Source organism: Pseudomonas sp. DD1 (genome assembly GCF_044510355.1).
Lineage (GTDB): Bacteria > Pseudomonadota > Gammaproteobacteria > Pseudomonadales > Pseudomonadaceae > Aquipseudomonas > Aquipseudomonas shahriarae.
The window spans coordinates 226,879-284,549 of sequence record NZ_MSAJ01000033.1; the positions used below are offsets into that span (position 1 = coordinate 226,879).

The window sequence follows — 57,671 nt, forward strand, 5'->3', positions numbered from 1 at the left end:
GCCTGCTGGATCAGCTCCTCGAACGTCAGGATCAGCTCACGCACCCGCACATGGCCGTTGTGGAATTCCACATCCGCCTCGCTGACGTCGTACTTGCGCGCAGCGAACTCCACCAGGCGTTGCTTGATGGTTTCGGCGGCGTTCTGCGCGGCCTTGCCGTTCAGGTCGGCGCCGCTGGAGGCGGCGGTCGGCGAGGTGTTGGGCACCTTGTCGGTGTTGGTCGCGGTGATCTGCACCCGGTCGATTTCCACCTGAAATATCTCGGCCACCACTTGCGCGACCTTGATGTTCAGGCCCTGGCCCATCTCGGTGCCGCCATGGTTCAAGTGGATGCTGCCGTCGGTGTAGATATGGATCAAGGCGCCGGCCTGGTTGAGGAAGCTGGCGGTAAACGAAATACCGAACTTCACCGGCGTCAGCGCCAGGCCCTTTTTCAGGATCGGGCTGTGGGCGTTGTACAGGCGGATCGCTTCGCGGCGTTCGGCGTACTGGCTGCTGGCCTCAAGCTCGGCGGTCATTTCTTCGAGCATGTTGTGCTCGACGGTCTGGTAGTAGTGGGTGACGTTGCGCTCGGTCTTGCCATAGTAGTTGGCCTTGCGCACGGCCAGCGGGTCCAGGGCCAGATGGCGGGCGATGGCGTCCATCACTTCCTCGATGGCGACCATGCCTTGCGGGCCGCCGAAACCACGGTAGGCAGTGTTGGAGGCGGTGTTGGTCTTGCAGCGATGACCGTTGACGGTGGCATCGCCCAGGTAATACGCGTTGTCGGAGTGGAACATCGCCCGGTCGACAATCGAGTTCGACAGGTCCGGCGAGCAGCCGCAGTTACCCGCCAGGTCCAGATTGATCCCGTGCAGGCGGCCGTTGTCGTCGAAGCCCACGTCGTATTCGATGTAGAACGGGTGGCGCTTGCCGGTCATCAGCATGTCTTCGACCCGTGGCAGGCGCATCTTGGTCGGCTGGCCAGTCAGGCGCGCCACCACTGCACACAGGCATGCCGGGCTGGCGGCCTGGGTTTCCTTGCCGCCAAAACCACCGCCCATGCGACGCATATCCACCACGATTTTGTTCATCGACACGTCCAGTACTTCGGCCACCAGTTTCTGCACTTCGGTGGGGTTCTGGGTGGAGCAGTAGACGATCATGCCGCCGTCTTCGGTGGGCATCACCGAGGAGATCTGGGTCTCCAGGTAGAAGTGTTCCTGGCCGCCGATATGCAGGGTGCCCTGGATACGGTTTTTCGCGCTCGCCAGGGCGCTCGCCGAATCACCGCGCTGGTGGGTGTGGCTGTCCAGCACGAAATGTTTATTGCGGAAGGCCTCGACCACATCCAGCACCGGCTCCAGGTCTTCGTATTCGATCACCGCGGCCATGGCCGCCTTGCGTGCGGTTTCCAGGTCGCGGGCGGCGACGGCCAGGACTACCTGGCCGACGAACTGCACGGTGTCGATGGCCAGCAACGGGTCGCCGGGCATCAGCGGGCCGATGTCTTTCAGGCCCGGCACATCCTCGTGGGTGATGACAATGCGCACACCGTCAAAGGCGTAGCAGGGCGCGGTGTCGATACTGAGGATCCGGGCGTGGGCGCGGTCGGACATGCGCGCATACAGGTGCAACTGGTTGGGGAATTCCAGGCGATCATCAATGTACTGCGCTTCGCCCGACACATGCTTGGCGGCGCTGTCATGCTTGACGCTACGCCCGACCCCGGACGTCAGGTCCTGGGCAAACAGCGCGGCCATTTCGGCTTGGGTTTTTACCACGGCGTGATGGTTAGACATAAGCGGTCACCCGAGTCTCGATGTGCGGCGTTTGCAGTTCGATGAAGTATTTGCGCAGCAGGTTCTGGGCGCTGAGCAGGCGGTATTCCTTGCTCGCACGGAAGTCCGACAGCGGGGTGAAATCCTCGGCCAGGGCCGCGCAGGCTTTCTCCACGGTGGCGCTGTTCCAGGTGGCGCCGATCAGCAGGGCCTCGCAGTGTTGTGCGCGTTTGGGGGTGGCGGCCATGCCGCCGAAGGCGACGCGGGCATCGCTGATCACTCCGTTGTCGATCTTCAGATTGAAGGCTGCACAGACTGCCGAGATGTCATCGTCCAGGCGCTTGGAAACCTTGTAGGCGCGAAACAGCGCGTGGCCCTTGGGCACGATGATCTTCTCGATGAACTCACTGTCCTGACGGGCAGTGACGCGGTAGTCGATAAAGTAGTCCTCCAGGGCCAGGGTGCGGCGCACGTTGCCCTTGCACAGCACGATCTGCGCGCCGAGGGCGATCAGCAGCGGCGGCGAGTCACCGATGGGCGAGGCGTTGCCGATATTGCCGCCGAGGGTGCCCTGGTTGCGGATTTGCAGGGAGGCGAAGCGGTGCAGCAGGTCGCCAAAGTCCGGGTATTCGTGGTGCAGCGCGCTGTAGCAGTCGGAGAGGGCGGTAGCGGCGCCGATTTCCAGGCGGTCGTCAAAGGTCTCGATGCGCTTCATGGCTTCAATGTTGCCGACGTAGATCATCACCGGCAGCACGCGGTGGAACTGGGTGACCTCCAGCGCCAGGTCAGTACCGCCGGCCAGCAGCCGGGCTTGGGGGTAGGCGTCGTAGAGGTCGGCCAGGTCGGCGACGGTCAGGGGCACCAGGCAGCGTTTGTCGCCGCTGTTCAGTTCGCCGGTTTGCGTCGGCGCGATGGCCTTGAGGCGGGCGATGGTCTGCGCCTCGCGGCTGTCGAACTGGTCCTGGGGCTTGTTGCAGCAGGCTTGCTCGGCAGCGGCCAGGATCGGCCGGTAGCCGGTGCAGCGGCACAGGTTGCCGGCCAGGGCTTCGTGGGCCTTGGCGTTGTCGGGGGCGTCGCTGTTTTTTTGCAGGGCGAACAGCGACATTACAAAACCGGGGGTGCAGAAACCGCATTGGGAACCATGGCACTCGACCATGGCCTGTTGCACGCTGTGCAGTTGGCCCTGGTGCTTGAGGTCTTCCACGGTGATCAGTTGTTTGCCGTGCAGGGATGAGACAAACGTCAGGCACGAATTGAGGCTGCGATAGCGAATCTGCTCGGCACCTTGCTCGTCGGTATGCAGCTCGCCGACTACCACGGTGCAGGCACCACAGTCGCCGCTGGCGCAGCCTTCCTTGGTTCCGGATTTGCCCAGGTGCTCACGCAGGTAGTTGAGCACAGTCAGGTTCGGGTCCAGGTCATGCTCGCTACGGAGCTCCTGGTTGATTAAAAACTGGATCACGGAAGGCCTCGCAGACTCATTATTGTTGTTAACCGCTTTGCGCCGAATCTAGTCATGTCTGACTTTTCGGTCAACGATTTTCTGACCAGGAGGTCAAGAAAATGCGATTGCAACACCTTTGATTATGGTTCAGATCCCTGTAACCGCCGTTTTCAGGGGCGCCTGGGCTTTATCGTCTGCTTATTTCATGCCAAATTCGGCGTTGCTGGCCCAGTGATTGCGCTACACTGCCGCCCTTGTACCGATAGCAGATTTTGAAGGGAAAACATGACGTTCAAGGCGCCGGATAGTCTTGCCGAGCAAATCGCTCACCACCTCGCCGAACGCATTATTCGCGGCGATCTCAAGCCTGGGGAGCGGATCCAGGAACAGAAAGTCACGCTGGCGCTCAATGTCAGCCGTGGCTCCGTGCGCGAAGCCTTGCTGATCCTCGAGCGACGGCACCTGATCGCCATCCTGCCGCGCCGTGGCGCCCACGTCACCGAGCTCACCGCGCACAAGGTGCAGAGCCTGTGCACGCTGATGAGCGAGCTGTACATCCTGCTGGGCAATGCGGTCGCCGAAGGCTGGCAGACCCAGGCCGACATGGCGCCCTTCGTGCAGATCCAGCAACGGCTGGTGAGCAATTTCGAGCGCCAGGACATCCGCGCTTTTGTCGAAGAATGCTTCAATGTCATGCGCGCCGCGTACCCCTTTGCCAATAACCCGTACCTGCAGGAAACCGTCGAAAACCTGCAACCGGCGATGAACCGCGCCTATTACCTGGCCCTGGATCAACGCAAGGCGTCGATGAGCGAGTACCTGGCGCTGTTCGAGCAACTGCTCGCCGCTGTACTGGCCCGTGATCTGCCGCAGATCCGCCAAGTGCTCTCGGCCTATTGCCAGCGCAGTTGTTCACTGGTTATCGCAGCCCTGGCGGACGCCTAAGCGTGCGGCTCAAGTGCATCAAACTGGCGGGGTTCAAATCCTTCGTCGACCCGACCACGGTGAACTTCCCCAGTAACATGGCGGCAGTGGTCGGGCCCAATGGCTGCGGCAAGTCGAACATCATCGACGCCGTGCGCTGGGTGATGGGCGAGAGTTCGGCGAAAAACCTGCGTGGCGAGTCGATGACCGACGTCATCTTCAATGGCTCCACCAGCCGCAAGCCGGTCAGCCAGGCCAGCATCGAACTGGTGTTCGACAACTCCGACGGTACCCTGGTGGGTGAATACGCCGCCTACGCGGAAATCTCCATCCGCCGCAAAGTGACGCGCGACAGCCAGAACAGTTACTTCCTCAACGGCACCAAGTGCCGGCGCCGCGACATTACCGACATCTTCCTCGGCACCGGCCTGGGCCCGCGCAGCTACTCGATTATCGAGCAGGGCATGATCTCCAAGCTGATCGAAGCCAAGCCCGAGGACCTGCGCAACTTTATCGAGGAAGCGGCCGGCATCTCCAAGTACAAGGAGCGCCGCCGCGAGACCGAAAACCGCATCCGCCGCACCCACGAAAACCTCGCGCGCCTGACCGACCTGCGTGAAGAGCTGGAGCGCCAACTGGAGCGCCTGCACCGCCAGGCCCAGGCCGCCGAGAAATACCAGGAATACAAAGGCGAAGAACGCCAGCTCAAGGCGCAACTCTCGGCGCTGCGCTGGCAGGCCTTGAATGACCAGGTGGGCCAGCGCGAAGCGATTATCGGCACCCAGGAAATCAGCTTCGAAGCCCTGGTGGCTGAGCAGCGCAATGCCGACGCCAGCATCGAACGCCTGCGTGACGGTCACCATGACTTGTCCGAGCGCTTCAACCTGGTGCAGGGCCGCTTCTATTCGGTGGGCGGCGATATTGCGCGGGTCGAGCAGAGCATCCAGCACGGCCAGCAGCGTTTGCGCCAGTTGCAGGATGACCTGAAGGAAGCGGAGCGCGCGCGCCTGGAAACCGAGTCGCACCTGGGCCACGACCGCACCTTGCTGCTGACCCTCGGCGAAGAGCTGGACATGCTCATCCCCGAGCAGGAAATCACCAGCGCCGCCGCCGAAGAGGCCGCCGCCGCCCTGGAAGAATCCGAAACCACCATGCACGGTTGGCAGGAGCAGTGGGATGCGTTCAACCTGCGCTCCGCCGAACCGCGGCGCCAGGCTGAGGTGCAGCAGTCGCGCATCCAGCAACTGGAAACCAGCATGGAACGCCTGGCCGAGCGCCAGCGCCGGGTCCTGGAGGAGCGCGCCTTGCTGGCCGCTGCCCCGGAAGACGCGGCGATCATGGCGCTGAGCGAGCAGCTGGCCGAAAGCGAAATGACGCTCGAAGAGCTGGAAGCCAGCGAAGAGCAGCAAGTGGAGCGCCTGGAGCAATTGCGCCAGGAACTGCAGCAAGCGACCCAGGCGCAGCAGCAGGCCCAGGGCGATTTGCAGCGCCTCAACGGGCGCCTGGCCTCCCTTGAAGCCTTGCAGCAGGCGGCACTGGATCCCGGCACAGGCACCGCAGAATGGCTGCGTGACCAGCACCTGGCCGAGCGTCCGCGCCTGGCCGAAGGCTTGAAGGTCGAAGCCGGTTGGGAACTGGCCGTGGAGACCGTGCTTGGCGCGGATCTGCAGGCGGTGCTGGTGGATGACTTTGGCGGGTTTGATTTGGCCGGTTTCACCCAGGGCGACTTGCGTCTGCTCAGCCCGGCAGCCGATGGCACCCGCGTGCCGGGCAGCCTGTTGGATAAAGTCGAGGCGCCGATTGATCTGTCGCCCTGGCTGGGCCAGGTCAAGCCGGTGGACTCCCTGGAACAGGCCCTGGCGTTGCGTGGCCAATTGGCCTCTGGCGAAAGCCTGATCAGCCGCGACGGCTACTGGGTCGGCCGGCACTTTTTGCGGGTGCGCCGCGCCAGTGAAGCCGAAAGCGGCGTATTGGCCCGTGGCCAGGAAATCGTCAACCTGAGTGCCGAGCGCGAAGAGCGCGAGGCGACCCTGGAGTCCCTGGAAACCCAACTGCAAACCCTGCGCGCCACCCAGCGCCAGCAAGAGACCGGCCGCGAACACTTGCGCCGCCTGTTGCAGGACGAAGCGCGCCAGCAGGGCGAACTGAAAGCCCAGCTCTCGGCCAGCAAGGCCAAGGCCGAACAGTTGACCCTGCGCCGTACCCGTCTCGATGAAGAAGTGGCCGAGATGGGCGAACAGCGCGCCCTCGAACATGAACAAGTCGGCGAAGCGCGCCTGCAGTTGCAGGACGCCCTCGACAGCATGGCCCTCGACACTGAGCAGCGCGAACTGCTGCTGGCCCAGCGTGACAGCCTGCGTGAACGCCTCGATCGGGTACGCCAGGAAGCGCGCCAGCACAAGGATCACGCCCACCAGTTGGCGGTGCGCCTGGGCTCGTTGCGCGCTCAGCACGATTCCACGCGCCAGGCCCTGGAGCGCTTGGAGATGCAGTCCGAGCGCCTGACGGAAAAGCGCGAGCAACTGAGTCTCAACCTGGAGGAGGGCGAGGCGCCCCTGGAAGAGCTGCGCTTGAAGCTCGAAGAGTTGCTCGATAAACGCATGAGCGTCGACGTAGAACTCAAGACCGCGCAGATCGCCCTGGAAGACGCCGACCGCGAACTGCGCGACGCAGAAAAGCGCCGAACCCAGGCCGAGCAACAATCACAATTGATCCGCAGCCAGCTCGAACAGCAGCGCATGGAATGGCAGGCCCTGACGGTGCGCCGCAAAACCTTGCAGGATCAGTTGCTGGAAGATGGCTACGACCTGCACGGCGTGCTCAATACCTTGACCGCCGAAGCCAACGAGAAAGAAGCCGAAGAAGAACTTGAGCGCATTGCCGCGCGCATTCAGCGACTCGGCGCGATCAACCTCGCCGCCATCGACGAATACCAGCAGCAGTCCGAGCGTAAACGTTACCTGGATGCCCAGAACGCCGATCTGGTGGAAGCCCTGGACACCCTGGAAAACGTCATTCGCAAGATCGACAAGGAAACCCGTAACCGCTTCAAAGATACCTTTGATCAGATTAATGGCGGTTTACAGGCCCTATTCCCAAAAGTTTTCGGCGGTGGCAGCGCTTACTTGGAACTGACGGGCGAAGATCTACTCGATACAGGGGTAACGATCATGGCGCGGCCTCCGGGCAAGAAGAACAGCACCATCCATTTGTTGTCCGGCGGCGAGAAGGCCCTGACCGCATTGGCCCTGGTGTTTGCCATCTTCAAGTTGAACCCGGCGCCGTTCTGCATGCTCGATGAAGTTGACGCGCCGCTGGATGACGCTAACGTTGGACGCTATGCCCGCCTGGTTAAAGAGATGTCCCAGACGGTGCAGTTCATCTATATCACCCACAACAAGATCGCCATGGAAATGGCGGATCAATTGATGGGGGTGACCATGCATGAACCAGGCTGTTCGCGACTGGTGGCGGTGGATGTGGAAGAGGCGATGGCAATGGTGGAAAGTTAGCGCCAAGTTGCTAGCTTCAAGGGGCATGAGTGTCGGCTTGAAGCTTATGATTTGTAGCTTAATTCCTGCGTCAGCCGACACATTTTGCGCCAACTGTGTAAAGTTATCTTTGGTCGTGCTAGTTTAATGTCAATTTTTCGTATGCGTGGGCAAAACGTCAGTCAGAACATAGAGTTGGCGCCACGTTTTAAAGCGGTTTGCACGGTGCTAAACCCCTTATTTTTCAGCATTTTTTATAGAGGCAAGGGATTACATGGAAATCGGTCTGCGCGAGTGGCTGATCGTCATCGGCATTATTGTAATAGCCGGTATTCTTTTTGATGGCTGGCGCCGTATGCGCGGCGGCAAGGGCAAGCTGAAATTCCGTCTGGACCGTAACCTGTCCAATTTGCCCGACGACGACGGCGCTGCCGAGCTGCTGGGGCCGCCCCGTGTCCTGGACACCCATAAAGAGCCGCAGCTGGACGAGCACGACCTGCCGTCGATGAGCGCCCCGGTGCGTGAAGCCCGCGAACCGTCGTCCAAACGTGGCAAGCGCGGCAGCGCTGCTGTGGCCGAGCCGCATCAGGGCGACCTGAACCTCGACGTGGACGAAGGCCCGAGCTTCAGCAGTCGCGATGGTGATTTCCCGGATGAAAGCCCGGCCAAGAGCGCGCCACGTGAGTCCACCAAGGACCAGCCGGCAGCTGAAGAAGTGCTGGTGATCAGCGTGATCTGCCGTGACGCGGCCGGCTTCAAGGGCCCGGCGCTGTTGCAGAACATCCTGGAAAGCGGCCTGCGTTTTGGCGAGATGGATATTTTCCACCGTCACGAAAGCATGGCCGGCAACGGTGAAGTACTGTTCTCCATGGCCAACGCGGTCAAGCCGGGCACCTTCGACCTGGACGATATCGACCTGTTCAGCACCCCGGCCGTGAGCTTCTTCCTCGGTCTGCCAGGCCCGCGTCACCCGAAACAGGCGTTCGACGTCATGGTGGCCGCAGCCCGCAAGCTGTCCCAGGAACTCAATGGCGAGCTCAAGGACGACCAGCGCAGCGTGCTGACCGCCCAGACCATCGAACACTACCGTCAGCGCATCGTCGAGTTCGAGCGTCGCGCCCTGACACAGAAACGCTGAGGACGGGTCTTCAGCGTTGTCAGTAGAATTAAGCGCACTAACATATTGAGCAGCTTCGGCTGCTCTTTTGCTTTATGAGAGAACACCCATGACCGCCGCCCACACCCGCATTCTCGAGCTGCGCGCTGAACTGGATCAGCACAACTACCGTTACCACGTCCTCGACGAGCCGAGCATTCCGGACGCCGAATACGACCGGCTGTTCCACGAACTCAAGGCGCTGGAAGCCGAGCACCCGGACCTGGTGACTCGCGACTCACCGACGCAGCGGGTTGGCAGTGCGGCGCTGTCGGCCTTTACCCAGGTGCGTCACGAGATCCCGATGCTCAGCCTGGGCAACGCCTTTGATGAAACCACCATGCTGGAGTTTGATCGCCGCGTTACCGAGGGCCTCGACCTGCCGGTGGGCGATCTGTTTGGCGGTGGTGCGGCGGTGGAGTACAGCTGCGAACCCAAGCTCGATGGCCTGGCGGTCAGCCTGCTGTATCAGGATGGCGAGTTGGTACGCGGCGCGACCCGTGGCGACGGCACCACCGGCGAAGACATCAGCGTGAATGTGCGCACCGTGCGCAATATCCCGCTGAAACTGCAGGGCACGGGCTGGCCGGCGACGCTGGAAGTGCGCGGTGAAGTGTTCATGTCCAAGGCCGGTTTCGAGCGTTTGAACGCCACGCAACTGGAAGTCGGCGGCAAGACCTTCGCCAACCCGCGTAACGCGGCGGCGGGCAGCCTGCGTCAACTCGACTCGAAGATCACCGCCAGTCGCCCCCTGGAGTTCTGCTGCTACGGCGTGACCACGGACATCAGCGACACCCATATCGGCAACCTCCAGCAGTTGCAGAAGTGGGGTATGCCCATCAGCCACGAGTTGAAGCTGGCCAAGGGGATTGAGGATTGCCTGGCGTACTACCGCGACATCGGTGAGCGGCGTAACAGCCTGCCCTATGAAATCGACGGTGTGGTGTTCAAGGTCAACAGCATTGCCTACCAGCGTGAACTGGGCTTTCGCGCCCGCGAGCCGCGCTGGGCTATCGCCCATAAGTTTCCGGCGATGGAAGAACTGACTGAATTGCTCGACGTTGAATTCCAGGTCGGCCGCACCGGCGCGGTGACGCCAGTGGCGCGCTTGAAGCCGGTCAAGGTGGCTGGCGTCACCGTATCCAATGCGACATTGCACAATATGGACGAAGTGGCGCGCCTGGGCTTGATGATCGGTGACACCGTAATCATCCGCCGTGCCGGTGATGTGATCCCACAGGTCGTGTCGGTGGTTACCGAGCGTCGCCCGGAAAATGCCCGCGCCGTGCAGATCCCGGAAAGCTGCCCGGTGTGCGGTTCCCATGTGGAGCGCACGCAACTGGTCAAGCGCAGCAAGGGCAAGGAAACCGTCAGCGAAGGCGCGGTGTATCGCTGTGTCGGGCGCCTGGCCTGTGGTGCGCAGCTCAAGCAGGCGATTATCCATTTTGTCTCGCGCCGGGCCATGGATATCGACGGCCTGGGCGACAAGACCATCGAGCAGTTGGTCGATGAGAAACTCATCGGCTCGCCGGCGGACCTGTACAAGCTCAAGTACGAACAGATCATCGACCTGGAAGGCTTCGCCGATGTCTCCAGCAAAAAACTGATCGCCGCCATCGAAAACAGCAAGACCCCAACCCTGGCGCGGTTCATCTACGCCCTGGGTATTCCCGATGTGGGCGAGGAAACCGCCAAGGTCCTGGCGCGTTCCCTGGCGTCCCTGGAGCGTGTGCAGCGGGCGTTGCCGGAAGTGCTGACGTACTTGCCGGATGTGGGCCTGGAAGTGGCGCACGAGATCCACAGCTTCTTTGAAGACGGGCACAACCAGCAGGTGATCGGCGCGCTGCTGGCGCCGGACGAGTGCGCGCTGGTCTTGCAGGACCAGGGTGAGCTGAGTGCCGAGTTCGCTGCCAGTACCACCCTGGGCGGCCTGCTCGACAAGTTGCATGTACCTTCCGTGGGGCCGGGAGCCGCGCAGAAGCTGGCGGACAAGTTTGGCTCCCTGGAGGGTGTTATCCAGGCCGATTGGCTGGACATGCGCCAAGCGCTGCCGGAGAAGCAGGCCAAGGCCGTGCGTGAGTTCTTCGATAACCCGGACAATGCCCATCGTGCGCTGGCCATCGAGCAGCAGCTCAAGGACTTCGGCATGCATTGGCAGAGCGAGAAGAAGGTGGTTGAAGGCTTGCCCGAGGCGGGGCATACCTGGGTGCTGACCGGCTCGCTGGAATTGATGAGTCGCGACGTGGCCAAGGCAAAGCTCGAAAGCCTGGGGGCCAAGGTGGCGGGTTCGGTCTCGGCGAAGACCCATTGTGTGGTCGCCGGGCCGGGTGCCGGCTCGAAACTGGCCAAGGCCAGCGAGCTGGGGCTGAAGGTCCTGGACGAAGAGGCTTTCGTCGCCTTCCTGGCCAGCCACAACATTCCCCTCTGATGATCGTTCCCACGCTCTGCGTGGGAATGCATCCCAGCACGCTCCGCGACCCAACAGCGGACGCAGAGGCCCATGGCGTCATTGCCAGGCAGAACGTGGGAACGATCCTGCGCGGTAAATGATCTAGTCTTGGGCACGCCCCTGGAGAGATCGCCATGTACCGCTTCTTCGAACAGCTCAGTTCGCGCATCGCCGCGCCATTCATGGGCGGGGCTTCGCGCAACAGCAAGGTCTGGCAGTGCCGTTGCGGGCAATCCCTGTTTTTTCGCAACAGCCAATGCCTGGCCTGTTCGGCGCTGTTGGGTTACCTGCCCGAGCAAAGCCGGCTGGCGTCCCTGCAACCGGGGCCAGTGGTCGATACCTGGCTGCAGGACGACAACCTCGACGCCGGCGCCTGGCGCCGCTGCGCCAACCTCGATACCCCTGCCGCCTGCAACTGGCTGATCCCGGCCTACAGCACCGCGCCGCTGTGTGTGGCGTGCAGCCTTAATCGCACCATTCCCGACCTGTCGATTCCGGAAAACCCCGAGCGCTGGCGCAAGGTGGAAACCGCCAAGCGCCGGCTGGTGGCGCAATTGATCAGCCTGGGGTTGCAGGTGATCCCCAAAACAGTCGACGAGACCAATGGCCTGGCTTTTGACTTCGTGGGTATCGACCTGGCAGGCAATGCCCCCACCACGGGCCATGCCAATGGCTTGATCACCCTGGATATCAAGGAGGCCGACGACGAGCACCGCGAGAAAATCCGCGTGCAGATGCGCGAGCCGTACCGCACCTTGCTCGGTCACTTCCGCCATGAGGTCGGCCACTACTATTGGGATCGCCTGATCGACGGCAGTCATTGGTTGCAGCCGTTTCGCAGCCTGTTCGGCGACGAACGCGCCAGTTATACCGACGCCCTCGACCAGCACTACCAGAACGGCCCGCGCCCGGACTGGCAGCAAACCTGCGTCAGCGCTTACGCCACCATGCACCCCTGGGAGGACTGGGCAGAAACCTGGGCCCATTACCTGCACATGATGGACGCGGTCGACACCGCTCTGGGGTTTGGCATGAGCGCACGGGAGATGGACCTGGACTACCAGCCATTTCCCCTCACCACCCTCTATGACCCGCAGCACCCTGGCGGCGCGGCGTTCCTGTCGTTCGTCAACGCCTGGATCGAGCTGGCCGGCATGCTCAACGAACTGTCCCGCAGCATGGGGCAGCCGGATTTCTATCCCTTCGTGCTGCCGCCGGCAGTGATTGCCAAGTTGCACTTCATCCACTTGGTGATCCAGGAAGAGGGCGGCCGTGCGGATGAGGTATTGAAAGCCCAATGATCAAAAGGTGCGAGGGTGTTCTTGAGGGCTATGGCAAGTACTTGAACCTCTTGGCTTTTTAATCCTGCGCCAACGGTTGTAACTTCCGATGAGATCGGTACAATGGCCCCGCTTGCCGAGAGGCCAGCGTCGTTATGGTGACCCCATCGGTCCCCCCGCAACGATTACCCGTGAACCTGGTCAGATCCGGAAGGAAGCAGCCACAGCGGGAACATTGTGTGCCGGGGTGTGGCTGGTGGGGTTGCCTCCATAACGCCCCCTCGCAACAGCCCTCTTGTTTATTCCGCTATCCAATTCATCAGAATTTTTCACTTGCCCAGGCCTGATTGCGCCCGGGGCCAAGCTATCTGTACGCCGCGATTGCTCGCGGCGTTTTCGTGTGTGGCGATCAGCCTTTGTTGCGGTTGAAGAACTTGCGTGCGCCTGCCAGCAATGCCACCACGCCAATCACCAGAAATTTCTTGGCGGCCAATAGGAAGATGCCGATCTTGGCAAACAGCCCGGCCTTGCCGGCAATCCCGCCAGCGACCAGCGCGGCCAGGCCATAAGAGGCCAGCTTGTCGGTGCTCGGGTTGTAGTCGGTGTAGAGGTTGCCGTCGGTGAAGTTGGTGAAGGCCAGGACCTTGGGCAGTTCCTGCTTGATGGTGGGCAGGTCGGCCATGGCGGCGACGGCGTTGAGTTCCAGCACGCCCTCGCGGCCCAGCACGCGGATGCTGTAGTTGAGGGTGTTCTGCTCGGCGTCGTCGGCTTTCAGTTCCCGGGCCCAGTACATCTTGTGGGACGGTTGATCGTAGTGCGGCGGTTCGGCCCAGCCCAGCAGGTGCAGGCCGGCATAGCCTTGCTTCTGGCGTTCCTGATTGTCCTCGGCATCGTCTTCCTGCATTTGTTTGAGCAGTTCGGTGTAGTCGATTTTTGCCGCATCTTCGTCGGAAATATGCCCGTCGTCCTTGTAGCTGACAATCACGCCCCAGCCGCTTGCCGACAGTGGGCTGACGGCCTTGGGCACGATCATGCCCAGGGTGTTGAAGCCCGGCGGGTTGCCCCAGCCGTCGGTGAGCAGACGTTCGGTGTCGTTGGGGTCCAGGTAATAGAACTCGTCGTTGAGCTTGAGCGTAGCGATGCCGCCGGGCAGGGTGACGGTGCCGGTTTGCTGCTTGAGGGAGGCGAGGAAGTGCTCGGCGGTTTCGGCGGGTGCGCTGGCTTCGACTGGCGCCGGGGCTGCGGTGGCATAGACCGGTGCGGCAGGCAGGCTCAAGGCGGCTGCCGCCACCAGCAGGCGGAGGTAGTTCATGGTAGTCCCTTACATTTTGAAATAACTTCGCGAGAGGATACCGAATCTGCCTGGGCCGCGCGAGTATGCTGGCAAAAGGCGTGGCCCAGCGCCTGCCAGGAGAGGGGCTGTCCGGTCGGATCATGTCAGTAGGCAAAGAGCAAAGAGCAGGCGACGTCAGTGGCCTGCTCTTTTTTATGTCGTACGAGCTCTAAGGCTTGGACAAGGCCTGGTCTACCGCCGCTATCAGCTTTCCCAGATCCTTCGGGGTGGCTTTATGAATGACACCGAACAGATAAGCGCGCTGTTCTTCCTCATCGCCCAGATCGGCAAAAAAGACTTTCAGCTTCACTCCCAAGGCCTCCGCAAACAAGAACAGAGCGTCAACGCTGGGTGTATAGGTGCCGGTTTCGAAGCGGCTAATGGTTTTAGGGTCAAAACCGGTTTTCTCACCTAGTTCAGCCTGAGTAAGCCCCGCTACCTTTCGGTAGCGTCTGATGGCTGGACCCAAACTTGAAATTTGCATCGCTCAATTCCCATTTAGAATCAAGAACTTAACGATAAATATTGGCATTAGACAACGGCACGCACCATCACCTTTTCTTGCAAAATGTGATGTAATTCGTAGAATCGGCGTTTAGGACAAGTATTTGGCGGTGTCGTTTCACAGGGCACCTTTATGAAACAGGAAATCATTGCTTTCTCCTCACTTTCATAAAGGTAGTTGCAAAACAGTTGCTTGGCCGCAGCGCCAGGCTCGCTCTTGCGCGCCCACGCAACCCCCGTCTTTCACACCAGACGCTCGAATTAAAGCCTAGTTGATCTTCGCTAAACCGAAGGTCAGGTGCTGGGCAAAACCTGGTTTGGTCGCCCAATGGCGCCAGCCAGCCGATTGACGGTTTACCCGTCTGGAAATACCCCTCCATCTGCAGGATCTATCCGATCCTGAGCAGGTGGATCGAATGCTGTCCATGGAGCTTTAAAGTGCGCGTCAATTTGCCGGTCACCACAGTTGAACAGACTTTCGGGGAGCAGCAACGGCTCATTTCCGCAACTGACATCAATAGCCACATTACTTACTGCAATGCCGAGTTTGCCGCCATGAGCGGCTTCACCCAGGCTGAACTGATAGGCAGTACCCACAATCTAGTGCGCCACCCGGACATGCCGCCCGCGGTCTTTGAGCTGATGTGGCGCTACCTCAAGGCCGGCCAGAGCTGGATGGGCGTGGTCAAGAACCGCTGCAAAAACGGCAACTTCTATTGGGTCAGCGCCTATGTGACGCCGATCCTCGAAGACGGTCGCCTGGTAGGTTATGAGTCGGTGCGGGTCAAGCCGACGCGCGAGCAGGTGCGGCGTGCCGAAGCGCTCTACGCACGTTTGCGTGCCGGGCGTTCGGCGGTTTCGCCGTTGCAGCGCCTGGGCCAGGTCGGCAATGCCCTGGCCGTTCCCGCCTTGGCGGCAGTGCTCGCTGGCGGGGCGATGCAATGGTTGCCGGGCGGGTGGGCGCAGGCCTCTGTGGCGCTGTTGTTTCTCGGCCTCGGCGCCTGGGCGCACCTGTGTCTGGGGCGGCAGCTCAAGCAGATTGTCGAGCACACGCCCAATACCTTTTCCGACCCTATCAGCGCCATGACCTACAGCGATGCGCTGGGCCCGGCTGCGCAACTGGAAATGATCCTGATCAGCGAAGAGGCGCGCTTGAAAACCGCGCTCACGCGTCTGAGCGACCTGGCCACCCAGATGGCCGAGGCTGCTGCTCATTCCAGCATGTTATCGGGCACCACCGAGTCGGCGCTGCTGGAGCAACGCGCGGAAACCGATATGACCGCCGCCGCCATGACCGAAATGGCCGCGTCCATCGCCGAAGTGGCAACCCATGTCCAGCAGACCGCCAGCGAAGCCCGCACCGCCAATGACCTGGCTGAGCAGGGCAGCCATGTTGTCGGCACCACACGCGAGGCGATTCAACTGCTGGCTAGCACTGTCACCCAGATCAATCAGGCGGTGGGCCATCTGGCCGACCAGACCCAGGAAATCCGTGTGGCCGCGAGCATGATCCAGGCCATCGCCGACCAGACCAACCTGCTGGCCCTGAATGCTGCTATCGAAGCGGCGCGGGCCGGCGAGCAAGGCCGTGGTTTTGCCGTGGTGGCCGATGAAGTGCGGGCGCTGGCGGGCAAGACCCGACAGTCGACCGAGCAGATCCAGGGCATCATCCAGAGCTTGCGTGCCGGGGCCGATCAGGCGGTGGACATTGCCAGCACCGGTATTCAAGAGGCCGAGCAAGGCGTGCAGCAGGTACTGCAAGCGCAACAGGCACTGCTGGGCATCCGCCAGGCGGTGGAGCGCATTACCGGCATGAGTCAGCAAATGGCTGCAGCCTCACAGGAACAATCCCACGTCGCAGAGGATGTTTCACAACAGATCAATAACGTCGCGGCCACGGTACAAAAGACAGCGGGCAACGCCAACGCTGCAGTCACCCGGGGCCGGGAACTTGAAAGCATCTCTTCCGGGTTGCGTGCCCTGGTCGAGCGGTTTAACCGCTAGCCACCTAGAGCCACATTCATGGATGAGAAATACCGCAGGGCCGTGGATGCCGCCGCCATTTTCTCCGAGACAGACCTCACCGGCCGCATCACCTACGTCAACGACCAATTCTGCGACATGTCCGGCTACAGCCGCGACGAGTTGCTGGGGCGTAACCACCGGATCCTCAGCTCCGGATTGCACCCTGCCGGGTTTTTCCAGGGCATGTGGCGCACCATCACTGAAGGCCGGGTCTGGCGCGGGGAAATCTGTAACCGCGCCAAGGATGGCTCGTTGTACTGGGTCGATAGCACCATGGTGCCGCTGGTCGATCAGCGTACCGGGAAGGTGCAGAAGTACGTGTCGATTCGTTTTGACGTCAGCGAAAAGCGTCAGTTGCTGCAGACCCTGCAATGGCGGGTCGGTCACGATGTGCTGACCGGGCTGCCCAATCGCGCTTACCTCTCCGAATTGCTCGTGCAGTCCCTGGAGTTTTCCCGCAACGAGCAAATCCCCCTGGCGGTGTGCATGCTCGACCTGGATGGCTTCAAGGCCGTCAACGACGGCTATGGGCATGCCAGTGGCGACTTGTTGCTGGTGGAGGTTGCGCGCCGTCTGCGTGAGATTATTCGTGGCGAAGATGTGGTCGCCAGGCTGGCCGGTGACGAGTTTGTACTGATCCTGCGCTACGTGCGCGATGCCGATGAGCTTAACGGCGCGCTGCGGCGGATCCTCACGGCCATCTCCGAGCCGTATTCGATCCAGGGCGCGCAGATCAACGTGTTTGCCAGTATCGGTGTGACCTTGTTCCCCCTGGACGATGAGGACGCCGATACGTTGCTGCGCCATGCCGACCAGGCCATGTATGTGGCCAAGCAAAGTGGCCGCAACCGCTACCAGCTATTTGACGTGTCCCTGGAGCAGGAGGTCAAGGCCACCCACCAGACGGTCCAGCAGATTCGCCAGGCCCTGGCGGCGGGGGAGTTGTGCCTGCACTTCCACCCCAAGATCAACCTGCGCCAAGGCCAGGTGGTGGGGTTTGAAGCGTTGCTGCGCTGGCAGCATCCGATGCGCGGGTTGGTGGCGCCCAAGGATTTCCTGTCGTTGATCGAGCAGACCGACCTGATCGTGGATGTCGGCGAGTGGGTGATGGATCAGGTGCTGGCGCAGATGCGCCAGTGGCAGGAGGCTGGGCACTGCTGGCCGGTCAGCGTGAACATCGCGGCCCGGCATTTCCAGCGTGCGGATTTTGTCGAGCGCCTGCAGCAACTGCTGGCCCAGCATCCCGATGTTGCGCCACACATGCTTGATCTGGAAATTGCCGAATCGGTGGCCATCGACCATATCCAGCGGGTCACCGAGCACCTGGCGGCGTGCCAGGCGCTGGGGGTGCGGTTTTCCCTGGATGATTTCGGCACCGGCTATTCCTCCCTCAGCTACCTCAAGCGCCTGCCGACCCAGACCATCAAGATCGACAAGTCGTTTGTGCGTGACATCCTGCACGACAAGGACGACCTGGCCTTGACCCAGGCGGTGATCGGCCTGGCCCGGGCATTTGGTCGCGAAGTGATCGCCGAGGGCCTGGAAACCCTCGAGCATGGCCAGTTGCTGCTGCGCATGGGCTGCGAAGTGGCCCAGGGTTATTACTTCGCCCAGCCCATGCCGGCTGACGAGGTGCCGGCCTGGGCCGCCGGGTTTGACCTGCTCAACTACGGTGCGGGCGACGATTGAGGCGGGCGCTCGCGGTCGCCGGTGTAGAGCCTGATGATGTCGTCAATCTCCCCCGACACCTTCATGCGCAGCAATGTGCGCAAAATGTGCTGCACGGGCAGGGCTGGGTCGTTACGCACGTAGCAGCCCAGGCTCTGCTCATCGATCACGGCCACTACGTGCAGCCCGCGGCCCACGGGTAGCCGCTGATTGAAGCGCTCCAGGGCCCATTCGTTGGTGACGGCATACTTGAAGCGCCCCGCCACCAGCTTGTGCAGCACTTGCTCTTCGCTGCGGGCGTCGTCGCGCTGCAGTTGGCCGTTGGCGAACAGCGGCTCGAGGGTCGGGTAGCTGTAGTTGAGCACGGTGCCGATATTCTGCGCAGCCAGCTTCGCCACATTCACCGACAGCGGCGGGACGTGGGCGCTGACCAGCACATTACGCTGCACCAGCAAGGGGACGCTCCAGACATAATCGCCGGACAGGTTACCCAGCCACGCCTGTGCGACGTAGCAGCGCACATCAACCTCGCCATGTTCCATGGCTGGGGCGATGCGGGCCCGGGCCAATACCTGGAACTGCACCGGATGGCCAACCTGGGTGGCCAGGCTCAACATCAGGTCATACAAAATGCCCTGGGTCGGCTGGCCGGCCTCGATCTGCACCAGGGGCATGGCCCAGCTGTCGGAAATGGCGAAGCGCAACGGGGCGGGTGCCGCCAGGCTCAGTGTGGTGATCATCCATAAAGCGCCCAGGACTACGCGCATAAACTCTCCGAGATCAGCCCTTGGGAGGGGAGGCCACTACCAGCTTAGTCAGATTAGGCGAGCGTGCCGGATGCAATTTCGCCCCTGCTCCGCTAGCATTACCGGCTTCCGCTTCCCAGTTGCGACGGTTTTCGATGAGTTATCAGGTTCTTGCACGTAAATGGCGTCCGCGCTCGTTCCGCGAAATGGTCGGCCAGACCCATGTGCTCAAGGCTCTGATCAATGCCTTGGACAGCCAGCGGCTGCACCACGCCTACCTGTTCACCGGCACTCGCGGGGTGGGCAAGACCACCATTGCGCGGATCATTGCCAAGTGCCTGAACTGTGAGACAGGCATCACCTCCACACCCTGCGGCACCTGCTCGGTGTGCCGGGAGATCGACGAGGGGCGCTTTGTCGACCTGATCGAGATCGACGCCGCGAGCCGCACCAAGGTCGAGGACACCCGCGAACTGCTCGACAACGTGCAGTACGCCCCCAGCCGTGGCCGCTTCAAGGTCTACCTGATCGACGAAGTGCACATGCTTTCCAGCCACTCCTTCAACGCCCTGTTGAAGACCCTGGAGGAGCCGCCGCCCTACGTTAAATTCATCCTGGCCACCACCGACCCGCAGAAACTTCCTGCAACGATTTTGTCGCGGTGCCTGCAGTTCTCCCTGAAAAACATGACACCCGAGCGGGTGGTCGAGCATTTGACCCACGTGCTGGGCGTGGAGAACGTGCCGTTCGAAGACGACGCGCTGTGGCTGCTGGGCCGCGCCGCCGATGGTTCGATGCGCGACGCCATGAGCCTGACCGACCAGGCCATTGCCTTCGGTGAAGGCAAAGTGATGGCCGCCGATGTGCGCGCCATGCTCGGCACCCTCGATCACGGGCAAGTGTTTGACGTGCTGCATGCGTTGATCGAAGGCGATGCCAAGGCGCTGCTCGAAGCCGTGCGCCATTTGTCGGAGCAAGGCCCGGACTGGAATGGCGTGCTCTCGGAAATTCTCAACGTGCTGCACCGCGTCGCTATCGCCCAGGCGCTGCCTGAAGGGGTCGATAACGGCCACGGCGACCGCGACCGCGTGTTGGCCCTGGCCCAGGCGTTGCCGGCCGAAGATGTGCAGTTCTACTACCAGATGGGCCTGATCGGGCGCCGAGACCTGCCCTTGGCCCCGGACCCGCGCGGCGGCTTTGAAATGGTCATGCTGCGCATGCTGGCGTTCCGCCCGGCGGACACCGCCGATGCGCCGAGACAGCCGCTAAAGCCAGTGGGGATCAGCCGGGCCACAGTTGATTCCGCCAAACCAGTGGCTGGCGCGGCGGTGTTCGCGCCAGTGATCGCGCCGGAACCTGTGGCAGTCACTGTCGCCCCGGTCGCGGTTGAGCCGGTGGCGCCTGTAGCGGTGCCGGAGCCGGTTGCCGAGCCTGAGCCCGCGCCTGTGGTCGATCTGCCCTGGAACGACCCGGTAGAGGCCGTGGCCGAGCAGGAGCCTGCAGTCGAGGCCGTGCTGGAAACCACCAGCGAGCAGCCCGAGCTCACGCCCATGCCCACGCCGACCCCCGACAGCGTAGTGCCGGACGCGCCGGAATGGGTCGCCGCCCCCGTGCCCGAGCCGACCATCGCCGAAGTGGACGCCGCTACCCCCGGCATCGACCTGGATGACGAACCGCCGCTGGACGAAGATTACATCGAGCCGGACATGGATTCGGCCTACAGCTACCTGGACGACCTGGCCAGCGAACACACCGCCGAGCCCGCGCCGGAGCCCGAGGCAGAACCTGCCGCGATGCCGGCCACCGGCCTCGCCCTGCAATGGCTGGAGCTGTTCCCGAAATTGCCGATCTCCGGCATGACCGGGAGCATCGCCGCCAACTGCACGCTGATTGCCGTCGATGGCGATCACTGGCTGTTGCACCTGGACCCGGCCCACAGTGCCCTGTTCAACGCGACCCAGCAGCGCCGCCTCAACGATGCCCTGAATCAGTTCCACGAACGCACCCTGACGGTGACCATCGAGCTGATCAAGCCCGAGCAGGAAACCCCGGCCCAGGCCGCCACCCGTCGCCGGCTCAACCGCCAGCGCGAGGCCGAGGAGTCGATCCAGGCCGATCCGCTGATCCAGCAGATGATGGAGCAGTTTGGCGCGGTGGTGCGACACGATACTATTGAACCTGTCGAAGCCCAGGCTGCAGCGGGCTGATAATTGCAGGCACCGGGCCTTGAGGCTCGGCGCCGTATTGATCCACGTACTTTTGAGGTGATTCCCATGATGAAAGGTGGCATGGCCGGCCTGATGAAGCAGGCGCAGCAGATGCAGGAAAAAATGGCCAAGATGCAGGAAGAACTGGCCAACGCCGAAGTCACCGGTAAAGCCGGTGGCGATATGGTCAGCGTGGTGATGACCGGTCGTCACGACATCAAGCGTGTGAGCATCGACCCAAGCGTATTGCCGGGCATTGGCGAAGACGACCTGGAAATGCTCGAAGCCTTGTTCGCTGCGGCCGTCAACGACGCGGTGCGCAAGATCGAAGCCAACAGCCAGGACAAAATGTCCGGCGTGACCGCGGGCATGCAACTGCCGCCGGGCATGAAGCTGCCGTTCTGATCGACTCGCGGGACTGCAAAAATGCCAGGCATCGTGCCTGGCATTTTTGTTTGTGTCGGGCACAATCGAACGTCAGCCTTGCAATGGCTGTCTGCACTCTATACCGCTGAATTCAATCACCGATATAAAGGAGCCCCGCTGATGACCGAAGCCATGACCCTTAACCAGCGCATCGTCCTGGTATCCCGCCCGCAGGGTGCGCCCGTGCCGGAAAACTTCCGCCTGGAGCGCGTAGCGCTGCCAGACCTGGCAGACGGCCAGGTTCTGCTCAAGACCCTGTTCCTGTCCCTTGACCCCTACATGCGTGGGCGCATGAGTGACGCGCCGTCCTACGCCGCGCCGGTAGAAATCGGCGAGGTGATGACCGGCGGTGCTGTGAGCCGCATCGAACAGTCGCGCAACCCCAAGTTCGAGGTGGGCGACCTGGTGGTCGGCGCCACCGGCTGGCAAAGCCATAGCATCAGCGACGGACGCAACCTGATGCCGGTGCCCAAGGGCCTGCCGAGCCCGTCCATGGCCCTGGGTGTGCTGGGCATGCCCGGCATGACGGCCTACATGGGCCTGATGGATATCGGCCAACCCAAGGCCGGGGAAACCCTGGTGGTGGCGGCGGCCTCCGGTGCGGTGGGCTCGGTGGTCGGCCAGGTGGCCAAGCTCAAGGGCCTGCGGGTGGTCGGCGTGGCCGGCGGTGCGGACAAGTGCCGTTATGTGGTGGAGGAGCTGGGGTTTGACGCGTGCATCGACCACAAGAGCGCGGACTTTGCCGAAGAGCTGGCCCAGGCCTGCGACAAAGGGGTGGATATCTATTATGAAAACGTCGGCGGCAAGGTCTTCGACGCTGTGCTGCCCTTGCTCAATCCCAAGGCACGGATCCCCCTGTGTGGCCTGATTGCCGGCTACAACGCCCATGAGGCGCCCACCGGCCCTGATCGCCTGCCAGCGCTGCAACGCACCCTGTTGACCAAGCGCGTGCGTATCCAGGGTTTTATCGTGTTCGACGACTATGGCGACCGCCACCCGGAATTTATCAGCGCCATGGCGCCCTGGGTGCGGGACGGCAAGGTCAAGTTCCGCGAAGACGTGGTCGATGGTCTGGAGCAGGCTCCCGAGGCCTTTATCGGCCTGTTGGAAGGGCGCAACTTCGGCAAGTTGGTCGTGCGTATTTGACGCTTATCCGAGGCGCGGGTATAAACCGCGTCTCGTTGTTTTGTCGGACCTTTGCCCCATGAGCTTCAGCCCTCTGATTCGTCAACTGATCGACGCCCTGCGCACCTTGCCGGGCGTGGGCCAGAAAACCGCCCAGCGCATGGCGCTGCAACTGCTGGAGCGTGACCGCAGCGGTGGCTCGCGACTGGCCCAGGCCTTGAGCCAGGCCATGGACGGTGTGGGCCATTGCCGCCAGTGCCGCACCCTCACCGAAGAAGAACTGTGCCCGCAATGCGCCGACCCCCGTCGCGACGATACGCTGCTGTGCGTGGTCGAAGGGCCGATGGACGTCTACGCGGTGGAGCAGACCGGCTATCGCGGGCGCTACTTCGTGCTCAAGGGCCACCTGTCGCCGCTCGACGGCCTGGGGCCGGAAGCCATTGGTATCCCGCAGTTGGTGGCGCGCATTGAAGGGCAGGGCACCTTTACCGAGGTGATCCTGGCCACCAATCCGACGGTGGAAGGGGAAGCCACGGCGCATTACATCGCGCAACTGCTGACCAACAAAGGCTTGATCACCTCGCGCATCGCCCACGGCGTGCCGTTGGGTGGCGAGTTGGAACTGGTGGACGGCGGCACCCTGGCGCACTCGTTTGCCGGGCGTAAACCTATCGCGCTCTAAGCCCAATATCCTCTGGCACGCTGGCTTGTGTGGGAGCTGGCTCGCCAGCGATGGCATCGCCTCGGTCCTCCTGATACACCGCAGTGCCTGCATCGCAGGCAAGCCAACTCCTACATGGGTTCTGCGTTCGGCTTGATAACCAAGCAAGCGCTTGGTAAGTTCGCTCCATCTCTGCATGGAGCTTGCCGATGTCTGCCTACCAGGAATATTTCGACCCCAGTCACCAATTGGTCCGCGACAGCGTGCGCCGTTTTGTCGAGCGCGAGATTCTGCCGGGCATCGAGCAATGGGAGGAGGCCGAACACTTCCCCCGCGAGCTGTACCTCAAGGCCGGCGCGGCGGGGATTCTCGGCATTGGCTACCCTGAAGCCCTGGGCGGCAGCCATGAGGGCGACCTGTTCGCCAAGGTCGCCGCCAGCGAAGAGCTGATGCGTTGTGGCTCCGGTGGTGTAGTGGCGGGGCTGGGCTCGCTGGATATCGGCCTGCCGCCCGTCGTCAAATGGGCGCGCCCCGCAGTGCGCGAGCGCGTGGCCCCGCAGGTGCTGTCCGGTGAGAAGATCATGGCCCTGGCCGTCACCGAGCCCGGTGGCGGCTCCGACGTGGCCAGCCTGCAAACCCGTGCGGTGCGCGATGGCGATTGTTATCGGGTCAGTGGCAGCAAGACTTTTATCACCAGTGGCGCACGCGCCGACTACTACACCGTCGCCGTGCGTACCGGCGGGCCTGGCTTTGCCGGCATCAGCCTGTTATTGATCGAGAAGGACACGCCTGGCTTCACCGTCGGCCAGCCGCTGAAGAAGATGGGCTGGTGGGCGTCGGACACTGCCGAGCTGTTCTTCGATGATTGCCAGGTGCCGGTGGGTAATCTGATCGGCGGCGAAAACATGGGCTTTGCCTGCATCATGGGCAACTTCCAGAGCGAGCGCCTGGCCCTGGCATTAATGGCCAATATGACCGCGCAGATGGCCCTGGAAGAGAGCCTGAAGTGGGCTGCGCAGCGGCAGGCCTTTGGTAAGCCGATTGGCAAGTTCCAGGTGCTCAAGCACCGCCTGGCGGAGATGGCCACGGCGGTCGAGGTTTCCCGCGAGTTCACTTACCGCCAGGCGGCGAAGATGGCGGCGGGCAAGAGCGTGATCAAGGAGATCTCCATGGCCAAGAACCTGGCCACCGACACCGCCGACCGCGTGACGTATGACGCGGTGCAGATCCTGGGTGGCCTGGGCTATATGCGCGGCAGCCTGGTGGAGCGGCTATACCGCGACAATCGGATTTTGTCGATTGGCGGCGGGACCCGGGAGGTGATGAATGAAATCATCAGTAAGCAGATGGGGTTGTGATTGAGGGGGGGCCCACCTTTGAATGGGTTCACAAATCAAAATGTGGGCTTGCCCGCGATGAAGCCCACAAGACCCGCGCAAATTAGCGCTCAGTCAACCCAAACTGCGTCAAACAGAACGTAGGGATCCCCATATCCTCCAGACGCTGCGAGCCGCCCAACTCCGGCAGGTCAATAATCGCCGCCGCCTCAAAAATCCGCGCGCCCATACGCCGCGTCAGGTTCGCTGCAGCAATCAAGGTGCCACCGGTGGCGATCAAGTCATCGAACATCAACACCGAGTCTCCTTCACACAGGCTGTCGGCGTGTACTTCGAGGAAGGCTTCGCCATATTCGGTCTGATAGCCCTCGGACAGCACGTCCGCTGGCAGCTTGCCTTGCTTGCGGAACAGGATCAGCGGCTTGTTCAGTTGGTAGGCAATCACCGAACCGATCAAAAAGCCTCGGGCGTCCATCGCGCCGATATGGCTGAACTCGGCTTCGACGTAGCGGTGGATAAAGGTGTCGGCCACCAGGCGCATGGCCTTGGGCGACTGGAACAGCGGCGTGATATCACGAAAGATCACCCCAGGCTTGGGGAAGTCGATGACGGGGCGAATCAGGGATTTGATGTCGAAGGCGTCGAAAGTCATCGTCGGGAGTCCTGGGCGCAAAGACCTAGCAGTATACCTGCGGCCTCGCCGGTTGGCTTGGCCACAAGTGTCGCGCCCCTCGTGCGCCGATCAGCCGTCGAGGGAGCCGCCGGCCAGTGCGCAGAGCTGGATCGGGTCGAGGATGTGCACTTCCTTGCCCTCGGCGGCAATCAGTTCGTTCTGCTGGAAGCGCGTGAACACCCGGGACACGGTTTCTACCGCCAGGCCCAGGTAATTGCCGATTTCGTTGCGCGACATGCTCAGGCGGAACTGATTGGCCGAGAAACCACGGGCGCGGAAGCGCGCCGACAGGTTGACCAGGAAGGTGGCAATCCGTTCGTCGGCGGTTTTCTTCGACAGCAACAGCATCATTTGCTGGTCGTCCCGAATTTCCCGGCTCATCACACGCATCAACTGGCGGCGCAACTGCGGCAATTGCAGGGCCAGTTCATCCAGGCGTTCGAAGGGAATCTCGCACACCGACGTGGTTTCCAGAGCCTGGGCCGACACCGGGTGGATCTCGGTGTCCATGCCCGACAGGCCAACCAGCTCGCTGGGCAGGTGGAAACCGGTGATCTGCTCTTCGCCGCTATCGCTCAGGCTGAACGTCTTCAAGGCGCCCGAGCGTACTGCATAGACGGAATCGAACTTGTCACCCTGGCGAAACAGAAACTCGCCTTTCTTCAGTGGGCGACCACGTTTAACGATTTCGTCCAGCGCATCCATGTCTTCCAGATTCAGCGAAAGTGGCAAGCAGAGGGGAGCCAGGCTGCAATCCTTGCAGTGAGCCTGGCTATGAGCGCGCAGTTTAACTGGCTCGGACATTTCTTAAATCCTTGTGGGAAAACACACATAAGACGTAAGGGTACCGCACTGAGGGACTATCAAGCCAGCCTGTACAAAAAACCGGCAGAGGTATAAAGGTTTTTACCCGGTGGCCGATGAACTGCTAACGACAATGAGCTTGGAGGCTCACGATATGCTTTCCATCGACGGCAATCTTCCGTCCCGCACCACTGTGCCGACGCTGCTTGAATCGAAAAAAACCAGCACCGTGGGCGCCGGTACCGAATCAACGGCGCTGGGTGAAACCCAGCCTGCCGAAGGCGTGAGCGTGACCTTCTCCGGTGCGTCGCTGAAGGCCGCCAGCGCCGAGAAGACGGCCAACGATGATATCGAAGAAAGCGGGCTGGACGAGAACGTGCAGAAACTGCTGAAAATGATTCGCCAGTTGAAGCAGCAGATCGCGGAAAAGATGGCAGAGATGTCGGCGATCATGTCCGACAAGCGCCTCAGCCCGGAGCAGGTCCTGGCGAAACTGAGCGGCGTGCAATCGGCGCTGGGCGGCTTGCAAGCCTCGCTGACCGGCGCCTATGCGTCGTTGAGCGAAGCGATGAAGAACCTGAGCGCCGAAGACGCGGTGAAGGCCGCCTCGTTGATGGCCAAGTAACCCGGCTCAGATCACCCGTGAAAAGCGCTGCCTATTCTGTTGCTCCAGATAGGCATCGAACACCATGCACACCGAGCGCACCAACAGGCGCCCGGCTGGCAGCACCCGGATTCCCTTGGCGTCGAGTTCGATCAGGCCGTCACTGGCCATTACTTCGAGTTGCGGCCAGAGCTCGGCGAAATAACCGCGAAAATCCACGGTGAAGGCCTGCTCGATGCTGTCGAAGTCCAGGCTGAAGTGACAGATCAGCTGTTGGATCACCGCCCCTCGTAAACGATCGTCCGCCTTGCACAGCAGGCCGCGACTGGTGGCCAGTTGCGCGCCGGCCAGGGCATTCTGGTAATGACTCAGGTCGCTGCTGTTCTGGCAGTACAAGTCACCAATCTGACTGATGGCCGAAACGCCGAGCCCGATCAAATCGCAGTGACCGTGGGTGGTGTAGCCCTGGAAATTGCGTTGCAGGGTGCCCTCTTCCTGGGCGATGGCCAGTTCGTCGTCGGGCAGGGCGAAGTGGTCCATACCGATGTAGGTGTAGCCGGCGGCCGTCAACTGTTCGATGGTTTCCTGCAGCATCTGCAACTTGACGGCGGGGGCCGGCAGGTCTTCGCTGTTGATCCGCCGCTGGGGCAGGAAGCGTTCCGGCAGGTGGGCATAGTTGAATACGGACAGGCGGTCGGGTTGCAGGCTGATGACTTCGGCCACCGTGCGGGCGAAATGCTCGGGGGTCTGCTTGGGCAGGCCGTAGATCAGGTCAATGTTGATCGAGCGAAACTGCAGGGTGCGCGCGGCATCAATCACCGCGCGGGTCTCTTCCAGGCTTTGCAGGCGATTGACCGCCCGTTGCACCTCGGGGTCCAGGTCCTGCACGCCGATGCTCACACGGTTAAAGCCCAGTTCACGCAACAGGCCCATGGTGGCCCAGTCGGCTTCCCGTGGGTCGATCTCAATGCCGTAGTCGCCGGAATCGTCATCCAGCAGGTTGAAGTGTTGGCGCAGTTGCGCCATCAGTTGGCGCAATTCGTCGTGGCTGAGAAAGGTCGGGGTGCCGCCGCCAAAATGCAGCTGCTGCACCTGTTGGTGGGGGTCCAGGTGGCAGGCCACCAGTTGAATCTCCTGCTCCAGGCGCTGCAGGTAGGCCTGGGCGCGACCGCGGTCCTTGGTGATGACTTTGTTGCAGGCGCAGTAGTAGCAGATGTTCGCGCAGAACGGCACGTGCACATACAGCGACAGCGGGCGCACGGCCTTGCGGCTGTCGCGCAGGGCGTGCAGCAGGTCGAAGGTGCCGACCTGGCTGGTGAATTGTACGGCGGTGGGGTAGGAGGTGTAGCGCGGTCCTGCCAGGTCGTAGCGATGAATCAGATCAGTGTCCCAACGAATGGCGTCGAGCATGCGGGCGTTCCCCGGATTGGCTAGTGGGCCGAGTCTAGGGGCATGGCTGGGCGGTCATCTTGATTTGTATCAACGGGGAGCGGCGCTATGCCACATGGCCTTTTAGTGGCCCATCAGCCAGTGCTGATGGGGCCCGGGTAGGGTCCAGATACCGAACACAATCACCAGCAGGCCGCCGGCCATGCGCACACTGCGCTTGCGTAACAGCGCGGTGACGCGCTCCGCCGCCAGCCCGGTGGCGAGCAGTACCGGCCAGGTGCCGAGGCCAAAAGCGAGCATCAGCAACCCGCTGTCCACGGCGTTGCCCTGGCTGGCCGCCCACAACAAGGTGCTGTAGACCAGGCCGCACGGCAACCAGCCCCACAGCGCGCCCAGCAGCAGGGCGCGGGGCAGGCTGGACACCGGTAGCAAACGGTTGGCAAACGGCTGGATATGCCGCCACAGGCCGCGCCCGAGGCTTTCGATACGGGTCAGGCCGCTCCACCAGCCGGCCAGGTACAAGCCCATGCTGATCAGTAGCAGGCCGGCCAGGATGCGCATGAACATCGCCGCCGGGCTGTTGGCCACGGCCCAGCCGGCCAGGCCGATCAATACGCCGGCGGCGGCATAGCTGAGGATGCGTCCCAGGTTGTACGCCAGCAGCAGGCGAAATCGCCGGCTGCGCTGTTCCGGGGGGATGGCCAGGGTCAATGCGCCCATCAGGCCACCGCACATCCCCAGGCAATGGCCGCCGCCCAGCAGACCGAGGATTAGCGCGGAAACCAGCAGCGGCGCGAGGTCAAGCATGGGGCGGCGCCGGCTCGTCAGGCTTGGCTGGTGGCTGCGGGTGGCTGCTGGCCTCGTCGACAGCGGCCAGGTGCTTGGGATCCTGGTCGTCGAACAGCACGCTGTGGGCCGGCCCGTCGAGGTCGTCATACTGGCCGCTGTCCACCGCCCAGAAGAAGATGTAGATGGCGATGGCGACGATCAGCAGCGCCGCGGGAATCATTACGTAAAGAGCTGGCATCGCTACTCCATGCCCGCGCGGCTCAAGCCGGCAGCGGGCGGGGCTGTGGGGTGGTGCTCGCGGCACTGGCGCGCGGCAGGCGCGTCAGGCGCAGGGCGTTGAGCACCACGGTCAACGAACTGAGGGACATGCCGATCGCGGCCCAGATCGGCGTGATCCAACCGAGGGCGGCGAACGGCAACATCAGGCCATTGTACAGCCCGGCCCACAGCAGGTTTTCAATGATTACCCGGCGCGTACGCCGCGCCAGGCTGAACGCTTGCACCAGGGCATCCAGGCGGTTGGACAGCAGCACCGCGTCGGCGCTGGTTTTTGCCAGGTCAGTGGCCGAGCCCATGGCCACGCTGATATCCGCCGCGGCCAATACCGGCACGTCATTCACGCCGTCACCGAGCATCAACACCTTGCGGCCTTCCTTGTGCAACTGTTGCAGCACTTGCAGCTTGTCATCCGGGCGCAGGCCGCCACGGGCTTCATCAATCCCCAATTCGGCGGCGACGCTGGCGACCATCGGCGAGCTGTCGCCCGATAGCAGCAAGGTGCGCCAGCCCCGCGCCTTGCACGCGGCCAGCAGTGCTGGCGCATCGCTGCGCAGGCGATCATCCAGGACAAACCAGGCCAGGGCGCCGCCGGTATCGCCCAGCAGCAGCCATTGGCCAGCGTCTTGCGGCGAATCGGGAATCGCGCAGCCGCTTAATTCACAGACGAAACCGGGCTGGCCGATCCGCAGCAGGCGTTCACCGACCCGACCTTCGAGCCCCAGGCCGGGGGTGCTGAGCACTTCATCAGCCGCCAGCGGGGCTCGGCCGAAGGCCCGGGCAATCGGGTGTTCGGAGCGGTTTTCGAGGGCGGCGGCCAGGGCCAGGGCCAAGTCGCTGCTCATGCTGCCCAGTGGCCGGATGGCGCGCAGAGCCAGGCGGCCCTCGGTGAGGGTGCCGGTCTTGTCGAAAATCACTGTGTCGATCTGGTTCAAGCCTTCCAGCACATGGCCTCGGGTCAGCAACAGGCCGAGTTTGTGCAGGGTGCCGGTGGCGGCAGTCAAGGCGGTGGGGGTTGCCAGGGACAAGGCGCATGGGCAAGTCGCCACCAGCATTGCCAGGACAATCCAGAACGCCCGCGAGGGGTCCAGTTCCCACCACAGCAGGCCAATCACGGCGGCGGCGATCAGCGAGCAAAGCAGGAACCATTGCGCGGCGCGGTCGGCGATCTCAGCCAGGCGTGGCTTTTCGGCCTGGGCCCGCTCCAGCAGGCGCACGATGGCCGACAAGCGGGTGTCATGGCCCAGGGCGCGCACTTCCACGGTCAGCGCGCCTTCGACGTTGAGAGTGCCGGCGGTGACGCTATCGCCGGCTTGTCGCGGTTGTGGCAGGTATTCGCCGGTGAGCAGGGATTCATCAATGCTCGACTGGCCATCCAGGATCACCCCATCAGCCGGCAGGATCGCACCCGGATGCACCAGCACCCGGTCGCCCAGGGCCAATTCGGTGAGCAGGATGCGTTCGCTCTGGCCATCGCTTTTGAGGCGCAGGCACGAGGCCGGCAGCAGGTTGACCAGTTGGGCAGTGGCGGCGGCGGTGCGTTCTCGGGCGCGACGCTCCAGGTAGCGCCCGGCCAGCAGGAACAGGGCGAACATGCCTACGGCATCGAAATACAACTCGCCCACCCCCGTGATGGCGGTCCAGATGCCCGCCAGGTAAGCGCCGCCAATGGCCAATGACACCGAGACATCCATGGTCAGGTGGCGGGTGCGCAGGTCGCGCATGGCGCCCTTGAAAAACGGCGCGCAGCTGTAGAACACAATGGGGGTGGTCAGAAACAGCGCGACCCAGCGCAGGATCACGTGCAGCTCGGGGCTCAGGTCGATATTGAATTCCGGCCAGGTGGCCATGGTCGCCATCATCGCCTGGAACCACAGCAAGCCGGCGACCCCGAGTTGGCGCAGGGCCAGGCGGTTTTCGCTGGCCAGTTGTTCGGCGGCGCGGTCGGCCTGATACGGGTGAGCGGCGTAGCCAATCTGGCGCAGCTCGCTGAGCACCTGGCTCAACGGCAATTGCGCGTCGGCCCAGCGCACATGCAGGCGATGGTTGGACAGGTTCAGCCGCGCCTCGGCCACGGCCGGCAGGCTGCGCAGGTGTTTTTCGATCAGCCAGCCACAGGCGGCGCAACTGATGCCTTCCATCAACAGGGTGGCTTCGGCCAGGTCGCCGTCGTGGCGCACGAAGGGCTTTTGCACATCGGCGCGGTCGTACAGCGCCAATTCGTCGACCAGTTGCACCGGCAAGGCTTCGGGGTTGGCCGAGGCTTCACTGCGGTGCTGGTAGTAGCTTTCCAGGCCGCCCGCGACAATTGCCTCGGCCACCGCCTGGCAACCCGGGCAGCAGAGCTCGCGGGGCTCGCCGAGGATCACCGCGGTGAAGCGGCTGCCGGGCGGGACGGGGAGGGCGCAGTGGTAGCAGGGGGTTGGGGTGGTCATGGCTTTGGATCTGTGTGGGCAGGGAGGGCCTCATCGCGGGCAAGCCCGCTCCATCTGTAGGAGCAGGCTTGTCCGCGATGCGCGAAGCGCAGGCTTTCAGTTCTTCAGGTCTTCAGCACCCTGCAACGGCTCGTCACCCAACTTCAAGTCGGTGCCATGGCTGACTTCTTCCTCTTCAAACATACGCCAGGTACGGTCGCCTTCGACCCCCAGCAGTTCGACGAAGCGGCGGCCTTCGACCTTGTCAGTCACCTGGCCGATATAACGCCCCGGCTCGCTCTGGCTGCGGGTGAGCACGACCTTGCGGTCTTTCTCCGGCTGGGTCGGCGAAATCAGGTTCAGTTCCAGAGTGGTCGGCCCGCTGTTGCCCGTGAGAAACAGCTCCACTTCCCCGGTCAGTTCATCCAGGTGCAGGGTGGCGCGCATTTGCAGGGTCTGGGCCAGCAATTCGCGGTCCAGGGAGCGGTTGATGCCTTTGCCGGCCTCGTAGTAGTTGTCGTTGACCAGGTTGTCCGGGTTGTTCACCGCGATGGTCACCATGGACAAGGTCAACGTCACCGAACAGGCCAGGATGGCAATGATGATCCAGGGCCAGAGGTGCTTGTACCAGGGGCTTGCGGCAGTTGCTACGGGCATTGTTCTGCTCTCTTTTAACGAATTTGTGGGCCGATGAATCGGCTCTTGGCTTCAACGTGGACGCTGTCATCGTCAGCATCCTTGAGGATGAATTTCACCTCGTTGGTGCTCGATGGCATTTGTTCCGGCGCGCTCGACAGCTCCACCGGCATGGTGAAGATTTCCCCGGCGGCGACCTTGATTTCGCGCTTGCCTTGTAGCTTGAGGTCCGGCAGGCCGCTGGCGTCCAGCACGTAGGTGTGATCGCGCTGGTCCTTGTTCATGATTTTCAGGCTGTAGACGTTCTCGATCCGCCCTTCGGCGTTTTCGCGGTACAGCACGCGGTCCTTGCTGACGTCGAAACCCACCAGCGAACGCATGAAGAACGCCGTGGCCAGCAGGGTGATCATCGCCAGCAGCACCAGCGCATAGCCGATCAGGCGCGGACGCAACTTGTGGGTCTTTTGCCCCGACAGGTTATGTTCGGTGGTGTAGCTGATCAACCCACGAGGGTAGTCCATCTTGTCCATGATCGTGTCGCAAGCATCGATACAGGCCGCGCAGCCAATGCACTCAATCTGCAGGCCGTCACGGATGTCGATCCCGGTGGGGCAGACCTGTACGCACATGGTGCAGTCGATGCAATCCCCCAGGCCCAGGGCCTTGTAGTCCACGCCTTTCTTGCGTGGGCCACGTACTTCGCCGCGACGCGGATCGTAGGAAACGATCAGGGTGTCTTTGTCGAACATCACGCTCTGGAAGCGCGCATACGGACACATGTAGATGCACACTTGCTCACGCAGCCAGCCGGCGTTGCCGTAAGTGGCGAGGGTGAAGAAGCCAACCCAGAAGTACGACCAGCCATCGGCCTGGCCGGTGAAGAACTCGAAGACCAGTTCGCGAATCGGCGAGAAGTAGCCGACAAAGGTCATGCCGGTGACAAAACCGATCAGCAGCCACAGCGTGTGCTTGCTGAGTTTACGCAGGAGCTTGTTGGCGCTCATCGGCGCCTTGTCCAGCTTGATCCGCTGGTTGCGGTCGCCTTCGGTGACCTTTTCGCACCACATGTAGATCCAGGTCCACACGCTTTGCGGGCAGGTGTAGCCGCACCAGATACGCCCGGCATACACGGTGATAAAGAACAGGCCGAACGCCGAGATGATCAGGATGCCCGACAGCAGGATGAAGTCCTGGGGCCAGAATGTCGCACCGAAAATGAAGAATTTGCGCTCTGGCAGGTTCCACCAGACGGCCTGGTGTCCGCCCCAGTTCAGCCATACCGTACCGAAGTACAGCAGGAACAGGCCGGCACCGCCGAGCATCCGCAGATTACGGAACATCCCGGTGAAGGCTCGAGTGTAGATTTTCTCTCGCGAGGCGTAGAGATCGACAGTGTTGCTGGTTTTTTTAGCAGGCGGGGTAACGTCGTGTACCGGAATCTGATCGCTCATCATTGCATCCCACGGCAGTGGAGATTTGCCTCGGCCAGTACGTGCCAACCGGGGTCAAAATAGGGGTCTAGCAGTGGCGCAATGATACGCCTGTAGTACGGGTGAACGGGTGCGACCTTTGGTCGCGTTGGGGGAAATCAATTGATGGTGTACGTGACTTGAATCAATTGACAGGAGGAGTATGGACGGTTTTTCAGGGCTCGAAGGTCATTGGTCCCACGGGTTGATCAGTTTCACGCCGCTGCTTTGGAAGTCGGCGACATTGCGGGTGACCACGGTCAGGCCATGAACCAGAGCGGTTGCGGCGATCAGCGCATCACCTTCGTTAGCGCGATCTGGCACATGCAGGCTGGCGCAGCGCAAGGCCACGGCAGCGTCAATTGGCAGGATCCTGGCATCGAAGGCCGGCATGACATGGCGTTTGAGCCAGGTGCGCAAGACCTTGCCCTGCGCGGGGTCACGGCGTTCCATTCGCAGCACCCCAGTCTCCAGTTCCTTCAAGGTAATCGCCGAAATATACAGGCGTGGCGCAGCGACGGTTTTGGCCCACGCCACCACATTTTTGTCGGCTTGGGGTTTGCGTAACTCGGAAATGACATTGGTATCGAGCAGATACATCAAGAGAGGTCCACGGGTCGATGGATAATTACGGCACGTTCGGTTTCAAACTCGATATCCGCCGCTTCGGGCATCACCAACAGGTCAACAATATCGGCGTTGATGCCTGTCAATTTTTGGTAGTCCTCAATACTTAGCAGCACATGAGCAGGCTTGCCTCGGTCGGTAATAAAAACCGGTCCTTGGCGCGCGGCTTTTTTGGCACCGCTTGTGTCTTGGTTGAATTCGCGGCTGGATATTGTCGTGATGGTCATGGGGCGCCTCCCAGCGTGATGGGGGAATGTAGTTACGTTACTACGGCGCAGTTGCAAGCTACAAGCGGTCGATGCGCTTCACTGGAAACAAAAAAGCCCCGTCAGCATGCGCTATACGGGGCTTTCTCTTGCGGCTTGCAGCTTACTTCTGTTCTTGCTGCTCTTGCTGCTCTTTGTGCGACAGGCTGTAAACATATGCCGCCAGCAAGTGCACCTTGTCGTTACCTTGCAGTTGCTCCTGCGCAGGCATCTGGCCCTGGCGGCCGTAACGGATGGTCTGCTGCAGTTGGGCGAAGCTGGAACCGTAGATGAACGCGCCCGGGTGGGTCAGGTCAGGTGCGCCCATCGCTGGCGTACCTTTACCGGCCGGGCCGTGGCAGGCCACGCAGTTGGCGGCGAAGAGTTTCTCGCCGTTGGCCACGTCGGCCTTGGCGCCTTCCGGCAGCTTGCGGCCATCGAGGTTGGTCAGCACAAAGCCGGCCACGTCGGCCACGCCTTGTTCGCCGATGACTTCAGACCAGCCCGGCATCACCGCATGGCGACCGGCCATGATGGTGGCCTTGATGGTCTCCGGCTCGCCGCCCCAGCGCCAGTCGGCGTCGGTCAGGTTGGGAAAGCCGTAGGCGCCCTTGGCGTCGGAGCCGTGGCAGACCGAGCAGTTGGAGGCGAACAGGCGGCCACCCATCTTCAGGGCTTGCGGGTCCTTGGCTACTTCCTCAATGGGCATGGCTGCAAATTTGGCGAAGATCGGCCCAAACTTGGCGTCCGAGCGTGCCATTTCCTTTTCCCACTCGTGCACGCCGGTCCAGCCGCTCTGGCCGTTGGCGAATGGGGTTTGCTTGTCGTTATCCAGGTAGGCATAGCCCGGCAGCAGGCCTTTCCAGTTGCCCAGGCCCGGGTACAGCACCAGGTAACCCAGGGCAAACACGATGGTGCCGACGAACAGCATGAACCACCACTTTGGCAGTGGGTTGTCGTATTCCTCGATGCCATCGAACGAGTGGCCAACTGTCTCGTCCGTTTGCTCGGCGCGCTGGCCCTTGCGGGTCGACAGCAGCAGCCAGGTCAGGGCAAAAATGGTACCCAGACTGAGGACTGTGACGTACAGACTCCAGAACGTAGTCATTCTTTGTTACTCCTAGAAGCTTGCTCGACGTGCTTGATGGCTTCGGGATCATCCGCAAAAGGCAGCAAGGTCGCGTCTTCAAACTCTGACTTGCGCTTGGGGCTGAATACCCACAACGCCAGGCCGATAAAGGCCACCATCACGACAACGGTGCCCAGGCCTCGAATCATCCCGATATCCATTCAGATCACCGTTTGCTTTTGATGATGGTGCCCAGGCCTTGCAGGTAGGCCACCAGCGCGTCCATTTCGGTCTTGCCCTTGACGGCTGCCTCGGCACCGGCGATGTCTTCGTCGGTGTAAGGCACGCCGAGGGTGCGCAAGACTTCCATTTTCTTGGCGGTGTCTTTGCCGTCGAGCTTGTTTTCCACGAGGAACGGGTACGCCGGCATTTTCGACTCGGGCACCACGTTGCGCGGGTTGTACAAGTGCGCACGCTGCCAGTCATCGGAGTAACGACCGCCAACACGGGCCAGGTCCGGACCGGTACGCTTGGAACCCCACAGGAACGGGTGGTCCCACACGCTTTCACCGGCGACCGAGTAGTGGCCGTAGCGTTCGGTTTCGGCACGGAACGGGCGGATCATCTGCGAGTGGCAGCCGACGCAGCCGTTGGCGATGTAGATATCGCGGCCTTCCAGTTCAAGGGCGGTACGCGGCTTCATGCCTTCGACCGGCTTGTTGGTCACGTCCTGGAAAAACAGCGGAACGATCTGGGTCAGGCCGCCGATACTCACGGCGATGACCATGAAGAAGGCCAGCAGGCCGATATTCTTCTCGACTACTTCGTGCTTCATCAGTGAGCTCCCACGACGGCGATCTTGGTGGCGGCTTCAGCCTCTACAGGGTTGGAAGCACGCACGGTGCGCCATACGTTGTAGGCCATGAACAGCATGCCGCTGGCAAAGAACGCACCACCGAGGGCGCGGACGATGAAACCAGGATGGCTGGCTTGCAGCGCTTCGACGAAGGAATAGGTGAGGGTGCCGTCGTCGTTGATCGCACGCCACATCAGGCCCTGGGTGATGCCGTTGACCCACATCGAGGCGATGTAGAGCACGGTGCCGATAGTGGCCAGCCAGAAGTGGGTGTTGATCAGGCTGGTGCTGTGCATCTGCGCCCGGCCATACAGCTTGGGAATCATGTGGTACAGCGCGCCGATGGAAATCATCGCTACCCAGCCGAGAGCGCCGGCGTGTACGTGGCCGATGGTCCAGTCGGTGTAGTGGGACAGCGAGTTGACGGTCTTGATGGCCATCATCGGGCCTTCGAAGGTCGACATGCCGTAGAACGCCAGCGACACCACCAGAAAGCGCAGGATCGGGTCGGTGCGCAGCTTATGCCAGGCGCCCGACAGGGTCATCATGCCGTTGATCATGCCGCCCCAGCTCGGAGCCAGCAGGATGATCGACATGGCCATGCCCAGGGACTGTGCCCAATCCGGCAGTGCGGTGTAGTGCAGGTGGTGCGGACCGGCCCAGATATACAGGGTGATCAGTGCCCAGAAGTGCACGATGGACAGGCGATAGGAGTAGATCGGACGCTCGGCCTGTTTCGGCACGAAGTAGTACATCATCCCCAGAAAGCCCGTGGTCAGGAAGAACCCTACGGCGTTGTGGCCGTACCACCACTGGATCATCGCATCGGTCGCACCGGCGTAGGCCGAGTAGGACTTGAAGAAACTCACCGGCAACGAGGCGTGGTTGACGATGTGCAGCATCGCCGTCACGACGATGAATGCGCCGTAGAACCAGTTGCCAACGTAGATGTGCTTGGTCTTGCGCTTGACGATGGTACCAAAGAACACGATGCCATAGGTCACCCAGACGATCGCCAGAAGGATGGCAAGGGGCCATTCCAATTCCGCGTATTCCTTGGTGGTGGTGAAGCCCATTGGCAGGGTGATGATGGCGCCCACGATAACCGCTTGCCAGCCCCAGAAGGTGAAGGCGGCGAGACCGTCGGAAATCAGTCGCGTCTGGCAGGTTCGCTGCACGACATAGTAGGAAGTGGCAAACAGTGCACATCCGCCGAAGGCGAAGATCACCAGGTTGGTGTGCAGCGGGCGTAGGCGTCCAAACGTCGTCCATGGCAGGTCGAAGTTCAACTCCGGCCAGACCAGTTGCGAGGCGATGAAGACACCGAGCCCCATGCCAAGGATCCCCCAGACCACCGTCATGATGGCGAACTGGCGGACTACCTTATAGTTATAAGCAGTCGGACTGATTGCTGTGCTCATTCTAAGGTTCCACGGTTTAGGTGTTTTATTAGGATAAAAATCGGTCGCAAGTATGGAGAAAGCGGGGTGCCATTGCAACGTAACGCTGACCTGCGTCAATGCTTTACAAACCAGATTCTGCGCCCTTTCCATGTTTGGCGTAAGGACAAAATCAAAAATGAAAAGCTGACGGGTTGGACAGGAATTTTGCAGGGGTGCAGGCACTTGCGCGCAGGTCTGAGCAAACAAGCTGGCGCAGTGACGAATGGTCAATGGCGTGACAGCCGGTAACTGTCAGCCTTTGCGCCTGTCACCTTGCTTGAATGTCAGACTCATCGCGTGCAAGTCGGTCTGCGACCGCTCAACACCGGTCTACTATCGGAACAAGCGTAGACCCGAATGGCGGGAGGGGAAAGGTGTGCTTTAGAAGGGTGCGACAATGGGGCGCAGGGGGCAGCGGTGAGTGGCAAGTCTGGAGCGGGAGAGGGGGAGGGCTGCAAGAGCCGAGTTGAGAACTCTTCTCTTGCAGCTTGTAGCGTGCAGCTTACTTCTGCTCTTTCTGCGACAGGCTGTAGACGTAGGCCGCCAGCAGGTGGACCTTGTCGTTGCCTTGCAGTGCTTCCTGCGCCGGCATCTGGCCTTGGCGACCGTGACGGATGGTCTGTTGCAACTGCGCCAGGCTGGTGCCGTAGATGAAGCCGGCAGGTTGCGTCAGGTTCGGCGCGCCCATGGCTTCTACGCCGTGGCCCTCTGGGCCGTGGCAGGCCACGCAAGTGGTGCTGAACGCTTGCTGGCCGGCGGCCAGGTCAACCTTGCTGTCAGCCGGCAGCGGCAACTTGGCCAGGTCGTGGCGTACATAGGCAGCGACGTTTTTCACACCGTCTTCGCCCAGCACCTCACCCCAGGCCGGCATTGCAGCGTGGCGACCGTTCATGATGGTCAGCTTGATTGCATCCGCCGAACCACCCCAGCGCCAGTTGTCGTCCGCCAGGTTCGGGAAGCCGTAGGCGCCCTTGGCATCGGAGCCGTGGCACACCGCGCAGTTGGAGGCAAACAGGCGACCGCCCATTTTCAGCGCTTGTGGGTCTTTGGCGACCTCTTCCACGGGCATGGCTGCGAATTTGGCGAAGATCGGCCCGAACTTGGCGTCGGCCTTGGCCATTTCCTTGTCCCATTCCTTGGTCTGGGTCCAGCCGTCTTCATAGCCCGGCAAGACGCCTTTCCAGTTGCCCAGGCCCGGATAGAGGATCAGGTAGCCGACGGCAAATACCAGGGTGCCGGCGAACAACAGGAACCACCATTGGGGCAGAGGGTTGTCGTACTCCTCAATCCCGTCGAAGGCGTGGCCCATGGTCTGGTCGACGCTGCCCTTGGTCTCGCCCTTGCGGGTGCCGAACAACAGCCAGGTCAGGCCGATCAGGCTGCCGAGGGTCAGTACACAGATCCATGTACTCCAAAAGGTAGTCATGGCCGAATGCTCCTTGTTACAGGCTCTTCTTGAGCGTCGGATGGGGTGCCGGTGGCGTCAGGCTTAGGCTCATCGGCAAATGGCAGCAGGCAGGCCTCGGCGAACTCCGGGTTGCGCTTGGAGTTGAACACCCACAGCGACAGGCCGATGAAGGCAATTGCCACCACCAGCGTGCCGAGGCCGCGGATCATTCCGGTATCCAGTTCAAAACCCATGGTTCACCTCTTGCTCTTGATTGCAGTGCCAAGCACTTGCAGGTAGGAGACCAGAGCGTCCATTTCGGTCTTGCCCTTGAGGCTGTCCACGGCGGCGGTGATGTCCGCGTCGGTGTACGGCACGCCGAGGGTGCGCATGACCTTGAGCTTGGTTTCGGTGTGGCTGCTGTCGACCTGGGCGGTGACCAGCCATGGATAGGCCGGCATCTTCGACTCAGGCACGACGTTGCGCGGGTTGTACAAGTGCGCGCGGTGCCAATCGTCGGAGTAGCGTGCACCTACCCGGGCCAGGTCCGGACCGGTGCGCTTGGAGCCCCACAGGAACGGGTGGTCCCACACGCTTTCGCCGGCGACCGAGTAGTGGCCGTAGCGTTCGGTCTCGGCGCGGAACGGCCGGATCATTTGCGAGTGGCACTGTACGCAGCCTTCGCGGATGTAGATGTCACGGCCTTCCAGTTGCAGCGCGGTGTAGGGCTTCATGCCTTCGACCGGCTTGTTGGTGACGTCCTGGAAGAACAGCGGGACGATCTGCGTCAGGCCACCGATACTCACGGCAAGCACCATCAGCAGCATCAGCAGGCCGACGTTCTTTTCAATCGTTTCGTGTTTCATCATCGACTCCTCAGGCCATCTGCGCCGCAGCGGCTACTTCGGCAGGTTGTGCCGAACGCACGGTGCGCCAAGTGTTGTAAGCCATCAGGAACATGCCGCTGAGGAAGATCGCACCACCCACCAAACGCACGATGAAGCCTGGGTGGCTGGCCACCAGGGTTTCGACGAAGGAGTAGGTCAAGGTGCCGTCTTCGTTGACTGCACGCCACATCAGGCCCTGGGCAATGCCGTTGACCCACATCGAAGCGATGTAGAGCACGGTGCCGATAGTGGCCAGCCAGAAGTGCGCGTTGATCAGGCCGAGGCTGTACATCTGCTCGCGACCGAAGACTTTCGGGATCATGTGGTACAGCGCGCCGATGGAAATCATCGCCACCCAACCCAGAGCGCCGGCGTGTACGTGGCCGATGGTCCAGTCGGTGTAGTGGGACAGGGCGTTGACCGTCTTGATCGCCATCATCGGACCTTCAAAGGTCGACATGCCGTAGAACGCCAGCGATACAACGAGGAAGCGCAGGATCGGGTCGCTGCGCAGCTTATGCCAGGCGCCCGAGAGGGTCATCATGCCGTTGATCATGCCGCCCCAGCTTGGCGCCAGCAGAACCAGCGACATCACCATGCCCAGGGACTGTGCCCAGTCCGGCAGCGCGGTGTAGTGCAAGTGGTGCGGACCGGCCCAGATGTACAGGGTGATCAGTGCCCAGAAGTGCACGATGGACAAGCGATAGGAGTAAACCGGACGCTCGGCTTGTTTCGGCACGAAGTAGTACATCATCCCCAGGAAGCCTGCGGTGAGGAAGAAACCTACGGCGTTATGGCCGTACCACCACTGCACCATGGCATCCGTCGCACCGCCGTACAGCGAGTAGGACTTGGTCAGGCTGACCGGGATTTCCAGGTTGTTGACGATATGCAGGATCGCTACGGTGATGATGAACGCACCGAAGAACCAGTTACCGACGTAGATATGCTTGGTGTTGCGCTTGGCCACGGTGCCGAAGAACACGATGGCATAGGCGACCCAGACAATGGTGATCAGGATGTCGATCGGCCATTCCAGCTCGGCGTATTCCTTGGAACTGGTATAGCCCAGTGGCAAGCTGATTGCCGCCAGCAGGATCACCAATTGCCAGCCCCAGAAGCAGAACGCGGCGACTTTCGGCGCGAACAGCTGGGTCTGGCAGGTGCGTTGCACCGCGTAGAAGGAGCTGGCAAACAGCGCGCAGCCACCAAACGCGAAAATCACCGCGTTGGTGTGCAGTGGGCGCAATCGACCGAAACTGGTCCAAGGCAGGTTGAAGTTGAGTTCGGGCCATACCAACTGGGCGGCGAGAAAAACCCCGAGCCCCATGCCGACGATGCCCCACACCACCGTCATAATGGCGAATTGGCGGACCACCTTGTAGTTATAGGCGGTACTTAAAGTAGTGTTCATGGTTCCCCATCCACGGTTCAACCCAAGCAGATGCAGCACTTGGGCTGGAGTTATAGGCAGACTAAAAAGCGAGGCAAGCATGGGCAAAGAGCACAAGGCCAGTATTGACGGGGATCAATGGGCGCAGTGTGTGGGTGAATACGGTTGGTTGTGGAATGCAGCCACGCGCGAGGGCGCTGGCCCATCACCCACGCTGATCCTGGCCCACGGTGCTGGCGCGCCGATGGACTCCGGCTTTATGGACGACATGGCTGCACGCCTTGCCGGGCATGGCGTGAACGTATTGCGCTTCGAGTTTCCCTACATGGCCCAGCGCCGTGTGGACGGGGGCAGGCGCCCACCGAATCCGGCTCCAAAGCTGCTGGAATGCTGGCGCGAGGTATATGCCCAGGTGCGACGTCATGTCGCTGGGCCTTTGGCTATTGGCGGCAAGTCCATGGGCGGGCGGATGGCCAGTTTATTGGCCGATGAATTGGCGGCTGATGCACTGGTGTGTCTGGGGTATCCGTTCTACGCGGTGGGCAAGCCAGAGAAGCCACGGGTCGAGCATCTGGCTGGGCTGAAGACCCCGACCTTGATTGTGCAGGGCGAACGCGATGCGCTGGGCAATCGGGCGGCGGTGGAGGGGTATGTGCTGTCGCCGAGCATCGAGGTGATGTGGCTGGTGGCGGGGGATCATGATTTGAAGCCGTTGAAGGCTTCGGGGTTTAGTCATGCGCAGCATTTGGAGGCTGCGGCGGGGAAGGTGGCAGGGTTTCTCGGCGCCTGTTAGGGCCTCATCGCGAGCAAGCTCGCTCCCACATTTTGAATGGATTCACAAATCAAAGTGTGGGAGCGAGCTTGCTCGCGATAGGGCTAGATCAGGCAGTCAATCCCTAGCGGTTAAACCGCTCCACCAGCGAATACTGCGTATTCGCCGTATGCGTCAGCTCTTCACTCAACTGTGCCGAGTTCAACGCCTGCTCCGACGTCTGGTCCGCCAACAGCGCAATGGTGCTGATATTGCGGCTGATCTCTTCGGCCACCGAGCTTTGCTCCTCGGTCGCGGCGGCGATCTGGGTGGTCATGTCGGTAATATGGGCCACCGCCTCACTGATCCCCACCAGCGCCGCGTCAGCTTCCATCACCCGTGCCACGCCTTCTTCAGCCTGGCGATGCCCGGCATCCATGGTCTGCACGGCGGTGCTGGCGGTCTGTTGCAGCTTGGCGATCAGGGCATGGATCTGCCCGGTGGATTCGCTGGTGCGTTGCGCCAGCTGCCGCACTTCATCGGCCACCACCGCAAACCCACGGCCCATCTCACCGGCACGCGCCGCTTCGATGGCGGCGTTGAGGGCCAGCAGGTTGGTCTGGTCGGCAATGCCTTTGATCACATCCACCACGCCGCCGATTTCGTCGCTGTCCTTGGCCAGTTGGGTCACGGTTGTCCCGGTCTCTCCAACCACCACCGACAGGCGCTGGATGGCTTCGCGGGTTTCCCCGGCAATGTCCCGGCCACGGCTGGTCAGGCGATTGGCTTCTTGGGTCGCATCGGCCGTGCGCTGTACATGGCTGGCGACTTCCTGGGTGGTGGCGGCCATCTGATTGACGGCGGTGGCCACCTGCTCGGTCTCGACGCGCTGGCGTTCCAGGCCGGTTGAACTGTTGTGGGCCAGGGTGTTGGACTGGCGCGCCTGGTCGTTGAGGTGCTCGGCGGTGTCCTGCAAACGGGTCAGGCAGGTCTTCAGGCGGGCTTCCTGGCTGAGGATCGACATCTCCAGTCGCGCCTGCGCGCCACGGCTGTCGGTGTACATCTGCGCAATCAGCGGGTCGGAGGTGGTCTGTTCGGCCAGGCGCAGCAGGCGCTTGAGGCCGCGCTGCTGCCAGCTCAGGCCGAGCAGGCCCAGGGGCACCGACAAGGCGGCGGCCAGGGCAAAACCCCAGTGGGAGTCGAACCAGACGCCGATCAGGAAGCTCAATTGGCTGACCAGGATAAACGGCAGCCAGTCCTGCAGTACCGGCAACCATTTATCGCTGCGCGGGATGGCCGACTTGCCCTGGTTGATTCGTTGGTACAGCGCTTCGGCACGGCGGATCTGCTCGGCGGTCGGCTTGACCCGCACCGATTCGTAGCCGATCACCTGTTCGCCGTCGAACACCGGGGTCACGTAGGCGTTGACCCAGTAGTGATCGCCGGTCTTGCAGCGGTTCTTAACGATGCCCATCCATGGCAAGCCTTGTTTGAGCGTCGTCCACATATGCGCGAACACGGCCGCCGGCACATCCGGGTGGCGAACCAGGTTGTGCGGGGCGCGCATCAGTTCATCCCGGGAAAACCCACTGATCTCGACAAACGCATCGTTGCAGTAAGTGATCACGCCTTTGGCATCGGTCGTGGAGATCAACCGTTGTTGAGCGGGGAAGGTACGTTCGCGCTGGGTAACGGGTTGGTTATTACGCATGATTGATCAATCCGCAAGGCTTTGACAGGTTGTCGGCCCCGGCGGGCTTTTATTTAACTTATTTTTGCAATAATCAGCGGGTTTCTATCGGGTGCCCAGGATGTCCATCGCCATGCGCTGGTGGATGGTGGTCCGTGCGTAATCGCGAACGAATGCCGAGCGGTCGGTGGGCTCGAGCTTGAGTCGAGCCAGTGCGGCGATGGCGGACTCCACATCTGCCGGGGCAAACACCGAAGCGTTGGCGATATGGGTAGTGGCGAAGTGTTTTGAGTAGCCTTCCAGGCCTGCCAGGATCGGCTTGCCGGTGGCGGCGTATTCGAACAACTTGGAAGGAATGACCTTGAGGAACGCCTTGAATGTATTGAGGTGCAAAAAAAGCACATCAGCCTGGTCATAGTGAGTGATGAGTTGGGCGCGGGGTGTCGGTGCAATCAGTTCGACATTCGTGATTTGCCGGCTTTGCAGTTCATCCCGCAACTTTTGTAGCGTGCCGCCATGGCCGATCACGTAGAAGCGCGCCCTGTCAGCCAAGCGTTCAGCCAACTGCGGGATGATTTTTTCCAGACCCTGGCCTGCGCCGATATTGCCGGCATAGACAATTTTCAGGCGATCGGCAGGTGCCCAGGGGGTGTCCTGTGGGAGTGCTGGCTGGCAGAAGAGGGCGTCAATGCCATTGGTGAAGGTGGAAAACGTCTTATGCGGGTAGCGCTCGACGAAGTAACTGAGAAACCCCGGTGACACCAGGTTGATCCGCGATGCCTGGTTTATCGTAAGCCGTTCGACCACGCAAAACAGCCGGGCCAGGCACTTGCCCATAACGCCGGGGAACAAGTCGGGCAATACATCGACGAAAATATCGCGGATATCCAGATAGAGCGGCGTCTTGCGTGCGCTGGCGATAGACGCCGCCAGGGCGGCGGTCATCAGCCGCGAGGAGGAGGCGAGGATCAAGTCGTACTCTTTGCCCTTTATCGCTTTGCGCACCCCATGGGCATAGGCAACAAACCCCCTGGCCTGATCGCGGAAGTTCCTGGGGTGCTTGGGCAGGGCTATGCGCGTAATACAAAGCCCTGGCTGTTGGGCATCGCTGTCTACCGTGCAAGAGGTGGCATAGCGGTTGGGATGAGTGGTGAGCAAGTCGATCTGCACCTCGTCGCCCGGGTGCGCCAGCAGGGCCTCAACCATCGCTTCGACTCGGAATGCCGCCAGGTCAGGCGGGTAATAGAAGCTCAGTAGCAGAATTCGTATGGTCATGGATGGCCCTGGTCCTTGCCTGCCAACCGGTGGTACAGCCCCACCAGTTCGGCTTCTTGCTGTTCCCAGTTCAAATATCTGGCGGCAATCAGGGTATTGCTGGCATACCTGCGGCGTAACGCGGGATCACCCAGCAGGCGGGTGAGGGCTGTTTGCAGTTGCACGTCATCACCCGCCGGTACCAGCAGCCCGATGTCATGGGCTCTGACAATCCGGCGAATTTCCGGGAAGTCCGTGGCGATCACCGGCAGCCCGGCGATCACGTACTCGAACAATTTGTTGGAGTCGGTGGTGAAGTGGTTCAGGCAGGTGTTTTCGATGGGTTGCACACCAATGTCGGCCGACGCGGTGTAGCTGGGCAAATCCGCCAGGGGCACCACCGGGATAAAATGCACCCGTTCGGCCAGGCCCAGTTCATTGCATAACGTCATTAACGGCACGCAGAGCTTGCCGCCGCCGATCAGCACGAAATAGGCATCCGGTACCCTTGCCGCTACCCGCAACAGCCGTTCCAGCCCGCGTCCCTGCTGCAATCCTCCCTGATAAACGATGATCGGCCAGGGCTGCAACAGCCCCAGTTCGTTGCGGATCCGTTGCGTCGGCGGGCTGTTGCTGAACCGGGGGCGATTCTGCAGCACCTGCGGGCGGGCAATCGCGTATGCCCGGGCAAAGAACTTCGCCCGCGTCTCGGTGGTGGTGATGTTGCCGTCAGTCCTGGGCATCAGCGTGCGCTCGATCAGCGCTACCCACTTGCGGTAGCGCCCGTAACCTTCGCGGCTGGTGCTGAGCTCATGGGCGTCGTACACCAGCTTGGCGCCACTGAGCCGGGCGGCGAGCCAGGCGCTGGGCAGGGTATTGACGTCATGGGCGTGGATCACCGTGGCGCGGTGCCCGGCAATGCGCGCTATCAGGCCGATATGGGTCCACAGCCGGGCAACTACGCGCAGGACGGTCATTGGGTTGCCAGCAGCCGACGCGCTCGGCGATTGTTGCGCTTTGACACGGCGCCATCGCCATAACGGACGTCGTGCGACCCGAACTACCCGGGTGCCATCCATGAGGGTTTCCTTACTACGGGTCACACCGGGGGTATGCAGCGCGAATACCGTGACTAGATAGCCAGCCGACTGAAGGGTCTGGGCTTGTTTCAATACCCGGGCGTCATTGCGGAATTCGTTCCATACGAGCATGGCAATACGAGTCACGGGAACCCTCTCCTGTTCGGCTAGTTGAGAATCAATGGGCGAAGAACAGGGCATTGATTTTCTGCTGATGGTTTTTCAGATAAATAGCGTCCTCAATCATCGACTTGAGCCGGGCAAGACTTTGCCGGACCAGAATCAACGAGATAAGGGCGATATAGATGGGGGTAGGGGTCATGTACAGAAAGTCCATGACCATAAAGGCAAATGTTCCCAGGAAACCCAGGGAGGACAGGGCATTGAGCAGCGCATGATGGTGGCGCTGCACAATTGAGCGGATGCGGTCTTTGCGGTTGTATAAAACGATGATCAGTGTCGTGACGACCGCAATGTAAGTAAGGGCAATGGTCAGTAACGCGGGGTAGATGTAAAGGAGTGCGCCGAGGGTAATTGTCACGAAGCTGGCCGCTGACAAACCTCGGGTAAACCTGGAAAACGCCAGTACCGCCAACGGTCGCTGATGACTCAAGCTGTGGGACTTTTGGTTGTGCTTCATCAGTTGGTAGGCGCCCGTTCTGGAATAGCGCGACGCAATCAGCTCGGACAGTAAGTACAAGCCATAAAACAGAGCGGTCAATAAACTAAGGCCGATAATCAGCCAGGGCTTGCTGAATGACTTGAGGGCCGGGGGTAAATACTCGGGTATCGACTCGGAGCCCAACAGGATGAGTATTTTGATCGGCAACAGGAAGGTCACGATCAATAGGCCTTGCGCGCAGAAGTGGGCGGTATGGGCGGTGAAGGTGGCGGTCGGAGTGACTCGCATGAATTTACGAGCCAATGACATGCACCAGCCCAGAGTCGATAGCAGGGTGATCTGTAATGTCGACGCTTTCTCGATGGTCATTTGAGTCTCGTATGAGGTTGAGTTCAGCCTGTGATATCTGCAGCGTGTCACTTTGCATAACCACCCGTTGTCTGGCGCGCAGGGACTTTTCCTGGAACGTGCGGGGGTTCAGGAACAGGGTTTCAATGGCGTCGCTCAGCTCGATGAAGCTCTCTGGGGCCGCGAGAAAACCACATTCATCATCGACAAACTCCGGTATTGCGCCGACTCGATTAGTAATCGGCACTAAGCCCGAGGCCATTGCCTCGTCGCGAGAAACACCCTGGGTGTCCATGCGACTGGGGCACAGGAACACCCCATAGTCTTTATGTAGTTCGGCGATTTCGGATTGTTTCAAGTAACCCTTGTCAATCCGCACATTCGCGTATTGGCGCAGGGGGGCCAATGTTTCCTCAAATAAAGGCCCGTCCCCGATCAGGCGAAATTGCAGTTCACTGAACCAGGGTTTTTGCGCCAGCAACTGGATGGCCTTGACACTCAGGTCATTGGCATAAGTGCGCGATACATAGGGGCGGATCGAGAGGATTTTCTTGCGTTGTTCAGGCGGTTTTTCCTGATAGGAAAACAACTGGGTATTAATCGGGTTGTGAATGATCCGGTACTGGTTTTTGGGTAAGCGAAAACCCAGGTCTTCCATGACTTCCTCGGCAAAGTGATGGGAGACGAACACCAGTTGCAAATGGGCCGGCATGGGGTTCAACAGGTTGCGCCAGAAACCCAAGCGCCGCTCGCTTTCAAGTGTGCCCAGTTGCTGTTGTTCTGCGCTGAGGTAGTTGTGCGCCCGCCGCCACCATGGCTGGATTTCGGAGCCATGGACCCAGACAATTGTGGGGAGGGCGTGCTTGCGCAACACCTCCCACATCTGCGGATCCAGGAAGTGCACCAGCACCGATTGGTATGACCCCGACCCGAGCATGTTTGCCAGGGCTGCCTGGGAGCCGGTGATGACATCGACGTTTTCAAACTCTTGGTAACTGACCGGCTCATTTGGCCGCAGGCGGAACACATCCACCGCTAGCCCTTGCGCTTGATACGCGCTCACACGGGTATGCAAAAAGCCGTTCCGGTACAGGTCGTCATAGGCCGGGTAATGGTTGCTCAGCAGCAAGTGCCCGGCTTTGCCGAGTAGGGTCGATGGCTGCGTATCGCGATGGCCCAGGACCAGCGCCTTGATTGTTGTGCTGCCACTTGCGTAAGCGCGGATCCCCAGGCGCACGCAGGCCGTTTCGGGGGGGACATCACAGCTCAGGTTGCAATTAGCCGTGTGCAGCTGATGGCTGATGCGTTGTTTCTGCGCATCTAGAAACAGGATGACCAACTGAATATTCAGGCCTGGGGTGGCATCGAGGAACAGCTTCAGGGGAGCGCTGCTAGCCAGTTGGTCCACGGGCAGTTCCTGCCGGGCATAGTGGTATTCATGCCGACCGTCCGCGAGGGTTGAACAGATGTGCCAGGTACCTGCGTCGACCTCGGCTTGCAGCAACCTACTGCCTAGTGGGGCAAACAGCTTTGCCAAGGCTTCGCCGCTGATGTACGGCGTGCTGACACTCACTTGCAGCGGGGGGATGGTTTCTGCGTGACGTTGCAGTGTGTCGAGGGTGATACCGCTAGCCACCTCAACATCATCCACCACGGCGCTGACGTGCTGTGGGTTGGCGCCAGCCGCATTTTTACAGTAGTTGAAGGCATCGGTTGCCAGGGCCAGAGGGTTTCGGTACTCGAGGGAGGGCAGGGCGTGGAGCCAGGCGCAGGCAGTTTGCCCGGCCAGCGACGAGGGTTTGATCAGTGCGCAACGGGCGGCGATGGCACTGCTGCAACGGTAGTCTTGCCCTGCGTTCTGTAGATGGATGCCATGCTCGTCGGCTGCGTAGTGTGCCACCTTGCCGATCACGCTGGTCTGGCTGTAGCGCGTGGCCAGGGCCAGGTCGAGTAAGTAGTGGGGGCCGTAATAGTCCTCGGCGAGCATCCCGCCCACCCAGGCTGCGCCGTTGGCCAGTTCAGCCACGGTAATGGCGTTCAATTGCTTGCGGCTGATCAGGCGCAAGCGTGGGTCCGTAGCGGTTGCCCCCGAGTGCACCACTACCGTCATGAGGATATTGCTGTAGCGCTGGCGCTGCAGGTGCCGGGTCAGTGCCAGCAGCTCGGCGTTGTTGACCGCGTTGGCGATGATGCAGATCGTGGGCAAGGGATCGTCTTGAGGCGTGCCGGTGACTTTGGCCATGACATACCGCAAGCGATGAGCGTAGGTGTGTTCCTGCATCACCTTGCGCAAGCCGGCCAGGCGCAGTTTGGCGCTGTATTGCGGGTTGTCCGCCAGTGTCTTGAGCTGGTTGAGCATGTGCGAACTGTTGTCGGTGGCGATAACCAGATCCCCCAACAGCATGCGCAGGCCGCGGGAGAAATTGCTGACAGTCAGGGTGTTGGAGCCCAGCAGCTCGAAGACGCGTCGCGCAAACATCGACTGGGATTGCTTGACCGAGTTGAGATTGATCCCGTAGCGATAGCCTTTGTAGGCCAGGGCCATTTGATCGGCTCTCAAGGTCCCCACGATGTAAGGTTGATACTCCACAGGGAACTGATAGTTGGAGTCTTGTTTACCGAGGTTGCGGTCGTAGATCTCCAAGGGGCGCAAACGTGACAGTTCACTGATGAGGTTGACGAGGTCGCGGATCCGATCGGGATAACGGACGTAGTAGGAACCGGCAAAGCAGAACCCGTCCTTGCGTTCATACAGCTCAATCGGGTTGTGCACCGCCGGCTGGCAGGCAAAGGGCAGCAGGTAGACGCGGTCGTGTCCCAGTGCGCCTTTATAGCGGTGAATGCAGTCGATATCGGTGGTGAATACAAAGTCGAATTGCTTGGCCGTATTCAGGAAGGTGTCGTAGTGCACGGGGTCTTCCTTGTTCCAGAACACTGTAGGCACGTGGTGTTCCCTGCACCACTGCACGACGCCCCGCAGCTCTTCGCAATTGTGCCCCACCTTGTTGCGCCACACGTCATCCTGGCCGCGCCATGCCGACTCGATAAACAGCAGTTCGGGTTGGAACGCTTCGAGTTCCGCCAGGTAGCGGGTCGGGGTCAGTTGCAGCAACTGGCATTCATGGCGGTAGGCATCGTAGGTAAATGCGTCCATCACGCAGGCCATTCTTAATTGTTTGGCATTCTCCTGGGCGCCTGGCAGCAGATGGCGGTGGACATGCTCGGCCTCTGCCAGCGAGCGGGGCGCGGGGGTCGCGATAACCGGCGCGGTGGCAGGCAGCGACTGCCGTACATGCTCAACCTTTGTGGGGGTGCAAATCGGGCGGTTCCTACGGGCTTGCCGGTACAGCCTGAACAAGATCGCCGGCAGGCGCAGCAATGCGCCCAGCGAGCGGGTGCCGGTCTTCAACTGGTAGCCCAATTGATAGGTGAGGCTGGCGCGAGTCTTGATCAGCCGCTGTTCTGCCAGGTGGCGCTTGGCATTGGCACTGTTCAGGCTGTCGTCAAGCGTGGCGATCTGCTCAAGAGCGCGGGTGAGGGCCGCCTGCAATTGTTCGCTGTTCGCGCGTTGCTCCTCAAGGTCCTGGCGCAGTTGCTTGTGTAAGGCGCGTTCCATCGCATTCATCCTTGATTCGTTCTCAAGCCGCCAGCACGCCGGCAGCATCAATCACCAGAAGGCCATCGCGCAGGGCGGGCATCGACATGAATTCGCGATGCCTGACCAGCACGACATGAATCTGCGCCCGCTCGAGGGCGTCGGTGGTATCGGTCAGCGCGTGCATCGCCATGTCGGCGGGCAGCCCCTCGATGTTCGGTTCTACCAGCAGCAGTTTTACCCCCAGCTCCTTGCCCAGTTGCCGGGCGATACCCAGGGCGGGGCTTTCACGCAGGTCGTCGATATCGGCCTTGAACGCCAGGCCATAGCAGGCGATCCGTACGCTGCCTGCCTGCAGGTCGGTACGCTTGAGCAGCAGCGTGGCCAACGCCAGCTTGACCTGTTGGATCACCCACTGCGGCTTATACTCATTGACCTCGCGGGCCGTACGGATCAGGCGCGCCAGTTCCGGGGTCTGGCTGACGATGAACCACGGATCGACGGCAATGCAGTGCCCGCCCACACCCGGACCTGGCTGGAGGATGTTCACCCGCGGGTGATGGTTGGCCAGGCGAATCAGCTCCCAAGGGTTGATCCTCAACTGTGCGCAGATCATTGACAGCTCATTGGCGAAGGCAATATTGACGTCGCGAAAGCTGTTTTCCGTGAGCTTGCACATTTCTGCCGTACGCGCGTCGGTCACAAGGCACTGGCCTTCGACGAACGTCTGGTACAACTGCGCTGCGGCGGCCGAACAGGCCGGCGTCAGGCCGCCGATGATCCGATCATTGCTCACCAGTTCGCGTAGTACATGGCCCGGCAACACACGCTCCGGGCAGTGGGCGATGCGGATATCACTGGCTTCGCCGTGGGTTGCCGGGAAGGTCAGATCGGGGCGCGCCCGGGCAAGCCACTGGGCCATGCGCTCGGTGGTGCCCACCGGGGAAGTGGACTCGAGGATGACCAGGTCGCGTTTTTTCAGCGCCGGGGCCAGGGTTTCGACCGCTGCCCGGATATAGCTCAGGTCGGGTTCATGGTTGTCCTTGAATGGCGTGGGGACGGCGATCAGGAACGCCTGCGCAGGTTCCACCGTGGTGGTTGCCCGCAGGTAGCCTTGGGTGATCACCGCGTGAACCAGCAGCTCCAGCCCGGGCTCGACAATATGCACGGCCCCGCGATTGATGATGTCCACGGTGCGCGGGTTGATATCCACGCCGACCACCTGTTTTTTGCGCGAGGCAAAAATGGCTGCGGTTGGCAGGCCGATGTAGCCCAGGCCGATGACGCAAATCTTCTCGACACTCATGCGGCGGCCTCGTTTTTTTGTGGAAGGTCCAGTAGCGCTGCCCGAATACGCAGGCAAGCGTTACCGTCGCCATAAGGGTTATGGGCGATGCTCATTTGCCGATACTCGGCTTCGTTCTCCAGCAATTGGTTGAGGTGATGGGTGATGCAACCGATGTCGGTGCCTACCAGCCTGACGGTGCCTGCCGCGACCGCTTCGGGGCGCTCTGTGGTCTCGCGCATCACCAGCACCGGCTTGCCCAGGGCGGGTGCTTCTTCCTGGATGCCGCCCGAATCGGTCAGGATCAGGTGGGCGCGGGTCATCAGGTACACGAAGGGCAAGTAATCCTGGGGGGCGATCAGGTACACGTTGTCGATCCCCGCCAGCAGACGTTTCACCGGCTGCTGTACGTTGGGGTTCAGGTGCACGGGGTAAACAAAGGCCACGTCCGGAAAGCACCGGGCGCTGTGAGCCAGGGCCTGGCAGATACGCTCCAGACCTTCGCCAAAGTTCTCGCGGCGATGACCCGTCACCAGCACCATGCGTTGCCCCAGGGGCAGGAAGGCAAACTGCCGATCAAGCCTGGCGCGGATCGGCACCAGTTTCTCCACCGTACTGAGCAGCGCATCAATCACGGTGTTGCCCGTGACATGGATGCTGTCCGGGGCTACGCCTTCATTGAGCAGGTTTTGCCGGGATGTTTGCGTGGGCGCAAAGTGGATCGTCGCCAGGCTGCCGGTCAGGCGTCGATTGCCTTCTTCCGGCCAGGGCGAGTACAGGTCGTTGGTGCGCAGCCCGGCCTCGATGTGGGCAATCGGGATCTGCCGGTAATAGGCCGCCAGGCTGGCGGCGAAGGTGGTGGCGGTGTCGCCGTGAACCAGGATCACATCCGGCTTGAAGTCATCCAGCACCGCCTGCAGCCCCTGGATGATGGCCGTGGTCACATCCGTCAGGTTTTGGCCTGCCTTCATGATGTTCAGGTCGTAATCAGGTACCAGCTCAAACAGCTCAAGCACTTGGTCCAGCATCTCGCGATGCTGCGCGGTGACACAGATTCTTGCGTCGAAATCGGCATCAGCTGCCAGTTGGATCGCCAGCGGCGCCATTTTTATGGCCTCCGGACGAGTACCGAAGATGGACAGGGTCTTGAGAGTCATGGGCGTGGGTTCTTATTGGGTACCTGACACACAGGCGTGGGTTCCCTCATCGCAGTCCCGGCAATTGAAAGCTTTGCTGGTTGGGTGAGTACGAAAGCTCCTAGGCATTCTGCCGAACGGGGGTAGGTGCGACCACTGACCGTACGGCTAGGTTTTATCGAACCCCGAACACACAAAAGCCGCCCGAAGGCGGCTTTGTGTTCAGTGCAGAGTGGCGGCTCAGCCCGCCAGCATCGGGTAGGTAAACAGCCCGAAATGCAGCAGGTTCAAGCCAAAGTGTGTGGCAATCGCTGCGCCCAGGCCGCCGAAGCGGTAGGCCAGGCCGTACCCCGCGCCGGCGATACTGGCCAGCAGCACCCATTGCCAACCCGCGCCCACATGCACCAGGCCAAACAGCAGCGAGGCCAGCAGCAAGGCGAGGTTTTCGCCATAAGGCAGTTGCTTGAAGCGCCGGCTCAGGCCGCCCTGGATATAGCCGCGAAACAGTGCTTCCTCAACCAGGGTCACCAGTAACAGGTTGTTCAACACCCAGAGCCAGGCCTGGTCCGGCCATTTGGGCGCCCAACTGATAATGCCCAGAAGCACCGCCCCGCCGAGGGCGGCGATGGTGGTCAGGGTCAAGGCCAGGGCCGTGGCATAGATCGACAGGCGCAACGGGCGGCGAGCGACGATCCACGGGCAGACCAGCAGCAGCCAGAAACCAATCAACGGTTTGTCCTGGTTCAGGTACATCGAGAAGGGCACGGCATCAGCGCTGAAGCGCTGCGGGTCGATCCCGCGACCGTTGTAGAAACCGGGCAGCCAGTGCATCGCCAGGCCCAGGGCCAGCACGATAAACAAGCCATGGCCAAGGTAGCGCGCCCATGGGATGTGTTGTTGGCGCACGGCGTAACCTGCCACCAGCAATAGGCCGATGGACACCAGGGCCAGTAAACCCAGTTGCCCGTAGGCCAGGGCCAGTGCATAGCCGATGGATAGAAGTGCCAGGTACAGCCAGGGTAAAGCGGGCATTGAAAATCCTTGTGACGTTAAAAATGACGCAATTGCTTTTGCAGGAACCGGCAAGCCGGTTCTTGCAACGGGTGCGTATTATAGCGGCGGTACCTGGAGGCAAAAATGAAAACACCGCCCGAAGGCGGTGTTTTGTATGGCTTGACGCGTTATGAAGCGATCAGCTGACGCAATACATAGTGCAGAATCCCGCCTGCCTTGAAGTATTCAACTTCATTGAGGGTGTCGATCCGGCATAGCACCTCGACCTTCTCGCTACGGCCATCTTCGCGGGTAATCACCAGCGTCAGGTTCATGCGTGGCTCGATCTCGGCATGGGTCAGGCCGAGGATGTCGATCTTCTCCTTGCCGGTCAGCTGCAGGGCCTTGCGGTTCTGGTCCAGCTTGAACTGCAACGGCAGCACGCCCATGCCCACCAGGTTGGAGCGGTGGATGCGCTCGAAGCTCTCGGCGATCACCGCCTTGACCCCCAGCAAGTTGGTGCCCTTGGCGGCCCAGTCGCGGCTGGAGCCGGTGCCGTATTCCTGGCCGGCGATCACCACCAATGGCGTGCCGGATGCCTGGTATTTCATGGCCGCATCGTAGATCGGCATCTTCTCGCCGGTAGGAATGTAGAGGGTGTTGCCCCCTTCTTCGCCGCCGAGCATTTCGTTGCGGATGCGGATGTTGGCGAAGGTGCCGCGCATCATCACTTCATGGTTGCCGCGGCGCGAGCCGTAGGAGTTGAAGTCCCGCGGTTCCACACCCTGTTCGCGCAGGTAGCGTCCGGCAGGGCTGTCGGCCTTGATATTGCCGGCAGGGGAGATGTGGTCGGTGGTCACCGAGTCGCCAAGCAGGGCCAGGATATTGGCGCCCTGCACATCCTTGATCACCGGCAGCGGCCCGGCGATGTCATCGAAGAACGGCGGGTGCTGGATATAGGTGGAGTCTTCCTGCCACACATAAGTCGCGGCCTGCGGCACTTCAATGGCTTGCCACTGTGCGTCACCGGCAAACACCTCGGCGTATTCCTTGTGGAACATGCTGGTGCTGACCTGGGCCACCGCGTCGGCGATCTCCTGGCTGCTGGGCCAGATATCGCGCAGGTAGACCGGCTGGCCATCCTTGCCGGTGCCCAGGGGTTCGCTGCTGATATCAATGCGCACGGTCCCGGCCAGGGCATAGGCCACCACCAGCGGTGGCGAGGCCAGCCAGTTGGTTTTCACCAGCGGGTGCACGCGGCCTTCGAAGTTTCGGTTGCCGGACAGCACCGACGCTACCGTCAGGTCGGCTTGCTGAATGGCTTTCTCGATAGGCTCAGGCAGCGGCCCGGAGTTGCCGATGCAGGTAGTGCAGCCATAGCCCACCAGGTCGAAGCCCAGTTGGTCCAGGTAGGGGGTCAGGCCGGCGGCGTTGTAGTAGTCGGTGACCACCTTGGAGCCGGGCGCCAGCGAGCTCTTTACCCAGGGCTTGCGGCTCAGGCCCTTTTCCACGGCTTTTTTCGCGACCAGGCCGGCGGCCATCATCACGCTCGGGTTGGAGGTGTTGGTGCACGAAGTAATCGCCGCAATCACCACCGCGCCGTTTTTCAGGCGATAGGTCTGGCCTTCGAAGTCGTAGTCGGCTTCACCCACCAGGTCGGCATTGCCCACCGCAACACCGCCACCGCCTTCACTTTCCAGGCGACCTTCTTCCTTGCTGGCAGGCTTGAACTGCAAGTCGAGGAAGTCGTTGAAGGCCTGGCTCACATCCGGCAGCGAGACCCGGTCCTGTGGGCGTTTCGGCCCGGCCAGGCTGGCCTCGACAGTGCCCATGTCGAGGGCCAGGCTGTCGGTGAACACTGGTTCTTCACCGGCGTTGCGCCACAGGCCCTGGGCCTTGGTATAGGCCTCGACCAGCTTGACGGTGGCGGCAGGCCGGCCAGACAGGCGCAGGTAGTCCAGGGTCACGTCATCCACTGGGAAAAAGCCGCAGGTGGCGCCGTATTCCGGGGCCATGTTGGCAATGGTGGCGCGGTCGGCCAGGGGCAGGTCGGCGAGGCCGTCGCCATAGAACTCGACGAACTTGCCCACTACGCCTTTTTTACGCAGCATCTGCGTGACCGTCAGCACCAGGTCGGTGGCGGTGATGCCTTCTTTCAATTTGCCGGTGAGCTTGAAGCCGATCACTTCCGGGATCAGCATAGACACCGGCTGGCCGAGCATCGCCGCTTCTGCCTCGATACCGCCCACGCCCCAGCCCAGCACGCCGAGGCCGTTGATCATGGTGGTGTGGGAGTCGGTGCCCACCAGGGTGTCGGGGAAGGCGTAGGTGCGGCCATCTTCGTCCTTGGTCCACACGGTGCGGCCCAGGTACTCCAGGTTGACCTGGTGACAGATGCCGGTACCCGGCGGCACGACGCTGAAATTATCAAAGGCGCTCTGGCCCCAGCGCAGGAACGCATAACGTTCGCCGTTGCGCTGCATTTCGATATCGACGTTTTGCTCGAAGGCGTCGGCATTGCCGAACTTGTCGACCATCACCGAGTGGTCAATCACTAGGTCCACCGGCGACAGCGGGTTGATGCGCTGCGGATCGCCACCGGCCTTGGCCACGGCGGCGCGCATGGCGGCCAGGTCGACCACGGCGGGTACGCCGGTAAAGTCCTGCATCAATACCCGGGCCGGGCGGTACTGGATTTCGCGATCGGAGCGGCGCTCCTTGAGCCAGGCGGCAAGGGCCTTGAGGTCGGCGCCGGTGACGGTTTTGTCGTCCTCCCAGCGCAGCAGGTTTTCCAGCAGCACCTTGAGGGACATCGGCAACTTGTCCAGGTCTCCCAGGCTCTTGGCGGCTTCGGGCAGGCTGAAGTAGTGGTAGGTCTTGCTGTCGATTTGCAGGGTCTTAAGGGTTCTCAGGCTATCAACGGATGACATTACATGACTCCTTATGGTCCGCACGGCTACGGACCTGACGGGACGAACAGAGCTTATAAGCTAGCCCGGTTTTCAGTAGCAGGCTAATTACTGGACTCTATGGGCAAGTCCAAGGTTCCGAACTCAGCTATCATGCGCGCGTTTTCATGACAGGCATTGCGATAGAGCAAGCCAGTTGCCAGGAGATTCAATGAACACCCTTTTTATGCACTGCCGCCCGGGTTTTGAAGGCGAAGTCTGTTCCGAGATCGCGGAACACGCCGCGCGCCTGAACGTTTCCGGCTATGCCAAGGCCAAGACCGGCAGCGCCTGCGCCGAATTTGTCTGCACCGAAGAAGACGGCGCCCAGCGCCTGATGCGCGGCCAACGCTTTGCCGAGCTGATATTCCCAAGGCAGTGGGCGCGTGGGGTGTTCATCGACTTGCCGGAAACCGACCGCATCAGCGTGATCCTCGCGCACCTGCGGGATTTCCCGGTGTGCGGCAGCCTGTG

The 57,671-nt window shown here is 61.4% G+C and carries 47 protein-coding genes, 1 other RNA gene and 1 pseudogene (2 of these 49 only partly in view); 17 read left to right on the forward strand and 32 right to left on the reverse strand.

Features of this window, described 5'->3' with window-relative positions:
• Both xdhB and xdhA read right to left on the reverse strand, forming a co-directional pair.
• Positions 1-1,781: the 5' portion of a xanthine dehydrogenase molybdopterin binding subunit gene (gene xdhB / locus PSFL_RS20195; protein ID WP_057439510.1), read on the reverse strand. Its footprint begins 619 nt before the window's first position; 1,781 of the gene's 2,400 nt are visible here — the first part of the coding sequence; its start codon is at positions 1,779-1,781; its stop codon lies beyond the left edge, outside the window.
• Positions 1,774-3,222 (reverse strand): xanthine dehydrogenase small subunit, encoded by a 1,449-nt coding sequence (gene xdhA, locus PSFL_RS20200; RefSeq protein WP_115128705.1) that lies wholly within the window; start codon positions 3,220-3,222, stop codon positions 1,774-1,776. The genes xdhB and xdhA overlap by 8 nt, the downstream gene beginning before the upstream one ends.
• Before the next feature lie 267 nt (positions 3,223-3,489).
• On the opposite strand from xdhA, the gene PSFL_RS20205 reads away from it, so the two are divergent.
• The 6 genes from PSFL_RS20205 (at position 3,490) to ffs (ending at position 12,766) form a co-directional block, all read left to right on the forward strand.
• Positions 3,490-4,149 carry a GntR family transcriptional regulator gene (locus PSFL_RS20205; protein WP_397470414.1) on the forward strand — a complete coding sequence of 220 codons (660 nt, stop codon included), beginning with the start codon at positions 3,490-3,492 and terminating at the stop codon, positions 4,147-4,149.
• A gap of 2 nt (positions 4,150-4,151) precedes the next feature.
• Positions 4,152-7,640: a chromosome segregation protein SMC gene (gene smc, locus PSFL_RS20210; protein WP_170059598.1), complete on the forward strand. Its 3,489-nt coding sequence runs from the start codon at positions 4,152-4,154 to the stop codon at positions 7,638-7,640.
• A gap of 253 nt (positions 7,641-7,893) precedes the next feature.
• Positions 7,894-8,757, forward strand: coding sequence for a cell division protein ZipA (gene zipA, locus PSFL_RS20215; protein WP_057444921.1), 864 nt, complete (start codon positions 7,894-7,896; stop codon positions 8,755-8,757).
• A gap of 88 nt (positions 8,758-8,845) precedes the next feature.
• Positions 8,846-11,203 (forward strand): NAD-dependent DNA ligase LigA, encoded by a 2,358-nt coding sequence (ligA, locus tag PSFL_RS20220; RefSeq protein WP_057439506.1) that lies wholly within the window; start codon positions 8,846-8,848, stop codon positions 11,201-11,203.
• A 155-nt stretch (positions 11,204-11,358) separates the two neighbouring features.
• Positions 11,359-12,525, forward strand: coding sequence for a putative zinc-binding metallopeptidase (locus PSFL_RS20225; RefSeq protein ID WP_397470415.1), 1,167 nt, complete (start codon positions 11,359-11,361; stop codon positions 12,523-12,525).
• A 144-nt stretch (positions 12,526-12,669) separates the two neighbouring features.
• Positions 12,670-12,766, forward strand: an RNA gene (gene ffs / locus PSFL_RS20230) — signal recognition particle sRNA small type.
• Positions 12,767-12,913: 147 nt separating this feature from the next.
• Here ffs and PSFL_RS20235 read toward each other — a convergent pair.
• Positions 12,914-13,816, reverse strand: a complete 903-nt coding sequence (locus tag PSFL_RS20235) for a DUF2167 domain-containing protein (protein WP_057444920.1) — start codon at positions 13,814-13,816, stop codon at positions 12,914-12,916.
• A gap of 190 nt (positions 13,817-14,006) precedes the next feature.
• Positions 14,007-14,321: a helix-turn-helix domain-containing protein gene (locus tag PSFL_RS20240; protein WP_029298195.1), complete on the reverse strand. Its 315-nt coding sequence runs from the start codon at positions 14,319-14,321 to the stop codon at positions 14,007-14,009.
• A 458-nt stretch (positions 14,322-14,779) separates the two neighbouring features.
• Between PSFL_RS20240 and PSFL_RS20245 the strand changes: the two are divergent.
• The 3 genes and pseudogenes from PSFL_RS20245 to PSFL_RS20255 form a co-directional block, all read left to right on the forward strand.
• Positions 14,780-15,061: pseudogene (locus tag PSFL_RS20245) on the forward strand (PAS domain-containing protein); the annotation flags it as partial.
• Positions 15,062-15,277: 216 nt separating this feature from the next.
• Positions 15,278-16,345, forward strand: coding sequence for a methyl-accepting chemotaxis protein (locus tag PSFL_RS20250; RefSeq protein ID WP_397470462.1), 1,068 nt, complete (start codon positions 15,278-15,280; stop codon positions 16,343-16,345).
• Positions 16,346-16,363: 18 nt separating this feature from the next.
• A complete protein-coding gene (locus tag PSFL_RS20255; protein ID WP_115128703.1) occupies positions 16,364-18,055 on the forward strand; it encodes a bifunctional diguanylate cyclase/phosphodiesterase in 1,692 nt (563 codons plus the stop codon).
• Here the strand turns inward: PSFL_RS20255 and PSFL_RS20260 are convergent.
• Positions 18,034-18,801, reverse strand: a complete 768-nt coding sequence (locus tag PSFL_RS20260; RefSeq protein WP_115128702.1) for an ABC transporter substrate-binding protein — start codon at positions 18,799-18,801, stop codon at positions 18,034-18,036. The two genes, PSFL_RS20255 and PSFL_RS20260, sit on opposite strands and share 22 nt — an antisense overlap.
• A 134-nt stretch (positions 18,802-18,935) precedes the next feature.
• Between PSFL_RS20260 and dnaX the strand changes: the two genes are divergently transcribed.
• The 5 genes from dnaX to PSFL_RS20285 all read left to right on the forward strand — a co-directional run bounded on the left by dnaX (position 18,936) and on the right by PSFL_RS20285 (position 24,557).
• Positions 18,936-20,987: a DNA polymerase III subunit gamma/tau gene (dnaX, locus tag PSFL_RS20265; RefSeq protein ID WP_397470416.1), complete on the forward strand. Its 2,052-nt coding sequence runs from the start codon at positions 18,936-18,938 to the stop codon at positions 20,985-20,987.
• Positions 20,988-21,053: 66 nt separating this feature from the next.
• Positions 21,054-21,392 (forward strand): YbaB/EbfC family nucleoid-associated protein, encoded by a 339-nt coding sequence (locus PSFL_RS20270; protein WP_057439500.1) that lies wholly within the window; start codon positions 21,054-21,056, stop codon positions 21,390-21,392.
• A 141-nt stretch (positions 21,393-21,533) separates the two neighbouring features.
• Positions 21,534-22,559 carry an NADP-dependent oxidoreductase gene (locus PSFL_RS20275; protein ID WP_057439499.1) on the forward strand — a complete coding sequence of 342 codons (1,026 nt, stop codon included), beginning with the start codon at positions 21,534-21,536 and terminating at the stop codon, positions 22,557-22,559.
• 58 nt (positions 22,560-22,617) lie between these two features.
• Complete coding sequence (gene recR / locus PSFL_RS20280; RefSeq protein ID WP_057439498.1) at positions 22,618-23,220, forward strand: recombination mediator RecR; 603 nt, start codon at positions 22,618-22,620, stop codon at positions 23,218-23,220.
• A 188-nt stretch (positions 23,221-23,408) separates the two neighbouring features.
• A complete protein-coding gene (locus tag PSFL_RS20285; protein ID WP_057439497.1) occupies positions 23,409-24,557 on the forward strand; it encodes an acyl-CoA dehydrogenase family protein in 1,149 nt (382 codons plus the stop codon).
• 82 nt (positions 24,558-24,639) lie between these two features.
• On the opposite strand, the gene PSFL_RS20290 is transcribed toward PSFL_RS20285, so the two are convergent.
• Positions 24,640-25,188 carry an adenine phosphoribosyltransferase gene (locus tag PSFL_RS20290; protein WP_057439496.1) on the reverse strand — a complete coding sequence of 183 codons (549 nt, stop codon included), beginning with the start codon at positions 25,186-25,188 and terminating at the stop codon, positions 24,640-24,642.
• Between the two features lie 90 nt (positions 25,189-25,278).
• Positions 25,279-26,013 (reverse strand): fumarate/nitrate reduction transcriptional regulator Fnr, encoded by a 735-nt coding sequence (gene fnr, locus PSFL_RS20295; protein ID WP_032863348.1) that lies wholly within the window; start codon positions 26,011-26,013, stop codon positions 25,279-25,281.
• A 154-nt stretch (positions 26,014-26,167) separates the two neighbouring features.
• On the opposite strand from fnr, the gene PSFL_RS20300 reads away from it, so the two are divergent.
• Entirely contained in the window at positions 26,168-26,638 is a 471-nt protein-coding gene (locus tag PSFL_RS20300; protein ID WP_057439494.1) for a hypothetical protein, read from the forward strand.
• 6 nt (positions 26,639-26,644) lie between these two features.
• Here the strand turns inward: PSFL_RS20300 and hemN are convergent, their stop codons facing one another.
• From hemN to ccoN (PSFL_RS20380), 16 genes are all read right to left on the reverse strand, one after another.
• Positions 26,645-28,027 carry an oxygen-independent coproporphyrinogen III oxidase gene (gene hemN, locus PSFL_RS20305; RefSeq protein WP_170044397.1) on the reverse strand — a complete coding sequence of 461 codons (1,383 nt, stop codon included), beginning with the start codon at positions 28,025-28,027 and terminating at the stop codon, positions 26,645-26,647.
• A 102-nt stretch (positions 28,028-28,129) separates the two neighbouring features.
• Positions 28,130-28,813 (reverse strand): sulfite exporter TauE/SafE family protein, encoded by a 684-nt coding sequence (locus tag PSFL_RS20310; RefSeq protein WP_057439492.1) that lies wholly within the window; start codon positions 28,811-28,813, stop codon positions 28,130-28,132.
• Positions 28,806-29,033, reverse strand: coding sequence for a cbb3-type cytochrome oxidase assembly protein CcoS (gene ccoS / locus PSFL_RS20315; protein ID WP_057960320.1), 228 nt, complete (start codon positions 29,031-29,033; stop codon positions 28,806-28,808). The genes PSFL_RS20310 and ccoS overlap by 8 nt, the downstream gene beginning before the upstream one ends.
• Positions 29,034-29,055: 22 nt before the next feature.
• Positions 29,056-31,506, reverse strand: a complete 2,451-nt coding sequence (locus tag PSFL_RS20320; RefSeq protein WP_169960514.1) for a heavy metal translocating P-type ATPase — start codon at positions 31,504-31,506, stop codon at positions 29,056-29,058.
• 96 nt (positions 31,507-31,602) lie between these two features.
• Positions 31,603-32,142 carry a FixH family protein gene (locus PSFL_RS20325; RefSeq protein ID WP_057960318.1) on the reverse strand — a complete coding sequence of 180 codons (540 nt, stop codon included), beginning with the start codon at positions 32,140-32,142 and terminating at the stop codon, positions 31,603-31,605.
• Between the two features lie 14 nt (positions 32,143-32,156).
• On the reverse strand, positions 32,157-33,572 hold the full coding sequence (ccoG, locus tag PSFL_RS20330) for a cytochrome c oxidase accessory protein CcoG (RefSeq protein WP_057439629.1): 1,416 nt from the start codon (positions 33,570-33,572) through the stop codon (positions 32,157-32,159).
• 207 nt (positions 33,573-33,779) lie between these two features.
• The gene (locus PSFL_RS20335) at positions 33,780-34,190 is read right to left on the reverse strand and encodes a type II toxin-antitoxin system VapC family toxin (protein WP_057439489.1); all 411 of its coding nucleotides are present in this window, start codon (positions 34,188-34,190) and stop codon (positions 33,780-33,782) included.
• A complete protein-coding gene (locus PSFL_RS20340) occupies positions 34,190-34,444 on the reverse strand; it encodes a type II toxin-antitoxin system Phd/YefM family antitoxin (protein ID WP_029300038.1) in 255 nt (84 codons plus the stop codon). Before PSFL_RS20340 ends, PSFL_RS20335 begins: the two co-directional genes overlap by 1 nt.
• 142 nt (positions 34,445-34,586) lie before the next feature.
• Complete coding sequence (ccoP, locus tag PSFL_RS20345; protein WP_170044392.1) at positions 34,587-35,570, reverse strand: cytochrome-c oxidase, cbb3-type subunit III; 984 nt, start codon at positions 35,568-35,570, stop codon at positions 34,587-34,589.
• Positions 35,567-35,752, reverse strand: a complete 186-nt coding sequence (locus tag PSFL_RS20350; protein WP_003175465.1) for a CcoQ/FixQ family Cbb3-type cytochrome c oxidase assembly chaperone — start codon at positions 35,750-35,752, stop codon at positions 35,567-35,569. The genes ccoP (PSFL_RS20345) and PSFL_RS20350 overlap by 4 nt, the downstream gene beginning before the upstream one ends.
• A gap of 5 nt (positions 35,753-35,757) precedes the next feature.
• Complete coding sequence (gene ccoO, locus PSFL_RS20355; RefSeq protein ID WP_057439487.1) at positions 35,758-36,366, reverse strand: cytochrome-c oxidase, cbb3-type subunit II; 609 nt, start codon at positions 36,364-36,366, stop codon at positions 35,758-35,760.
• Positions 36,366-37,808, reverse strand: a complete 1,443-nt coding sequence (gene ccoN / locus PSFL_RS20360) for a cytochrome-c oxidase, cbb3-type subunit I (protein ID WP_057439486.1) — start codon at positions 37,806-37,808, stop codon at positions 36,366-36,368. The genes ccoO (PSFL_RS20355) and ccoN (PSFL_RS20360) overlap by 1 nt, the downstream gene beginning before the upstream one ends.
• 523 nt (positions 37,809-38,331) lie before the next feature.
• Positions 38,332-39,255: a cytochrome-c oxidase, cbb3-type subunit III gene (gene ccoP / locus PSFL_RS20365; RefSeq protein ID WP_057439485.1), complete on the reverse strand. Its 924-nt coding sequence runs from the start codon at positions 39,253-39,255 to the stop codon at positions 38,332-38,334.
• Complete coding sequence (locus PSFL_RS20370) at positions 39,252-39,470, reverse strand: cbb3-type cytochrome c oxidase subunit 3 (RefSeq protein WP_057439484.1); 219 nt, start codon at positions 39,468-39,470, stop codon at positions 39,252-39,254. The genes ccoP (PSFL_RS20365) and PSFL_RS20370 overlap by 4 nt, the downstream gene beginning before the upstream one ends.
• A gap of 3 nt (positions 39,471-39,473) precedes the next feature.
• Positions 39,474-40,082, reverse strand: coding sequence for a cytochrome-c oxidase, cbb3-type subunit II (gene ccoO, locus PSFL_RS20375; protein WP_029300055.1), 609 nt, complete (start codon positions 40,080-40,082; stop codon positions 39,474-39,476).
• A gap of 10 nt (positions 40,083-40,092) precedes the next feature.
• Positions 40,093-41,517 (reverse strand): cytochrome-c oxidase, cbb3-type subunit I, encoded by a 1,425-nt coding sequence (gene ccoN, locus PSFL_RS20380; protein ID WP_029300057.1) that lies wholly within the window; start codon positions 41,515-41,517, stop codon positions 40,093-40,095.
• A 79-nt stretch (positions 41,518-41,596) separates the two neighbouring features.
• On the opposite strand from ccoN (PSFL_RS20380), the gene PSFL_RS20385 reads away from it, so the two are divergent.
• Positions 41,597-42,289, forward strand: coding sequence for an alpha/beta family hydrolase (locus PSFL_RS20385; protein ID WP_057439483.1), 693 nt, complete (start codon positions 41,597-41,599; stop codon positions 42,287-42,289).
• Positions 42,290-42,392: 103 nt separating this feature from the next.
• Here PSFL_RS20385 and PSFL_RS20390 read toward each other — a convergent pair whose 3' ends face one another.
• The 9 genes from PSFL_RS20390 to acnA form a co-directional block, all read right to left on the reverse strand.
• Positions 42,393-43,958, reverse strand: coding sequence for a PAS domain-containing methyl-accepting chemotaxis protein (locus PSFL_RS20390; protein ID WP_057960312.1), 1,566 nt, complete (start codon positions 43,956-43,958; stop codon positions 42,393-42,395).
• Between the two features lie 84 nt (positions 43,959-44,042).
• On the reverse strand, positions 44,043-45,212 hold the full coding sequence (locus PSFL_RS20395) for a glycosyltransferase family 4 protein (RefSeq protein WP_397470417.1): 1,170 nt from the start codon (positions 45,210-45,212) through the stop codon (positions 44,043-44,045).
• Positions 45,209-46,417 carry a glycosyltransferase family 4 protein gene (locus tag PSFL_RS20400; protein WP_397470418.1) on the reverse strand — a complete coding sequence of 403 codons (1,209 nt, stop codon included), beginning with the start codon at positions 46,415-46,417 and terminating at the stop codon, positions 45,209-45,211. Before PSFL_RS20400 ends, PSFL_RS20395 begins: the two co-directional genes overlap by 4 nt.
• Positions 46,418-46,448: 31 nt before the next feature.
• Positions 46,449-47,261 carry a hypothetical protein gene (locus PSFL_RS20405; protein ID WP_128592863.1) on the reverse strand — a complete coding sequence of 271 codons (813 nt, stop codon included), beginning with the start codon at positions 47,259-47,261 and terminating at the stop codon, positions 46,449-46,451.
• Positions 47,185-50,856 carry a glycosyltransferase gene (locus tag PSFL_RS20410; protein ID WP_397470419.1) on the reverse strand — a complete coding sequence of 1,224 codons (3,672 nt, stop codon included), beginning with the start codon at positions 50,854-50,856 and terminating at the stop codon, positions 47,185-47,187. The genes PSFL_RS20405 and PSFL_RS20410 overlap by 77 nt, the downstream gene beginning before the upstream one ends.
• 22 nt (positions 50,857-50,878) lie before the next feature.
• Entirely contained in the window at positions 50,879-52,141 is a 1,263-nt protein-coding gene (gene wecC, locus PSFL_RS20415) for a UDP-N-acetyl-D-mannosamine dehydrogenase (RefSeq protein ID WP_198830894.1), read from the reverse strand.
• Positions 52,138-53,277, reverse strand: a complete 1,140-nt coding sequence (gene wecB, locus PSFL_RS20420) for a non-hydrolyzing UDP-N-acetylglucosamine 2-epimerase (RefSeq protein ID WP_057444914.1) — start codon at positions 53,275-53,277, stop codon at positions 52,138-52,140. The genes wecC and wecB overlap by 4 nt, the downstream gene beginning before the upstream one ends.
• A 219-nt stretch (positions 53,278-53,496) precedes the next feature.
• Positions 53,497-54,288 carry a CPBP family intramembrane glutamic endopeptidase gene (locus PSFL_RS20425; RefSeq protein WP_115128688.1) on the reverse strand — a complete coding sequence of 264 codons (792 nt, stop codon included), beginning with the start codon at positions 54,286-54,288 and terminating at the stop codon, positions 53,497-53,499.
• A 149-nt stretch (positions 54,289-54,437) separates the two neighbouring features.
• A complete protein-coding gene (acnA, locus tag PSFL_RS20430; RefSeq protein ID WP_397470420.1) occupies positions 54,438-57,179 on the reverse strand; it encodes an aconitate hydratase AcnA in 2,742 nt (913 codons plus the stop codon).
• Between the two features lie 190 nt (positions 57,180-57,369).
• Between acnA and rlmM the strand changes: the two genes are divergently transcribed.
• Positions 57,370-57,671 carry the beginning of a 23S rRNA (cytidine(2498)-2'-O)-methyltransferase RlmM gene (rlmM, locus tag PSFL_RS20435; RefSeq protein ID WP_029300064.1) on the forward strand. Its footprint extends 772 nt past the window's final position, so the window shows 302 of its 1,074 coding nt (coding positions 1-302); its start codon is at positions 57,370-57,372; the stop codon falls past the right edge of the window.

Excerpts from the sequence above, each read along its gene's own strand:
- PSFL_RS20205 (WP_397470414.1), top strand. The coding sequence starts at position 3,490 with ATGACGTTCAAGGCGCCGGATAGTCTTGCCGAGCAAATCGCTCACCAC.
- PSFL_RS20340 (WP_029300038.1), bottom strand. The coding sequence starts at position 34,444 with ATGACCATCACGACAATATCCAGCCGCGAATTCAACCAAGACACAAGC.
- PSFL_RS20300 (WP_057439494.1), top strand. The coding sequence starts at position 26,168 with ATGCTTTCCATCGACGGCAATCTTCCGTCCCGCACCACTGTGCCGACG.
- ccoP (WP_170044392.1), bottom strand. The coding sequence starts at position 35,570 with ATGACTACGTTCTGGAGTCTGTACGTCACAGTCCTCAGTCTGGGTACC.
- hemN (WP_170044397.1), bottom strand. The coding sequence starts at position 28,027 with ATGCTCGACGCCATTCGTTGGGACACTGATCTGATTCATCGCTACGAC.
- ccoS (WP_057960320.1), bottom strand. The coding sequence starts at position 29,033 with ATGCCAGCTCTTTACGTAATGATTCCCGCGGCGCTGCTGATCGTCGCC.
- PSFL_RS20290 (WP_057439496.1), bottom strand. The coding sequence starts at position 25,188 with ATGACTTTCGACGCCTTCGACATCAAATCCCTGATTCGCCCCGTCATC.
- PSFL_RS20235 (WP_057444920.1), bottom strand. The coding sequence starts at position 13,816 with ATGAACTACCTCCGCCTGCTGGTGGCGGCAGCCGCCTTGAGCCTGCCT.
- PSFL_RS20405 (WP_128592863.1), bottom strand. The coding sequence starts at position 47,261 with ATGACCATCGAGAAAGCGTCGACATTACAGATCACCCTGCTATCGACT.
- PSFL_RS20335 (WP_057439489.1), bottom strand. The coding sequence starts at position 34,190 with ATGTATCTGCTCGATACCAATGTCATTTCCGAGTTACGCAAACCCCAA.
- PSFL_RS20260 (WP_115128702.1), bottom strand. The coding sequence starts at position 18,801 with ATGCGCGTAGTCCTGGGCGCTTTATGGATGATCACCACACTGAGCCTG.
- ccoN (WP_057439486.1), bottom strand. The coding sequence starts at position 37,808 with ATGAGCACAGCAATCAGTCCGACTGCTTATAACTATAAGGTAGTCCGC.
- PSFL_RS20325 (WP_057960318.1), bottom strand. The coding sequence starts at position 32,142 with ATGCCCGTAGCAACTGCCGCAAGCCCCTGGTACAAGCACCTCTGGCCC.
- PSFL_RS20255 (WP_115128703.1), top strand. The coding sequence starts at position 16,364 with ATGGATGAGAAATACCGCAGGGCCGTGGATGCCGCCGCCATTTTCTCC.
- PSFL_RS20370 (WP_057439484.1), bottom strand. The coding sequence starts at position 39,470 with ATGGGTTTTGAACTGGATACCGGAATGATCCGCGGCCTCGGCACGCTG.
- ccoO (WP_057439487.1), bottom strand. The coding sequence starts at position 36,366 with ATGAAGCACGAAGTAGTCGAGAAGAATATCGGCCTGCTGGCCTTCTTC.
- wecB (WP_057444914.1), bottom strand. The coding sequence starts at position 53,277 with ATGACTCTCAAGACCCTGTCCATCTTCGGTACTCGTCCGGAGGCCATA.
- PSFL_RS20350 (WP_003175465.1), bottom strand. The coding sequence starts at position 35,752 with ATGGATATCGGGATGATTCGAGGCCTGGGCACCGTTGTCGTGATGGTG.
- ccoO (WP_029300055.1), bottom strand. The coding sequence starts at position 40,082 with ATGAAACACGAAACGATTGAAAAGAACGTCGGCCTGCTGATGCTGCTG.
- acnA (WP_397470420.1), bottom strand. The coding sequence starts at position 57,179 with ATGTCATCCGTTGATAGCCTGAGAACCCTTAAGACCCTGCAAATCGAC.
- PSFL_RS20410 (WP_397470419.1), bottom strand. The coding sequence starts at position 50,856 with ATGGAACGCGCCTTACACAAGCAACTGCGCCAGGACCTTGAGGAGCAA.
- PSFL_RS20285 (WP_057439497.1), top strand. The coding sequence starts at position 23,409 with ATGTCTGCCTACCAGGAATATTTCGACCCCAGTCACCAATTGGTCCGC.
- PSFL_RS20395 (WP_397470417.1), bottom strand. The coding sequence starts at position 45,212 with ATGACCATACGAATTCTGCTACTGAGCTTCTATTACCCGCCTGACCTG.
- PSFL_RS20270 (WP_057439500.1), top strand. The coding sequence starts at position 21,054 with ATGATGAAAGGTGGCATGGCCGGCCTGATGAAGCAGGCGCAGCAGATG.
- dnaX (WP_397470416.1), top strand. The coding sequence starts at position 18,936 with ATGAGTTATCAGGTTCTTGCACGTAAATGGCGTCCGCGCTCGTTCCGC.
- PSFL_RS20240 (WP_029298195.1), bottom strand. The coding sequence starts at position 14,321 with ATGCAAATTTCAAGTTTGGGTCCAGCCATCAGACGCTACCGAAAGGTA.
- PSFL_RS20390 (WP_057960312.1), bottom strand. The coding sequence starts at position 43,958 with ATGCGTAATAACCAACCCGTTACCCAGCGCGAACGTACCTTCCCCGCT.
- zipA (WP_057444921.1), top strand. The coding sequence starts at position 7,894 with ATGGAAATCGGTCTGCGCGAGTGGCTGATCGTCATCGGCATTATTGTA.
- PSFL_RS20310 (WP_057439492.1), bottom strand. The coding sequence starts at position 28,813 with ATGCTTGACCTCGCGCCGCTGCTGGTTTCCGCGCTAATCCTCGGTCTG.
- fnr (WP_032863348.1), bottom strand. The coding sequence starts at position 26,013 with ATGTCCGAGCCAGTTAAACTGCGCGCTCATAGCCAGGCTCACTGCAAG.
- PSFL_RS20320 (WP_169960514.1), bottom strand. The coding sequence starts at position 31,506 with ATGACCACCCCAACCCCCTGCTACCACTGCGCCCTCCCCGTCCCGCCC.
- wecC (WP_198830894.1), bottom strand. The coding sequence starts at position 52,141 with ATGAGTGTCGAGAAGATTTGCGTCATCGGCCTGGGCTACATCGGCCTG.
- ligA (WP_057439506.1), top strand. The coding sequence starts at position 8,846 with ATGACCGCCGCCCACACCCGCATTCTCGAGCTGCGCGCTGAACTGGAT.
- PSFL_RS20425 (WP_115128688.1), bottom strand. The coding sequence starts at position 54,288 with ATGCCCGCTTTACCCTGGCTGTACCTGGCACTTCTATCCATCGGCTAT.
- PSFL_RS20250 (WP_397470462.1), top strand. The coding sequence starts at position 15,278 with ATGCAATGGTTGCCGGGCGGGTGGGCGCAGGCCTCTGTGGCGCTGTTG.
- ccoG (WP_057439629.1), bottom strand. The coding sequence starts at position 33,572 with ATGAGCGATCAGATTCCGGTACACGACGTTACCCCGCCTGCTAAAAAA.
- PSFL_RS20385 (WP_057439483.1), top strand. The coding sequence starts at position 41,597 with ATGGGCAAAGAGCACAAGGCCAGTATTGACGGGGATCAATGGGCGCAG.
- PSFL_RS20275 (WP_057439499.1), top strand. The coding sequence starts at position 21,534 with ATGACCGAAGCCATGACCCTTAACCAGCGCATCGTCCTGGTATCCCGC.
- recR (WP_057439498.1), top strand. The coding sequence starts at position 22,618 with ATGAGCTTCAGCCCTCTGATTCGTCAACTGATCGACGCCCTGCGCACC.
- ccoN (WP_029300057.1), bottom strand. The coding sequence starts at position 41,517 with ATGAACACTACTTTAAGTACCGCCTATAACTACAAGGTGGTCCGCCAA.
- PSFL_RS20225 (WP_397470415.1), top strand. The coding sequence starts at position 11,359 with ATGTACCGCTTCTTCGAACAGCTCAGTTCGCGCATCGCCGCGCCATTC.
- ccoP (WP_057439485.1), bottom strand. The coding sequence starts at position 39,255 with ATGACTACCTTTTGGAGTACATGGATCTGTGTACTGACCCTCGGCAGC.